Origin of the sequence: Pseudooceanicola nanhaiensis DSM 18065, assembly GCF_000688295.1 — a bacterium.
Classification (GTDB): Bacteria; Pseudomonadota; Alphaproteobacteria; order Rhodobacterales; family Rhodobacteraceae; genus Pseudooceanicola; species Pseudooceanicola nanhaiensis.
On sequence record NZ_JHZF01000011.1, the window covers coordinates 1,393,075 to 1,449,408 of the forward strand.

At 69.4% G+C, this 56,334-nt stretch carries 52 protein-coding genes and 2 tRNA genes (2 of these 54 cut by a window edge); 30 read left to right on the top strand and 24 right to left on the bottom strand.

Translation table 11 applies throughout. The features are described from left to right. Positions 1-322 carry the start of a thiolase domain-containing protein gene (locus Q344_RS0107820; protein ID WP_028286198.1) on the bottom strand. The gene continues 833 nt to the left of window position 1, outside the view, so 322 of the gene's 1,155 nt are visible here — the first part of the coding sequence; the start codon lies at positions 320-322; its stop codon lies off the left edge, out of view. A 155-nt stretch (positions 323-477) separates the two neighbouring features. On the opposite strand from Q344_RS0107820, the gene Q344_RS0107825 reads away from it, so the two are divergent. Together Q344_RS0107825 and Q344_RS23410 are read left to right on the top strand one after the other, a co-directional pair. Next, on the top strand, positions 478-1,560 hold the full coding sequence (locus tag Q344_RS0107825) for a 2'-deoxycytidine 5'-triphosphate deaminase (RefSeq protein ID WP_028286199.1): 1,083 nt from the start codon (positions 478-480) through the stop codon (positions 1,558-1,560). Positions 1,561-1,572: 12 nt separating this feature from the next. Beyond that, a complete protein-coding gene (locus tag Q344_RS23410; RefSeq protein WP_036538476.1) occupies positions 1,573-2,697 on the top strand; it encodes an MFS transporter in 1,125 nt (374 codons plus the stop codon). A 23-nt stretch (positions 2,698-2,720) separates the two neighbouring features. Here the strand turns inward: Q344_RS23410 and scpB are convergent, their stop codons facing one another. From scpB to Q344_RS0107860, 6 genes are all read right to left on the bottom strand, one after another. Continuing rightward, positions 2,721-3,437 (bottom strand): SMC-Scp complex subunit ScpB, encoded by a 717-nt coding sequence (gene scpB, locus Q344_RS23415; protein ID WP_051630387.1) that lies wholly within the window; start codon positions 3,435-3,437, stop codon positions 2,721-2,723. Between the two features lie 55 nt (positions 3,438-3,492). After that, positions 3,493-4,287: a segregation and condensation protein A gene (locus Q344_RS0107840; protein ID WP_028286200.1), complete on the bottom strand. Its 795-nt coding sequence runs from the start codon at positions 4,285-4,287 to the stop codon at positions 3,493-3,495. A gap of 1 nt (position 4,288) precedes the next feature. After that, a complete protein-coding gene (locus tag Q344_RS0107845; protein ID WP_028286201.1) occupies positions 4,289-5,284 on the bottom strand; it encodes a glycoside hydrolase family 3 N-terminal domain-containing protein in 996 nt (331 codons plus the stop codon). Between the two features lies 1 nt (position 5,285). Continuing rightward, entirely contained in the window at positions 5,286-6,272 is a 987-nt protein-coding gene (locus tag Q344_RS0107850; RefSeq protein ID WP_028286202.1) for an SPOR domain-containing protein, read from the bottom strand. An 82-nt stretch (positions 6,273-6,354) separates the two neighbouring features. Next, complete coding sequence (argS, locus tag Q344_RS0107855; RefSeq protein ID WP_028286203.1) at positions 6,355-8,100, bottom strand: arginine--tRNA ligase; 1,746 nt, start codon at positions 8,098-8,100, stop codon at positions 6,355-6,357. A 175-nt stretch (positions 8,101-8,275) separates the two neighbouring features. Then, positions 8,276-9,469 carry a deoxyguanosinetriphosphate triphosphohydrolase gene (locus tag Q344_RS0107860; RefSeq protein WP_028286204.1) on the bottom strand — a complete coding sequence of 398 codons (1,194 nt, stop codon included), beginning with the start codon at positions 9,467-9,469 and terminating at the stop codon, positions 8,276-8,278. A 104-nt stretch (positions 9,470-9,573) separates the two neighbouring features. Between Q344_RS0107860 and Q344_RS0107865 the strand changes: the two genes are divergently transcribed. Further along, positions 9,574-9,897 (top strand): HesB/IscA family protein, encoded by a 324-nt coding sequence (locus Q344_RS0107865; RefSeq protein ID WP_028286205.1) that lies wholly within the window; start codon positions 9,574-9,576, stop codon positions 9,895-9,897. Positions 9,898-9,939: 42 nt separating this feature from the next. On the opposite strand, the gene Q344_RS0107870 is transcribed toward Q344_RS0107865, so the two are convergent. The 3 genes from Q344_RS0107870 to Q344_RS23420 all read right to left on the bottom strand — a co-directional run bounded on the left by Q344_RS0107870 (position 9,940) and on the right by Q344_RS23420 (position 12,404). Beyond that, a complete protein-coding gene (locus tag Q344_RS0107870) occupies positions 9,940-10,854 on the bottom strand; it encodes a DMT family transporter (protein WP_028286206.1) in 915 nt (304 codons plus the stop codon). After that, positions 10,851-11,933 carry a DUF6902 family protein gene (locus tag Q344_RS0107875; RefSeq protein WP_028286207.1) on the bottom strand — a complete coding sequence of 361 codons (1,083 nt, stop codon included), beginning with the start codon at positions 11,931-11,933 and terminating at the stop codon, positions 10,851-10,853. Before Q344_RS0107875 ends, Q344_RS0107870 begins: the two co-directional genes overlap by 4 nt. 63 nt (positions 11,934-11,996) lie before the next feature. Beyond that, entirely contained in the window at positions 11,997-12,404 is a 408-nt protein-coding gene (locus Q344_RS23420) for a DUF6749 family protein (RefSeq protein WP_036538906.1), read from the bottom strand. Positions 12,405-12,759: 355 nt separating this feature from the next. Between Q344_RS23420 and xth the strand changes: the two genes are divergently transcribed. Continuing rightward, positions 12,760-13,542, top strand: a complete 783-nt coding sequence (gene xth / locus Q344_RS0107885; protein WP_028286208.1) for an exodeoxyribonuclease III — start codon at positions 12,760-12,762, stop codon at positions 13,540-13,542. After that, positions 13,539-14,126: a nucleotidyltransferase family protein gene (locus Q344_RS0107890; protein WP_028286209.1), complete on the top strand. Its 588-nt coding sequence runs from the start codon at positions 13,539-13,541 to the stop codon at positions 14,124-14,126. The genes xth and Q344_RS0107890 overlap by 4 nt, the downstream gene beginning before the upstream one ends. Positions 14,127-14,139: 13 nt before the next feature. Here Q344_RS0107890 and Q344_RS0107895 read toward each other — a convergent pair whose 3' ends face one another. Beyond that, positions 14,140-14,454 (bottom strand): DMT family transporter, encoded by a 315-nt coding sequence (locus Q344_RS0107895; RefSeq protein ID WP_028286210.1) that lies wholly within the window; start codon positions 14,452-14,454, stop codon positions 14,140-14,142. 268 nt (positions 14,455-14,722) lie between these two features. Then, positions 14,723-17,491, bottom strand: coding sequence for a Hint domain-containing protein (locus Q344_RS23425; protein WP_051630388.1), 2,769 nt, complete (start codon positions 17,489-17,491; stop codon positions 14,723-14,725). Positions 17,492-18,397: 906 nt separating this feature from the next. Here Q344_RS23425 and Q344_RS25070 point away from each other — a divergent pair. The 11 genes from Q344_RS25070 to Q344_RS23450 all read left to right on the top strand — a co-directional run bounded on the left by Q344_RS25070 (position 18,398) and on the right by Q344_RS23450 (position 29,703). After that, a complete protein-coding gene (locus Q344_RS25070; RefSeq protein WP_051630390.1) occupies positions 18,398-19,099 on the top strand; it encodes a hypothetical protein in 702 nt (233 codons plus the stop codon). Next, complete coding sequence (locus Q344_RS0107910; protein WP_028286211.1) at positions 19,096-19,497, top strand: phage holin family protein; 402 nt, start codon at positions 19,096-19,098, stop codon at positions 19,495-19,497. The genes Q344_RS25070 and Q344_RS0107910 overlap by 4 nt, the downstream gene beginning before the upstream one ends. After that, positions 19,487-20,650, top strand: coding sequence for a DUF3618 domain-containing protein (locus tag Q344_RS0107915; protein WP_028286212.1), 1,164 nt, complete (start codon positions 19,487-19,489; stop codon positions 20,648-20,650). The genes Q344_RS0107910 and Q344_RS0107915 overlap by 11 nt, the downstream gene beginning before the upstream one ends. A 262-nt stretch (positions 20,651-20,912) precedes the next feature. Continuing rightward, complete coding sequence (locus tag Q344_RS0107920; protein WP_028286213.1) at positions 20,913-22,319, top strand: glycosyltransferase family 2 protein; 1,407 nt, start codon at positions 20,913-20,915, stop codon at positions 22,317-22,319. 9 nt (positions 22,320-22,328) lie between these two features. After that, positions 22,329-23,234 (top strand): glycosyltransferase family 2 protein, encoded by a 906-nt coding sequence (locus Q344_RS25075; RefSeq protein ID WP_028286214.1) that lies wholly within the window; start codon positions 22,329-22,331, stop codon positions 23,232-23,234. Next, positions 23,231-24,250: a glycosyltransferase gene (locus Q344_RS0107930; protein WP_028286215.1), complete on the top strand. Its 1,020-nt coding sequence runs from the start codon at positions 23,231-23,233 to the stop codon at positions 24,248-24,250. Before Q344_RS25075 ends, Q344_RS0107930 begins: the two co-directional genes overlap by 4 nt. A gap of 15 nt (positions 24,251-24,265) precedes the next feature. Then, complete coding sequence (locus tag Q344_RS0107935; RefSeq protein WP_028286216.1) at positions 24,266-26,323, top strand: catalase; 2,058 nt, start codon at positions 24,266-24,268, stop codon at positions 26,321-26,323. Further along, positions 26,320-27,354 (top strand): glycosyltransferase family 2 protein, encoded by a 1,035-nt coding sequence (locus tag Q344_RS23440; RefSeq protein ID WP_051630392.1) that lies wholly within the window; start codon positions 26,320-26,322, stop codon positions 27,352-27,354. Before Q344_RS0107935 ends, Q344_RS23440 begins: the two co-directional genes overlap by 4 nt. After that, entirely contained in the window at positions 27,351-28,415 is a 1,065-nt protein-coding gene (locus tag Q344_RS26340; protein ID WP_051630394.1) for an acyl-CoA dehydrogenase family protein, read from the top strand. The genes Q344_RS23440 and Q344_RS26340 overlap by 4 nt, the downstream gene beginning before the upstream one ends. Beyond that, positions 28,412-29,137, top strand: a complete 726-nt coding sequence (locus Q344_RS26345) for a PIG-L deacetylase family protein (protein WP_028286217.1) — start codon at positions 28,412-28,414, stop codon at positions 29,135-29,137. The genes Q344_RS26340 and Q344_RS26345 overlap by 4 nt, the downstream gene beginning before the upstream one ends. Further along, positions 29,134-29,703, top strand: coding sequence for a class I SAM-dependent DNA methyltransferase (locus Q344_RS23450; protein WP_051630396.1), 570 nt, complete (start codon positions 29,134-29,136; stop codon positions 29,701-29,703). Before Q344_RS26345 ends, Q344_RS23450 begins: the two co-directional genes overlap by 4 nt. Positions 29,704-29,719: 16 nt before the next feature. Here the strand turns inward: Q344_RS23450 and Q344_RS23455 are convergent, their stop codons facing one another. Continuing rightward, entirely contained in the window at positions 29,720-30,568 is an 849-nt protein-coding gene (locus Q344_RS23455; RefSeq protein ID WP_036538479.1) for an SDR family oxidoreductase, read from the bottom strand. Positions 30,569-31,927: 1,359 nt separating this feature from the next. Between Q344_RS23455 and Q344_RS0107970 the strand changes: the two genes are divergently transcribed. After that, positions 31,928-32,311, top strand: coding sequence for a Rap1a/Tai family immunity protein (locus Q344_RS0107970; RefSeq protein WP_156954646.1), 384 nt, complete (start codon positions 31,928-31,930; stop codon positions 32,309-32,311). Between the two features lie 161 nt (positions 32,312-32,472). On the opposite strand, the gene Q344_RS0107975 is transcribed toward Q344_RS0107970, so the two are convergent. Beyond that, positions 32,473-32,558 (bottom strand) — tRNA-Leu (locus tag Q344_RS0107975). Between the two features lie 120 nt (positions 32,559-32,678). Between Q344_RS0107975 and Q344_RS0107980 the strand changes: the two genes are divergently transcribed. Next, a complete protein-coding gene (locus tag Q344_RS0107980) occupies positions 32,679-33,257 on the top strand; it encodes a YqaA family protein (RefSeq protein ID WP_028286219.1) in 579 nt (192 codons plus the stop codon). Next, a complete protein-coding gene (locus tag Q344_RS0107985) occupies positions 33,254-33,718 on the top strand; it encodes a disulfide bond formation protein B (protein WP_028286220.1) in 465 nt (154 codons plus the stop codon). Before Q344_RS0107980 ends, Q344_RS0107985 begins: the two co-directional genes overlap by 4 nt. 208 nt (positions 33,719-33,926) lie before the next feature. On the opposite strand, the gene Q344_RS0107990 is transcribed toward Q344_RS0107985, so the two are convergent. The 5 genes from Q344_RS0107990 to pdxH all read right to left on the bottom strand — a co-directional run bounded on the left by Q344_RS0107990 (position 33,927) and on the right by pdxH (position 40,128). Further along, positions 33,927-37,598, bottom strand: coding sequence for a vitamin B12-dependent ribonucleotide reductase (locus Q344_RS0107990; protein WP_028286221.1), 3,672 nt, complete (start codon positions 37,596-37,598; stop codon positions 33,927-33,929). Positions 37,599-38,261: 663 nt separating this feature from the next. Next, a tRNA-Pro gene (locus tag Q344_RS0107995) sits at positions 38,262-38,338 on the bottom strand. Between the two features lie 43 nt (positions 38,339-38,381). Continuing rightward, positions 38,382-38,849, bottom strand: a complete 468-nt coding sequence (locus Q344_RS0108000) for a DUF192 domain-containing protein (RefSeq protein ID WP_028286222.1) — start codon at positions 38,847-38,849, stop codon at positions 38,382-38,384. Then, on the bottom strand, positions 38,846-39,364 hold the full coding sequence (locus tag Q344_RS0108005; RefSeq protein WP_229669150.1) for a cold-shock protein: 519 nt from the start codon (positions 39,362-39,364) through the stop codon (positions 38,846-38,848). Before Q344_RS0108005 ends, Q344_RS0108000 begins: the two co-directional genes overlap by 4 nt. 158 nt (positions 39,365-39,522) lie before the next feature. Then, on the bottom strand, positions 39,523-40,128 hold the full coding sequence (pdxH, locus tag Q344_RS0108010; protein WP_028286224.1) for a pyridoxamine 5'-phosphate oxidase: 606 nt from the start codon (positions 40,126-40,128) through the stop codon (positions 39,523-39,525). 88 nt (positions 40,129-40,216) lie between these two features. On the opposite strand from pdxH, the gene fabI reads away from it, so the two are divergent. Genes fabI through gpt form a run of 3 tightly spaced genes read left to right on the top strand, consistent with a single transcriptional unit; the run spans position 40,217 to position 42,183 of the window. Next, the gene (gene fabI, locus Q344_RS0108015; protein ID WP_028286225.1) at positions 40,217-41,035 is read left to right on the top strand and encodes an enoyl-ACP reductase FabI; all 819 of its coding nucleotides are present in this window, start codon (positions 40,217-40,219) and stop codon (positions 41,033-41,035) included. A gap of 25 nt (positions 41,036-41,060) precedes the next feature. Beyond that, positions 41,061-41,675: a LysE family translocator gene (locus tag Q344_RS0108020; RefSeq protein WP_028286226.1), complete on the top strand. Its 615-nt coding sequence runs from the start codon at positions 41,061-41,063 to the stop codon at positions 41,673-41,675. A 4-nt stretch (positions 41,676-41,679) separates the two neighbouring features. Further along, positions 41,680-42,183, top strand: coding sequence for a xanthine phosphoribosyltransferase (gene gpt / locus Q344_RS0108025; RefSeq protein ID WP_028286227.1), 504 nt, complete (start codon positions 41,680-41,682; stop codon positions 42,181-42,183). Positions 42,184-42,220: 37 nt separating this feature from the next. Here gpt and Q344_RS25080 read toward each other — a convergent pair whose 3' ends face one another. Both Q344_RS25080 and Q344_RS0108035 read right to left on the bottom strand, forming a co-directional pair. After that, positions 42,221-42,676 (bottom strand): SRPBCC domain-containing protein, encoded by a 456-nt coding sequence (locus Q344_RS25080; protein ID WP_028286228.1) that lies wholly within the window; start codon positions 42,674-42,676, stop codon positions 42,221-42,223. Then, positions 42,669-43,004, bottom strand: coding sequence for an ArsR/SmtB family transcription factor (locus Q344_RS0108035; protein WP_028286229.1), 336 nt, complete (start codon positions 43,002-43,004; stop codon positions 42,669-42,671). Before Q344_RS0108035 ends, Q344_RS25080 begins: the two co-directional genes overlap by 8 nt. A 433-nt stretch (positions 43,005-43,437) precedes the next feature. Here Q344_RS0108035 and Q344_RS0108040 point away from each other — a divergent pair, with 433 nt between their 5' ends. Next, positions 43,438-44,610: an aminotransferase gene (locus Q344_RS0108040; protein ID WP_028286230.1), complete on the top strand. Its 1,173-nt coding sequence runs from the start codon at positions 43,438-43,440 to the stop codon at positions 44,608-44,610. 147 nt (positions 44,611-44,757) lie between these two features. Then, positions 44,758-46,623: a SurA N-terminal domain-containing protein gene (locus Q344_RS0108045; RefSeq protein ID WP_051630397.1), complete on the top strand. Its 1,866-nt coding sequence runs from the start codon at positions 44,758-44,760 to the stop codon at positions 46,621-46,623. A gap of 195 nt (positions 46,624-46,818) precedes the next feature. Here Q344_RS0108045 and Q344_RS0108050 read toward each other — a convergent pair whose 3' ends face one another. Beyond that, positions 46,819-48,552: a divergent polysaccharide deacteylase family protein gene (locus Q344_RS0108050; RefSeq protein WP_028286232.1), complete on the bottom strand. Its 1,734-nt coding sequence runs from the start codon at positions 48,550-48,552 to the stop codon at positions 46,819-46,821. Between the two features lie 231 nt (positions 48,553-48,783). On the opposite strand from Q344_RS0108050, the gene trpD reads away from it, so the two are divergent. The 5 genes from trpD to Q344_RS0108075 are packed head-to-tail and all read left to right on the top strand — an operon-like array spanning position 48,784 to position 52,953. Continuing rightward, positions 48,784-49,806, top strand: a complete 1,023-nt coding sequence (trpD, locus tag Q344_RS0108055; protein WP_028286233.1) for an anthranilate phosphoribosyltransferase — start codon at positions 48,784-48,786, stop codon at positions 49,804-49,806. A 3-nt stretch (positions 49,807-49,809) separates the two neighbouring features. Then, positions 49,810-50,481 (top strand): uracil-DNA glycosylase, encoded by a 672-nt coding sequence (locus Q344_RS0108060; protein WP_028286234.1) that lies wholly within the window; start codon positions 49,810-49,812, stop codon positions 50,479-50,481. Continuing rightward, positions 50,478-51,305, top strand: coding sequence for an indole-3-glycerol phosphate synthase TrpC (gene trpC, locus Q344_RS0108065; protein WP_028286235.1), 828 nt, complete (start codon positions 50,478-50,480; stop codon positions 51,303-51,305). The genes Q344_RS0108060 and trpC overlap by 4 nt, the downstream gene beginning before the upstream one ends. Continuing rightward, on the top strand, positions 51,305-51,784 hold the full coding sequence (gene moaC / locus Q344_RS0108070; protein ID WP_028286236.1) for a cyclic pyranopterin monophosphate synthase MoaC: 480 nt from the start codon (positions 51,305-51,307) through the stop codon (positions 51,782-51,784). The genes trpC and moaC overlap by 1 nt, the downstream gene beginning before the upstream one ends. After that, positions 51,781-52,953, top strand: coding sequence for a molybdopterin molybdotransferase MoeA (locus tag Q344_RS0108075; protein ID WP_028286237.1), 1,173 nt, complete (start codon positions 51,781-51,783; stop codon positions 52,951-52,953). The genes moaC and Q344_RS0108075 overlap by 4 nt, the downstream gene beginning before the upstream one ends. A 4-nt stretch (positions 52,954-52,957) precedes the next feature. On the opposite strand, the gene Q344_RS0108080 is transcribed toward Q344_RS0108075, so the two are convergent. After that, positions 52,958-54,376 carry a TrkH family potassium uptake protein gene (locus Q344_RS0108080; RefSeq protein WP_028286238.1) on the bottom strand — a complete coding sequence of 473 codons (1,419 nt, stop codon included), beginning with the start codon at positions 54,374-54,376 and terminating at the stop codon, positions 52,958-52,960. Positions 54,377-54,531: 155 nt separating this feature from the next. Between Q344_RS0108080 and lexA the strand changes: the two genes are divergently transcribed. After that, on the top strand, positions 54,532-55,230 hold the full coding sequence (gene lexA, locus Q344_RS0108085) for a transcriptional repressor LexA (RefSeq protein WP_028286239.1): 699 nt from the start codon (positions 54,532-54,534) through the stop codon (positions 55,228-55,230). Here the strand turns inward: lexA and Q344_RS23465 are convergent. Beyond that, a protein-coding gene (locus Q344_RS23465; protein ID WP_051630531.1) for a ComEC/Rec2 family competence protein crosses the window boundary here: on the bottom strand, positions 55,224-56,334 show its 3' portion. 911 nt of this gene lie beyond the right edge of the window; 1,111 of the gene's 2,022 nt are visible here — the last part of the coding sequence; its start codon lies off the right edge, out of view — the gene reads right to left on this strand; it ends in the stop codon at positions 55,224-55,226. The genes lexA and Q344_RS23465 overlap by 7 nt on opposite strands.

Below are 56,334 nucleotides of genomic sequence, written 5' to 3' on the forward strand. Positions count from 1 at the left end.
TGCAGAGCGCGACCTTGCATTTGCCCATCACGATCGCCTCGGCCATCTTGCCCACGTGCATCACGTAGGAGGACCCGCCGGTGTCGGTCGTGTCGTAATGCGTCAGCTGGTTGGTGAGCCCGAGGTAATCGGCCATCGCCATCGCCCCGCCCGGCGCGTCGCCGCCGCAGAAATAGCCGTCCACGTCCTCCCAGCTCAGCCCCGCGTCCTTCAGCGCGCCGTCCGCGACGGCGGCGTGCAGCTGCCAGATCGACTGGTCGGGGCATTTTCGCAATGGGTATTCGTAGATGCCCGCGATGCAGGCCTTCCTCTTGATGCTCATCGGCTGTCCTCGTTCCCGTGGTTCGGGGGCGATCCTACGTGGGCTTCGGTCGAAGTCCACGCCGCCCCCCGGCCCCGCGGCCACTTTTCATCTATGTGCGATGGCCTTAGTCTCCGGCCGATCGGCCCGTCGGACGGGCGGCCTTGGGGAAGACGATGACCGGGATTTGCGCCAGCCAGCGGTTGAAGACGATGATCGAGGCCGGAGAGATCCGCGCGACCCAATCGGTGACCGAGGCGCAGATCCAGCCTGCGAGCCTCGATCTGCGGCTCGGCACGCGGGCCTGGCGGGTGCGCGCCTCCTTCCTTGCCGGAGAGGGGCGGAGCGTGGCCAGCCGGCTGGCGGAATTCGAGATGCACCGCTTCGAATTGGGCGGCGGCGCGGTGCTGGAAAAGGGCTGCGTCTACGTCGTGCCATTGATGGAGAGCCTCGCCCTGCCGACCGGGGTCGAGGCCGTCTGCAACGCCAAAAGCTCCACCGGGCGGCTCGACCTGCTGACCCGCGTGATCACCGACGAAGGGGTGGAGTTCGACCGGATCCCCGAGGGCTACGAAGGGCCGCTCTATGCCGAGATCTGCCCGCGGTCCTTCTCGGTTCTCGTCCGGCCGGGCATGCGGCTCAACCAGATCCGCTTCCGGGATGGCGCGGCGGTGCTGGATGATGCGGCGCTCAGGGCGCTCCATGCGGAGGTCCCGCTGGTCGATGGCGAGGCGGTGATTGACGAGGGGCTGGGCTTCTCGGTCGACCTGCGGCCCGCGTCAGGTGACCTCGTGGGCTTCCGCGCGAAGCCGCATACCGGGATCATCGACCTCGACAACATCGGCCATTACGACCCGAAGGCCTATTGGGAGGAGATCCGCACCTCCGACGGCCAGATCATCCTCGACCCCGGCGCCTTCTACATCCTCGTGAGCCGCGAGGCCGTCTGCATCCCGCCCGACCACGCCGCCGAGATGGCGCCCTACCTCGCCATGGTGGGCGAGTTCCGGGTGCATTACGCGGGCTTCTTCGACCCGGGCTTCGGCTGGGCCGAGGCGGGCGGCGCAGGATCGCGCGGCGTGCTCGAGGTGCGCTGCCACGAGGCGCCCTTCGTGCTGGAGCACGGGCAGGTCGTCGGCCGGCTGATCTACGAGCGGATGGAGGAGCGGCCCGAGACGCTCTACGGCACCGGGATCGCGTCGAACTACCAGGGCCAGGGACTGAAGCTCGCCAAGCATTTCAAGGCCGTAGAGGGCTGAGTTGATCCGTCCATGAACCGCCCGCTGGTCCTTCTGACCGCCGCCGTCTCGGTGGTGGGCGCGGTCTCGATGGCGCTCGCGCCCATCGTCAGCACCGTAGGCCGGGACCTTGGCACCGACCCGGCGCATGCGGTGCAGGCGACGGCGGCTTTCGGTTTCGCGACAATGGGATCCGCGCTTTTCCTCGCGCCGAGGGCCGACGTGATCGGGGCGGACCGGGCCCTGGGACAGGCGCTCAACATCCAGATCGTCGGGCTGGTGCTGACGATGTTGGCGCCCGGGCTCTGGTGGCTGATCGGGGCGCAGGCGCTCTGCGGGATCGGCGCGGGCATGGCGCTTCCCGCGATCTACGGGCTTGCGCCGCAGATGGCGAAGCCCGGAGAGGAGAGCCGCGCGGTCGGACTGGTCCTCTCGGGCTGGGTGCTGGCGCTCACCGCAGGCGTGGCAGGTGCGGGGTTCATCGCGGAATACCTCGGGTGGCGAACGGTTTACGGGCTGTTCCTGACCCTCGCATTGGCCGTCCGGATCGCCCTGCGCCTCACCCCGATCGAGGCCGCGCGGGGCGGTGCCCCGACCTCGCCGCTGACCGCCCTCCGGGTGCCCGGGATCGGCCGCGGGCTCTTCGCGGCCTTCACCCTGATGCTCAGCTTCTACGGCACCTATGCCTTTCTCGGGGCGCATGTGGGCGACTCCCTCGGCCGGGGATCGGACGGGGCGGGCTACGTGACGCTGGTCTACGGGGCGGGCTTCGGGCTGTCCCTGTTCCTCGACCGTCCGCTGGCGCGCCTGCCGCAGAGGCTCACGGGGACGCTGGCATTCGGCGGCCTGGTGGCCGTCTATGCGGGAATGGCCCTGAGCGGAGCGACTTACGCGGCGCTTCTCATCCTCGCGCTGTGCTGGGGCATCGCGCAGCATGCGGGGCTGAACTTCGTCGTCTCGCGGCTCGCGGCGCTGGATGCACGGCAGCGGGGGGCGATCATGGGGCTGAACTCGGCGGCGACCTATGTGGGGGTGACCGTGGGCGCGATGGTGTTCCGGGGCCCCTACGAGGCGGGCGGGCTGGTCGCCTGTGCCGGGATGTCGGCGGTGATCGCGCTGGCGGGGGCCGTGGAGGCCGCGCTGCCGCGGCGGGCCTGACGGAAACGCGCCATATGCGTGCGTTACGCGCCGTCTTCCGGCCCGCTCTCGTCCTCGACCTCCGGATCGAGCGGCGGGCGGAACATGTCCGACTGGCTGTCGTCGTCGGCCCCCTCCTCGGTCTCGGGCGCGGTGCCCGGCGGCGGCCGGTTGTCCAGCAGCCCGGCGGCGCGCAGTTCTTTCAGCCCCGGCAGGTCGCGGGTGGCTTCCAGCCCGAAATGGTCAAGGAACTGCTCGGTCACCACGAAGGTCACCGGGCGGCCCGGCGTCATCTTGCGGCGCCCGAAGCGGATCCATTCAAGCTCGAGCAGCTGATCGACCGTCCCGCGCGAGACCGAGACGCCGCGGATTTCCTCGATCTCGGCCCGGGTGACCGGCTGGTGATAGGCGATGATCGCCAGCGTCTCGATTGCGGCGCGCGACAGCTTGCGGGTCTCGACCGTTTCCTTCTGCATCAGGAAGCCGAGGTCCGGCGCGGTCCGGATCGCCCAGGCGTCGCCGATGCGGACCACGTTGACCCCCCGCCCCTCGTAGCGCCGCCGGAGCGCCTGCACGGCCGCCGCGCCGTCGGCGCCATGCGGCATCCGGGCGTTCAGGTCGGCCACGGTCACGGGCTCGGCGGAGGCGAAGAGGATGGCCTCGACCATGCGCTCCTGCTCGGCCTCGGGCGGCGCCTCGAAGAGCGTGTCGCGGATCGGGCCGTCGTCGTTCGCGGCGTCGTTGTTCGGCGTCTCTGTCACGTCGGGTCCACGTCTGGTTTCTGGCTCTCTGGGCGGATCGCCCCGGATGCGCAAGTCATTCCTGCGGCCGGTCCTTCCGGCGCAGCTCGATCGGCGCGTAGGTTTCGGACTGGCGGACCTCCACCAGCCCCTCCTTCGCAAGCTGGAGCGCCGCCGCGAAGGTCGCCGCATGGGCGGATCGGCGGGCCATCCGGTCCACCGTCCAGCCCTCGGGCAGGTAGGTCGCGATGTCGGTCCACTTCCCCGCGAAGCCGATCAGCTTGCGCATCCGCTCGAGCGATTGCTCCATCGTGTGGATATGCTCGCGGTCCATCACGAAGGGGCGGAATTCGTCCTTGGTGCGGATGCGGGCATAGCCCTGCATCAGATCGAGCAGCGTCGCGGTATAGGTCACCTTGCGCACGCGGGTGACGTCCTCGGTGATCCCGCGCTTGAAGAAGTCGCGGCCGAGCTGGTCGCGCGCCATCAGCCGGGCCGCCACGTCCCGCATCGCGGCGAGGCGTTCGAGCTGGAAGGCCAGATGCGCCGCCAGTTCCTCGCCCGACGGGCCCTCCTCCTCCGGGTCGGGGGGCAGCAGCAGGCGCGACTTCAGAAAGGCGAGCCAGGCGGCCATGACGAGGTAATCGGCGGCGAGCTCGATCCGCAGCGCCCGGGCCTTCTCGACGAAGGTCAGGTATTGCTTGGCAAGCTCGAGGACGGAGACCTTCATCAGGTCGACCTTCTGCGTCCGCGCCATGGTCAGCAGCAGGTCGAGCGGCCCCTCGTAGCCCTCGACATCGACGATCAGCGCCTCGGCGGCGAGGCGGTCGGCCACCGACAGCTTGTCTTCCTCGAAATCGTCGTCCGCCATGTCACCCGCCGTTCAGAAGCGCCTCCAGCTTCGCGTCCAGGGCGTCGATGTCAATGGAATCGGGCGCGTGACGTGCGGCCATCGCCCGTTCGGCGCGGGTCTGGGCGGCTTCGGACATGCGGCCCGACGCCTCGGCCACCGCCTCACGCGTGGCGAAATCGGCGTTGCAGAGCAGGACCACGTCGCAGCCCGCGGCAAGGCTTTCCCGCGCGATGTCGGCAGGCGCGCCCGAAAGCGCCTTCATCGAAATGTCGTCGGTCATCAGGAGCCCGTCGAAGCCAAGGTCCTTGCGGATCGCCTCGATCATGCCGGGATGCAGGGTGGCGGGTTTCTCGCCCCAGGCCGGGAAGGTGATGTGGGCGGTCATCCCGAGCGGCAGGTCGTTCAGTTCCCGGAAGGGCACCGCGTCGGAGGTCGCCCAGTCGAGGGGCGAGACGTTCACGACGGGCAGCTCCATGTGGCTGTCGCTGACCGCGCGGCCATGGCCGGGGATGTGCTTGACGACCGGCAAGACGCCGCCGTCGAGATGGGCCTGCGCCACGGCGCGGCCGATGGCGGCGACCTCCTCGGGGTCGGTGCCGTAGCAGCGGTTGCGCAGGAAGGGGTGGGTTTCGTCGGTGGCGACATCGACGAGCGGGGCGCAGTTGGCATCCACGCCGACGAGCCGCAGCTCTTCCGCGATGATGCGGTAGCGCAGGTACATCGCGGTCTCGGCCTTGGCCCCTGCCCGTTCGACGTGATCCAAGGGGGCCAGCCACTCGCGCCAGTGCGGCGCGCGGAGGCGCTGGACCCGGCCGCCCTCCTGGTCGATCAGGATCGGCACGTCGCGGCCGACGGCCTCGCGCATCTCGGACGTGAGCGCGCGGACCTGGTCCGGCGTGTCGATGTTGCGAGAGAAGAGGATGAAGCCGAAGGGATCGGCGTCACGGAAGAGCGCCCTCTCGTCCGCGGTGAGCGCCAGGCCCTCCGCGTCGAGGATCGTGGCCCCGAACGCCATCCTACCGCGTCACGACCGGGATGCATTCCGCATCCTGCGCCACGAAGGCCGCGCAGAAGCGGCGCGCGTCGGAGAGGTCGCTGAAGCCCATGGCGCGCAGGCGGTAGAAGGTCCGCCCGCCGGAGGAGGCCTTCTGGATCACGCGGTCCTTGCCCTCCATGTAATCCTCGAAATTCGCATTGAGGCGGAGCCAGTCCTTGCGGGCGTCCTCTTCGGAATCGTAGGCGCCGAGCTGCGCGAGGCGGGTGCCGGCCTGGATCGTGTTGGGATCGATGTCATTCACCTCGAAGGCCCCGCGGGTCGAGGTGATCGGACCGCCCTGCACGGCGGCAGCCGTCGGCAGACCGCCCGAGCTGATGCCGGCGAAGGCGGCCTTCAGCGCAGCGGGCCGCTGGCGCGGACGCAGCGGCTGCGCCCCGCTGTCCCCGGCGCGTGCCACGGCGGTCTCGGGCTGCGGCAGGTCCTCGTCCGTGGCCTCGGCGGTGAAGCTGCGCGCGCCCGAGGCAAGGCTCGCCGCCAGCGCACGGATCCCGGCGTCGGTGGCGTTGCCCTCGTCGTCGACGGCAGGCTCCGCGGGCACCTCGTCCAGCGCGGGGGGCGCCTCGGCCACCTGCACCTCGGGTTCGGGCGGCGCTTTCAGGATCGCCTCGGCCACGTCCTCCTCGGTCAGGTCCGCCCCGCGCGGGGCGAGCGTCACCTGGTCGGGCACGCGGGCCGCGGTGCCCTCGGCTGCCACGGCGTTCACCGCAAGACCCTGGTGCGCGGCCGGGGTGCCGCCGGGCACCTCGGGCCGGACCCGCATCTCGCCGGCCGCAGCGCGGATCACCGGCACGCCGGACACGTCGCGCATGACGGTCCTGTAGCCCCAGACCCCCACGCCGACGAGCAGCGTCAGCGACAGCGCGGCTGCCGCCCCGTTGATCAGTCGTCCTACCGGGATCCCCATGTCCTCCGCCGCGTCGCGGTGGTCTGCCTGCATCTGTGCCATGTCGCCTCGCTCGCCGGAGGGTCACCCCCGGATTCGGTTCGGTCTGTTTCTGACGTCCTGCTCCCCCCGGCGATGGCGCGATTTATCGCATCTCTTGCGCCGGAGTGACCCCCAGAATACCAAGACCGGCCGAAATGACAACGGCGGTCGCGCGCGGCAGGGCGATTTTCGCCAATGTGGCGGCGGCGTCGCCCTCCTGCAGGAAGCGCAGCTGCGTCTCCTCGTTCCCGCGATTCCAGAGCGCGTGGAAATCGCTGGCCAGCTCGTTGAGATAGAAGGCGATCCGGTGCGGTTCATGGGTCCGCGCGGCGATCTCGACCAGCCGTGGCCATTCGGCGAGCTTCTTCGCCAGGGTCAGCTCGGCCTCGTGGGTCAGCCCGCTCAGATCGGCGCCCTGAAGCGCCGCGTCGGAGGGCTCGATCCCCGCCTCCGCCGCCTTGCGCAGGACCGAGGCGACCCGGGCATGGGCATATTGCACGTAGAAGACCGGGTTCTCGCGGCTCTGCTCCATCACCTTGTCGAAATCGAAATCGAGCGGCGCGTCGTTCTTGCGGGTCAGCATGACGAAACGGGTCACGTCGGCGCCCACCTCGTCCACCACGTCGCGGAGCGTGATGAAGGTCCCGGCCCGCTTCGACATCTTGAAGGGCTCGCCGTTCTTGAAGAGCTTCACGAGCTGCGTGAGCTTGATGTCGAGCGGCACCCGGCCGCCCGAGAGCGCCGAAACGGCCGCCTTCATCCGCTTCACGTAGCCGCCGTGATCGGCGCCGAAGACGTCGATCAGCTGATCGAAGCCGCGGGTCACCTTGTCGTAGTGATAGGCGATGTCGGGGGCGAAATAGGTCCAGGCGCCGTCGGATTTCTTGACCGGCCGGTCGACGTCGTCGCCGTGCTCGGTGGATTTGAAGAGCGTCTGCTCCCGCGGTTCCCAATCCTCGGGGGTCTTGCCCTTCGGCGGCTCCAGCACGCCCTCGTAGATCAGGCCCTTCGCCTCGAGATCGGCCAGCGCCGCCTCGATCCGGCCGGTGCCGTAGAGCGATTTCTCGGAGAAGAAGACATCCATCCTCACGCCGAGCAGCGCCAGATCCTCGCGGATCAGCTCCATCATCTTCGCGGTGGCGAAGTCGCGGACGTCCGAAAGCCAGACCTCCTCGCCCTGGCCGAGATAGGCGTCGCCGACCTTCTCCTTCAGCGCCTCGCCGACCGCGATCAGGTAGTCGCCCGGATAGGTGCCGTCGGCGAACTCGACCTCCTTGCCATGCGCCTCGAGGTAACGGAGGTAGACCGACCGCGCCAGCACGTCGACCTGCGCGCCGCCGTCGTTGATGTAATATTCGCGGGTGACGTCATGGCCCGCGTAGTCCAGCAGGCTCGCCAGCGCGTCGCCGAAGACGGCGCCCCGGGTGTGGCCGACGTGGAGCGGGCCTGTCGGATTGGCCGAGACATACTCCACGTTCACCTTCTGCCCGGCGCCCATGTCCGACCGGCCGAAAGCCGCGCCCTCGCCGATGATCCGGGAGACGATCCCCTGCCAGACGGTGGCGGCGAGCCGCAGGTTGATGAAGCCGGGGCCGGCGACCTCGGCGGTCTCGATCCGCGGGTCCTCGGCCAGCCGGCGTGCAAGCGTCTCGGCGATGTCGCGCGGCTTCGCCCCGGCGGGTTTCGCCAGCACCATCGCGGCATTGGTGGCCATGTCGCCATGCAGCGCATCGCGGGGCGGCTCCACCGTCACATTGGCGGTGTCGAGGCCGGACGGCAGCTCGCCCGCGGCCTCCATGGCGGCCAGGGCGTCGACCACCAGGCTGCGGATCTCGGAAAAAAGGTTCATGTGCATTGGTCCTTGTCGGCCCGCGCGGTTTACCACTTCGCCCTGCAAGGTCAACAAGGCGCTCCATGGATGACGTTGCCGGGGGCGCTGCCCCCGCCGGGCCTGCGGCCCGACTCCCCCGGGATATTTCCGGCAAGAGGAAGCAGGCGACCGGTCCGGTCTTCCGCCTGCCGCCCTAGTCCAGCCGCGCGCGCCCCGGGCCGGACCCGCGCAGGGGGCCGAGCGCGTCGAAGCCCATCAGGCGACCGTGTTCCTGCAGCGCGAAGCGGTCGGTCATGCCGGAGATGTAATCGCAGACGATCCGGGCGAGCGCGGTCTCGTCGCCCGCGATGTCCTCCACGTCCTTGCGCCATTGCTTCGGCAGTTCCGCCGGGTGCGCCATGAAGAAGGGGAAGAGGTCGCGCACCACCTGGGTCACCTTCTCGCGCACCGCCACCACCTCGGGGGCGCGGTACATGCGGTGGAAGAGGAACTCGCGGATGATCTTCAGGTCCTTCCAGATGCCGGGCGAGAACTGCACCATCATCCGGCCGGCGTGGCGCACATCCGTGACGCTTTTCGGATCGAGCGCTCGGAGATTGGCGCGGGAGACGTCGATCACGTCCGAGACCAGCACCCCGAAGAAGCGCCGGAGCGCCTCGTGCCGGCGGCGGTAATAGTTCAGGCCGGGATAGCGACGGTCGACCTCGGCGAAGCAGCGATCGAGGATCGGCAGCTCGGCCAGCTCGTCGGTCGAGAAGAGCTCGGCCCGGAGCCCGTCATGCAGGTCATGGTTGTTGTAGGCGATGTCGTCCGAGAGCGCGGCCACCTGCGCCTCGGCGGAGGCATGGGTGGAAAGCTCCAGATCGTGGCGCGCGTTGTATTCGGCCAGCGCATAGGGGACGGGCTCCGTCACCGGGCCGTTGTGCTTGGCGATGCCCTCGAGCGTTTCCCAGGTCAGGTTCAGCCCGTCCCATTCGGCGTAGTGACGCTCCAGACGGGTGACGATCCGGATCGCCTGCGCGTTGTGGTCGAACCCGCCGTAGGGCGCCATCAGCGCCTCGAGCGCGTCCTCGCCCGTATGACCGAAGGGCGGGTGGCCGAGGTCATGGGCCAGCGCCACGGCTTCGGTGAGTTCGAGGTCCAGCCCCAGGGCCCCCGCCACGGTCCGGGCCACCTGCCCCACCTCGATCGAATGGGTCAGCCGGGTGCGGTAGTAATCGCCCTCGTGTTCCACGAAGACCTGCGTCTTGTGCTTCAGCCGCCGGAAGGCGGAGGCGTGGATGATCCGGTCCCGGTCCCTCTGGAAGCAGGAGCGGAAGGTGCTTTCCTCTTCCGGCACCAGCCGTCCCCGCGCCTCTTCCGGCCGGCTTGCATAGGTCGCGCGCATCGTCACATCCCCGGGGGCTTCGCCGCCCCTCCTTGTCGCTCATTCGTGACGCTCTTATATTGCAGGTCCATGACATGCAAAGCGCCGCTTCAGGAGCCTGCCCGATGAACCTGCCCCCCAACGTCACCCCGCGCGCCTTCGAACGCCTGGCCGAGATCGGAGCGGGTGCGGATGGCAAGGCGCTCCGCGTGGCCGTCGAGGGCGGCGGCTGCTCGGGCTTCCAGTACGAGATCAAGCTCGACGAGGTGGCCGAGGACGATCTGGTGCTCGAGGGCGAGGGTCAGAAGGTGGTGGTGGACAGCGTCTCGCTGCCGTTCCTGGCCGGCGCGACCATCGACTTCACCGAGGAGCTGATCGGCGCGCGTTTCGTGATCGAGAACCCGAACGCCACCAGCTCCTGCGGTTGCGGCACCAGCTTTTCCATGTAGTATCCGCCCCTTGCGGGGCGATCCTCACGCATCACGCGAAGGTCATTCCGCCGGGATGACCGCGGGCCGCGTGACCCGCCGGTCGGCCGCGATACGCTCGTAGACGAGATAGGTGCCCGAGGCGATGACGATGGCGACGCCGAGGTAGATGTGCCCGCCCGGCACCTCTCCGAAGAAGACCGCGCCCAGGATCACCATCCAGACGAACTGCAGGTTCATCAGCGGCGTCACCGCGTAGGCCGCGAGCTTCGAGAGCGCGATCACGAGGATCCAGCGGCCCGCGAAGAGCACGCCCGCATAGGCCACGGCCCAGCCGAAATCGGTGAGCGGCATCGCTTTCCAGACGAAGGGCAGCGCCAGCCCCATGACGAGCGCGAGCGAGAGGTTCGGGTAGAAGACCTGCGCCAGCGTGTTCGCCTCGTGCCGCCCGATGTAGCGCGACACCACCATCGACAGCGTGCCCGTGGCGCTGGCCGCGAAGGCGATCGCGTGGCCGGTGCCGATCCCGTGCAGCCCTTCGGGGAAGAGGCACAGCACGCCGACGAAGCCCGCGCCGAGCGCGAACCAGGCCGGCGCGCGCACGTGTTCGCCGAGGATCGGGCCGGAGAGCAGGCCCGCGAGCAGCGGCACGAGGCCGATGAAGACGAAGACCTCCGCGAAGGGCAGAAGGCGGAAGGCGTAGAAATAGCAGGTGACCGAGACGACGGTCGCCACGGACCGGACGGCCATCGCCCGCGGACAGCTGGTGCGGAGCCCCTGCCGGGGCCCGGATTTCACCCGGTCGGCGGTCAGCGCCATGCCGACGACGAGCAGGCCCGAGACGAAATAGAGCTGCGGCGCGGCGTATCCGCCGGCCAGCAGCTTGGTGATCGCATCCGCGGAAGAGATCAGCAGCGTGTAGACGAGCACCAGCAGGGTCCCGGTCAGCGCGGCGCTTCGGATCACGGCGGCCCTCATGCCGGCATCCTCAGCGGCATCGCCTGCCCGGCCCGGGCGAAGCCCGCGAAGAAGCCGTCGAAATCCGGGCAGGCCGCCTCGGCCTCCTGAAGGACGTCGCGCGCCTCCGCGTCGAGCGCATGTTCGACGGTGCCGCGCATGACGTGCCAGTCGCCCGAGCGCGCGTCGTCGAGATCGAGCATCAGCTGCGACATCTGGCGCAGCGGCGTGGCGCCGGGCCGGGCGGAATGGAAGCTCATGGGGCCGAAGGGCAGCGGCGCGGCGAAGCTCTCGGCTCCGGCAAGGGCGCGGGACCAGTTGCAGACGAGGAATTCGTGATAATCGTCGCGGGCGGGCGCCGCGCGGTCGCCTTCCGCGGTGACGAAACCCGCGGTGTGCCCGGACAGCCATTCGTCCCAGATCATCGGCACGGGGCATGCGGCGAAGCGCAGGGCCACGCAGATCTCGGCCAGCAGGTCGGCGTTGCGGTCGAGGTAGGCGAGCGTGCCGCCATAGGCCAGGCTGCGCGCGATCTCGGGCCCGAAATCGAAGGGCTGGCGGCCGTATTCGGTCAGGTAGAAGATCGTGTGGGTCAGCTCGTAGGCGGCCTTCTTGTTCGGCATCGCGAAGGTGGCGGGGCGGGCGATGAAGTGCAGCAGCCGGTCGGTCAGACCCGGGTCGGCCAGATCGCAGCCGCGGCGGCACATCAGGCGGCGGGCCTCGGCGCGCTGGAGGTCGGAGATCTCGGCCTCGGCCAGGCCCTGCTGCGACGCCCAGTGGACGAGCGCCTCTCCCTTGTCGCCAGGCATTCCGAGGTCCTCGAGATCGAGCGTCATCGAGAGCAGGAAGCGGTAGTATTGCGGGAAGAAGGCGAGGCGTTTCTCGACCTTGTCGTAGAAGGCGGCATAGGCCGCGAGGGCCCGGTCGTCGGGCCCGGCGCCGGTGCTCTCGAAGATGTTCAGCAGCTCGGCGTTTTCCTTCAGCCAGAAGACATCGTCCTGGCTGCGGCGGTCGGCGGCGAAGCTCGCCGTCAGAGCGGCCAGGCGGTCGGCCCGGCCCCGGGCGCGGGAGGGGAAGGTCAGGTGAACAACGTTGGTCATCTCGGGTTTCTCCTTGAATACCGGGCGCTTGCCTGACCGCCCATCTCCGCACCTGGGATCGGCTTACGAGCCCGACGAGAACATGTGGGTCGCGTCGCCCTCGATCTGCTCGCTCTTCGCCGGAGCGGAGCCCGAGGAGAACATCTCGACCGCATCGCCTGCGATGGAGGCGGTGGCCGTCGGGGCGCTGCCCGAGGAGAACATCTCGACCGCGTCACCTGCGATGGAGGCGGTGGCCCTCGGGGCGCTGCCCGAGGAGAACATCTCGACCGCATCACCCACCAGGGAGGCCGAGGCGGCGGGGGCCGAGCCGGAGGAGAAGAGGCCGGTCACGTCGCCGGTCAGCAGCTCGCCCGATGCAACCGGGGCGGAGCCCGAGGAGAACATCTCGACCGCGTCGCCGTCGAGCAGGCTGGCCTCGGCCTTGGCGCGGTTTTCGGGGGTGAAGCGGGCTTTGCGAAGAGCAGTCATTTCCGTGTCCTTCCAGGTTGCGTTGATGCCAAAACGCTGGCACGGAGCCCGCGGGCCACAAACGGGAATTATCGGTCGACCCTCCGGTTGATTTCGAAACGCCCGTGGCTCACGATGGGTAAACCACTGGAACTGCGGGGCTTTTCCGGTGTCCAAAAAATGTGTTAACGCGCTTGAAAACAACTCTTGCGCGAAGGATTTCTGACGCCATAGCGATACGTCCCTCTCGCCCGCCTGACGCGGACCCGTGACTCGTGGCGAAAGATCGGGGTGCGGAAGCGCGTCAGGACGATTCTCCGGCTGCCCTTGTCTGTGCCGACGGATTCGGGGATGAGTCGGGGATCAGGAGGCGCCCATGAAGATCGCGACATTCAACATCAACGGCATCAAGGCCCGGATCGAGGCTCTTCCGGCGTGGCTGGAAGAGGCGGAGCCCGATGTCGTGGTGCTGCAGGAGATCAAGTCGGTGGACGAGAATTTCCCGCGCGAGGTCTTCGAGGACCTGGGCTGGATCGTCGAGACGCATGGCCAGAAGAGCTTCAACGGGGTGGCGATCCTGTCGAAACTGCCGCTCGAGGACGTGACCCGCGGCCTGCCCGGCGACGACGAGGACGAACAGGCCCGCTGGATCGAGGCCACGGTCATGGGCGAACGGACGGCGGTGCGGGTCTGCGGGCTCTACCTGCCGAACGGGAACCCCGCGCCGGGCCCCAAATACGATTACAAGCTCGCGTGGATGGAGCGGCTCAGGGCGCGGGCCGAGGCGCTGCTGAAAGCCGAGGAACCGGCGCTGATGGCCGGGGATTACAACGTCATCCCGCAGGCCGAGGACGCGGCGAAGCCCGAGGCCTGGGTCGAGGACGCGCTGTTCCTGCCGCAGACGCGCGAGGCGTTCCGCCGGATCCTGAACCTCGGTTACACCGACGCCTTCCGCGTGCGGGTGCAGGGGCCGGGGCATTATTCCTTCTGGGATTACCAGCGCAATTCCTGGGAACGGAACAACGGCATCCGCATCGACCATTTCCTGCTGACGCCGCAATGCGCCGACCTGCTGGTCGAGTGCGGCATCGACAAGGAGGTGCGTGGCCGCGACAAGCCCTCGGACCACGTGCCGGTCTGGGTGGAGCTCGACGCGTGAGCCTGGCGATCCTGATCCTCGGTGCGGGCGCCGCGTCGCGGATGCGCGGCGGCGACAAGCTCCTGGAAGAGGTCGGCGGCCAGCCGCTGCTGGCGCTTCAGGCCGCGCGGGCGCTGCGGACCGGGCAGCCGGTCGTGGTCACCCTGCCCCCCTTCCCCCATCCCCGCGGCTCGGTCCTGAAGGACATGCCGGTCGCCCGCGTCCAGGTGCGCGACGCCGCAGAGGGCATGGCCGCCTCGATCCGGGCGGGCGTCGCCGCGCTGGCTGCCGGCACCCGGGGCGTGATGATCCTGCCGGGCGACATGCCCGAGATCGACGGCGCCGACATCTCCGCGATGATCGCCCACTGGGAGCCGGGCGAGATCCTGCGCGGCGCGGCGGAGGATGGCACGCCCGGCCATCCGGTGATCTTCCCCGCCGATCTGTTCGAAGAGCTCTCGGGCCTTTCCGGCGATACCGGCGCGCGCGAGGTGCTGGTGCGCCATCGCGCGCGGATCCGGCTCTTTCCCCTGCCCGGCCGGCACGCGCTGACCGACCTCGACAGCCCCGAGGAATGGGCGGCCTGGCGCGAAGGGGCCGAGTGACCCGCAGGGCGGCTCAGGCCGAGAGCTTCATCAGCACCAGCCCCGCAAGGATCAGCGCCGCGGCGGCCAGACGGGCCGGCGTGACCGGATCGCCCAGCACGACAATCCCCACGACAAACGCGCCGAGCGCGCCGATCCCCGTCCAGATCGCGTAGGCCGTGCCGAGCGGCAGGCGCTGCATCGCGACGGAGAGCAGGGCGAAACTGCCGATCATGGTGAGGAAGGTGATGGCCGTGGGAAACAGCCGCGTGAACCCCTGCGATTGTTTCATGCTGAAGGCCCAGACGATTTCGAGAAGACCGGCGAGAAGAAGACAGACCCAGGGCATGACGCGCTCCGACGTGTATGTCAGGCCGTCCTGATCGTGCTGTACCCGGTGCGGGGGTGGTCGTCCACCTCGGCCAGAGGTAGACCCGCACGCCGTGCCGGGCAAGCGTCCTGCCGAAATACAATCAGGGCACGACCCGGCTGGATGCGGCCCGGACGCAAAGCGCCGGACCTGTTCCGGATCGTGCCCTGAAGGCTTGGCCAAGCTCAGCCCCCGCTAGTCTTGGCCGGGGGGTCCGCCGGGTCCGACAGGACCCGGCAGCGCTGCATCACTCGGCCAGAAGCCGTGCTTCGTGTTTCTTCAGCGTCCGGCGTGCCGCGTGGTAGTCGCGGATGCCGTTCGAGGTCTTCAGCTCGGGGAAGAGTTCGTAGATCTCGTTCCGCTGCGCGTTGCCGACACCTTCCAGCGACAATTCGCCGGGCTGGAAGCTCTCGGTCCATGCGCCGTCCGACAGGACCACTTCGTGGCGGTCGAACATGAAGTGGATGTAGGTGGTGTGCATCGCGTTCACCACGTCCACCCCCGGCAGGCCGGTCAGGTGCTTGGCGGCCACGAGAACCTCGCGCTCCTCGAAGTAGAGCATCGTCTTCTCGTTGTTCACCAGGACCCGGTGGTTCGGCGAGACCAGCATGTCACGTTCGGGCAGACCGTGGCCGAGCGCACCCTTCTGGATCAGCACCGGCTTCAGGTGATCGTTCGCCGCCAGGACACGACCGTCGATCGGCTTCGCACCCATCCAGCGGATCTCCTGGATGCCGTTGTCGCGGGTGATGATCCGGTCGCCGACCGAGAGCTCCTCGACCTTGCGTTCGCCCTTGGGCGTCGCGATCAGCGAGCCGGGGGTGAAGCAGGGCACGATCTGCTCGATGTTGTAGAAGTCGAGCGAGCCGGTGACCTTGCCCTCGCCGTCGAGGAATTCGACGGTGCCGTCGATCCCGTTCGACGGACGGTCGCCGTCGTCGTCGTCACGGACGTTGACCAGCCGGAAGTTGCCCTTGCCGACCGCGCTCAGGTCCAGCGTGTCCCAGTCGTCGCCGCCCGCGTTGCCGTGGACATAATCGCCCGCGCCTTCCTCGGCGCTGCCGACGAGGAACAGGTCGCGGTCGTCGCCGCCTTCGAGGTGGTCGACACCGGCGCCGCCGTCGATCGTGTCGTTGCCCTCGTCGCCCTGGATGCTGTCGTGGCCTTCGCCGCCATACAGCTCGTCGGCGTCGAGACCGCCGTGCAGCTCGTCATTGCCCGCGTCGCCGTAGAGCGTGTCGGCATCGTCCTCGCCGAGGATCGTGTCGTTGCCGTCGCCGCCGTGCACGAGGTCGCGGCCGTTGTCGGGATGCGCCTCGGTGGCGTCGTCGCCATAGCCCCACTGAAGGTCCGGGTCGCCGGCGTTGATGTGGTCGTTGCCCGCGCCGCCGTGGATCGTGTCGGAGCCGTGGCCGCCGGTGATGACGTCGTCGCCCTCGCCGCCTTCGACGAGATCGTCGTCGATGCCCGCGTGGATCGTGTCGTTGCCGGTGCCGCCGTAGATCGTGTCGGCATCGTCGCCGGTCATGATGACGTCGTTGCCCGCGCCGCCGTCGACCCAGTCCTTGTTGTCGTCCTTGACCGGGTCCGAGCCGTAGCCGAGCCGCACCGCGTTCGGATCGTCGCCCTCGTAATCCGAGAAGACGTCGATGCCGGCGATGATGGTGTCGTTGCCCTCGCCGCCGTAGATCGTGTCGGAGCCCTGATCGTCGTTGATGTAATCGTTGCCGTCGCCCGCGTCGATCCAGTCGTCGTCGATGCCGCCGTTGATGCTGTCCTCGCCCGCGCCGCCGTAGATCGTGTCGCGGTCGTCGCCGGTGGTGATCGTGTCGTTGCCGGCGCCGCCGTCGACGTAGTCACGATCGTCTTCCTTGTCCGCGTCCTCGGTGAAGACGGGCAGCGGGTTGTCGAAGGCCGGGCTCTTGCCGGAGGTGTCGATCTTGTCGTCGCCGTCGTCGCCGTGAACCGTATCGGACCCGTCTCCGCCGGTGATCGAATCGTCGCCACCGCCGCCATGGATGACGTCGTCACCCTCGCCGCCGTGCAGCGTGTCGTTGCCCGGGGTGGTGTCCTCGCCGTCGAAGACGGTCGGGGTGAAGTAGATGTCGGTGATGTTGACTTCGGAGATGTGCCAGCCGTTCTGCTCGTGCGTGATCGTGAAATACGCCACGTTCGCGGGCATGGTCACGAGCGCCGAGGTGGAGGCGGCGTCCTTGTCCAGATCGACGCGGCCGTTGGCTTCGAACATGACGTTGCCGTCCGCGCCGTTCACGTCGTGGCCGTTGATGTCCCCGCCGAGCTCGACGCAGATCTCGGTCGGCTGGCCGTCGGCATCGAAGGCATGGATCGTGATCTTCGAGTTCTGGTCGATGTCGTTGATGCGGAACGACACATCGGTGACCGGCTTGTCGAAGCTCCACTTGTAGGTGGCCTTCTCGTGGTCCTCGGTCATGCGGGATTCACCCGAGGACATCGTGTCGACCGGACCCAGGTTGCCGGCATCGATGCCGTCAACGTTCTGTTCGTCGGTGGCGAAGCGGGTCAGCGGGGTGTGCTTGGTCTCGATCGTCTCGAAGGTGACGTTCACATTGCCGGTGTCCTGCGAGAGCACGCCGCCCAGCGGGTCGTTGTTGTCGATCGGATCGGCGCCGTTCGGGTCGGGCAGCTTGTCCCATTCGAAGACTTCGCGGGGCGCCTCGTCGGTCGTGCCCAGCGTGCCGTCGCCGTAGATGACGTCGTTCCCGGCGCCGCCGTCCACGCTGTCGTCGCCCGACCCGGCATAGACCGTGTCGTTGCCGTTCAGCGAATGGATCGTGTCGTCGCCCGCCCCGGCATCGACCGTGTCGTCATCGCCGTCGGTGCCGTCGATCTGGTCGCCATCCTTGTCCACATAGCCCTGGCCCATCGTGTCGGCCCCGGTGGTGCCGGAGACAATGCCGTCGCTCACGGTCGGATCCTTGTCGTCAGGACCACAGTCGGAACCCTTGCCGAAGTACTTGCTGAAGTAGAACGTCATTTCAGTTACCCTTTGTGCCTTCAGAACCCGGCGGTTCCTTGGTTGTTGCGGCCCCGGCCCGCTTCCGCGACGCCGGATCGTTGTCTCCCAGGATGAGGTACCGTCGAGCGGCTCTGCGCGGCCGGGCCTTCGGGACACGGGGTCCTTCGGGCAATCGTGTTCAGGCCCGGTTCCGGCTGGAACAGGTCACCTGACCGATCGGCAGGTCTCGCATCGCTCCGGATGCCTCATCTTCGGATGGCCGCCCCCGTGGCCAGCAGTCTTCGCCCCCCAGTCGGGCACCATCGGTTTACCGACGGAAATGCGGCAGACAAAGCGGAAAAAGACCAAAAGGTGGCAAAGTAAGGTCACGAGAGCGCATCATCTGCCACAATTCGGCCCCACTTCAACAACCTATGGATGAGGCAGGTTTCCTGTACGTGAACACTCGCATGGCGTGTGTGGCAGATATCGCCTTATTATATTGACCATTTGAAATGTTTTGACACCGAGGGCCGCCAAAGCAGTTTCGCCCAGGGAAACGATGCCGCCCGATTTCGACGCGACACAATTGGGCGGGACAAATGTGAAGCGGCCGCAAACATCTGTTTTACGGCACGAACCAATCCCGCTTTTTTCCGGCAATGAGCGTTTTTCGAGAACAATGACGCGTCCTCCGCGCCCAATTCTGGCCGAATCAAGGCAGGTCAACTGACCTGAAACGGCCGCGCGTGATTCCGCCGAGCCTTGGGCCAATGCCGGCTGACCCCCGTTCAAATTTAATGACGTGAGAAAAGTTAACCTTGGAACAAGAAGGTAAACGACGGGTTTAGGCTGCATCCGGGGTCGATCAAATGGCCGTTACGCACCTGTGTGCAAGGCGGCTCTTGGATCATCCCTCAACGTTCCTGTCATGAGGAGGTGGGCATGCCCGACCACAGAGAAGGCACTTCGGCCGCAGACGAGGCCCGAAAGGCCGCCGACGAGGCGAAATCCGCCGCATCCGAAGAGGCACAGAGCTTTCGCGATAACGTGGAAGAAGAGGTCTCCCGCCGCGCGGGCGACACACGCGACACGCTGGCCGGTGAGGTGGGCGAGTTCGGGGAAGCGCTTCGCAGCGCCTCGGGCAAACTCCGACGGGGGTCGCCCCAGGAACAGCTGGTGACCTCGGCCGCGAACGCGATGGAGGAATTCTCCAGCCATGTCCGGGGCCGCGACCTCGGCGAATTGCTGGAAGAGGTGAATACATTCGGACGCCGCAACCCCGCCGCCTTCCTCGGCGGCGCGGCCCTTCTGGGCTTCGCGGGCATGCGGCTTGCGAAGGCCTCGCAGCGCCGGCGCCCGATCGAGCACGACGAAGGCCACGGCGCGCCTGATCCTGCGCCCGCCCCCGGTTCGACGGCCCGCGGCCCGGCAGGCACGCCGGCCGGCGCCGGCTCGACCGCACCGCGCCCGATGCCCACGTCCACCGCGCCCGGCACCCCGGGCCAGAGCCCGACGGGCGCGCCGACCGGCCCCGGCAGCACCCCCGGCGGGACCGCTGGCACCACGGCCGGCGGCACCGCTGGCACCACGCCCGGTACGTCCCCGACCCGTCCGGGCACCTCCACCGAAAGGACCAAGCCATGAGCGACGTGAATCCGAACTCCTCTCCCAAACTGCTGGGCGACCTGCTGCGGCACGCCACCTCGCTCGTGCGGCTCGAGATCGACCTCGCCCGCGCCGAGGTGGACCAGAACCTGCGCCGCGCCGGGACGGCCCTCGGGCTGATCGTGGTGGCCATCGTGCTGCTCATCACCGCGCTGAACGTGCTCGCCGCCGCCCTGGCCGCGGGTCTGACGGAACTCGGGCTCGACCCCGCCTGGTCCGCCCTGATCGTCGGTGTCGGCTTTGCGCTCGTGGCCTGGGCCATGATGCACAAGGGCATTTCCGACCTGAAACTCTCGAGCCTGGCGCCCACCCGATCGGTGGAAAACGTGAAGCGCGACGCTGATGCCCTGAAAGGAGCTGCGACCCATGGCGAATGATCACCGCACACCGAACGAAATCGAGCGCGAGATCGAACGAGATCGCGCCGACCTCGTCCGCACGATCAACACGCTGCAGGACCGGTTCAGCCCGGAAACGCTCGTGGCCGAGGCGGTCCGCACCGCCCGCACCCACGGCGGCGACCTGGGCCATGCCGTCAGCGAATCCGCCAAGCAGAACCCGGTTGGCCTCGCCATCACGGGGATCGGCCTGGCCTGGATGATCTTCGGCCGCTCCTACGCCGATCGCCCCGCCACGTCGCGGGCACCGGCCGAGCCGGCGTTCCGGCGCCGTCCGACGCAGCCGCCCTCGGCTGCGGGCGCCTATCCCGACTGGTATATCGAGGAAGAGGAAGACGTCGCGGAATACTACGGCTATCCGATCGGCGCGCGGGCGAACGTGCCCGGCGGCGACGGCGATGCGGACGACGGCCCCTCCATGACGGACCGGGCGCGATCCGGTGCCAGCGCGGCGGCGGGCAGCGTCTCGTCGGGGGCCGGCAAGGTGGCCGGCGGCGTCTCGTCCGGGGCCGGCAAGGTGGCCGGCGGCGTGAGTGCGGCCGGGTCCAGTGTGGCCGATGGCGCGGCTTCGGTGCGTGACGGCGCCGCGGCGGCGGCGCATTCCGGAGCCGAGAGCGCGCGGCGCATGCGCGAGCGGCTGGCCCACGGGACGGAGGCGCTCGGCACCGAGGCGCGGGAGCGTGTGATCGCCGCCCGCCGCCGCGCGGTGCTGGCGCGCCAGAAGATGTCGGAAAGCGCCGGCCGCAACTGGAAGGCCGGCCGGGAGACCGCGGTCGGGATGTTCGAGGACAATCCCCTGATCGCCGGTGCGCTGGCGATCGCCGCGGGTGCGGCCCTGGCGGCTGCCCTGCCCTCCACCCGGAAGGAGGACGAACTGTTCGGCGGATATTCCGACGACCTCATGGACGAGGCCGAACGGGTCTACCTCGAGGAACTCGACAAGGCCGAAAGGGTCGGCCGGGCCGCGCTCGACGAGACCCGCAAGATCGTCGAGGAGAAGGGCGCGGAGGCCGATGCGGCCGCGTCCGGTGTCGCCGATGCGGTGAAGGATGAAGTCTCCGAGGCCGGAAAGCGGATCAAGTCCGCGGCCGAGAAAGAGGCCAAGTCCAAACCCTCGGACCGCGACGCCTGACCGGGGTTTCCCCGAACGACGTGATGGCAGGTCCGCCTGCCGACATCCCCCGCACGCCTGCCGACAGCCGGCGTGCGGGACCTCCCGGCGGCTTGCCGACCGGGACCGCCGCCCGAAGTGCGGGGCACCTCGAGCCGCAGGTTGTGCGCCTCTGCCGCCCCACCCCTGAGACGCCGCTCCACATTCCCCCTCCGGCCCCCGGTCGCGCAAGAGGTCACCCGAGATGCATGCTGCCCTTCACCGAACCGCACCGGTTGCCGGTTTGGCCCTCGTCGGCGGCGGTCTGCCAGTTGCGGCGATCTGCGCGGGCGCCGCGCTGCTGGCGGCCCAGACGGTGGTCACGGGGCTGAACCTCTGGACCGTCGGCGCCATGCCGCTGCCGCCTGCGCCGCCCGTCCCTGGCGGCCGCGGCGGGCCTCCCTTCTTCTCGGTCCATGTCGCCACCCATGACGAGCCGCCGGAGCTGGTCTGCGACACGCTCGCGGCGCTGCGCGACCAGCGGGGCGCGCCCGGATTCGAGATCATCGTGCTCGACAACAACACCCCCGACCCCGCGGTCTGGACGCCGGTCGCCGCGTGGTGCAAGGCCGCCGGGCCGCGGTTCCGGTTCCACCACCGGGAGGGCGTCACCGGCGCCAAGGCGGGGGCGCTGAACATCGCGCTCGGCCTGACCGATCCGCGTGCCACCCATGTCGTCGTGATCGACGCCGACTACCGCGCCGAGCCCGATTTCCTGGCCGCAGCGGCGCAGGCGCTCGGAGGCGCCGGGCCCGATTTCGTGCAGTTCCCGCAGGCCTATCGCGACGGAGAGGACGCCGGAGGCGTGGTCCTGGAGCTGTCGGATTACTTCACCCGCCATGCCCGGGCGGCCGACGGCGCCAACGCGATGCTGCTGACCGGCACGCTCAGCGTGATCGACCGGCAGGCGCTGGAACGTGTCGGCGGCTGGTCGGGCGCGACGCTGACCGAGGATGCCGAGCTTGGCCTGCGGCTGCGCGGCGCGGGCTTCAACGGACGGCTCGACACCCGCATCGGCGGGCGGGGCCTGCTGCCGCTGGATTTCGACGGTCTTTCCAAACAGCGCTATCGCTGGGCGGCGGGCAACGTCGCCTGCCTGCGCGCGCTCTCGGGCCTGCCCCGCCGCACGGCGCTGCACACGCTGGCGCAGCTGACGGCCTGGGGCAATTTCGGCCTGCCGGTCGCGGCGCTCATGACGGGCGGCTGGCTGCGCGGCCTCGTTGCGGGCCCCGATGCGGCCACCGGGCTCGCCATGGCCTTCTGCGGCCTCGCGCTCGGGCTGATCCTGCTCGGGGCGGTCCTGCCGCTCGCCATGCAGGCGGCGGCCGGGCCGGCGCGCCGGGGCGACACGCTTTCGGCCATCGCCACGCGGATCGCCCTGCTGCCCGCCTCGGCCCGCGGCACGCTGGACGGGCTGGCGCGCTGCGCCGGCGGCTTCCGGCGCACTCCGAAGGCCGCCGGAACGCGGACCGCGCCCGCCTGGCTGCGCGCCGAACTGACGGTGCCGGGGGCGCTCGGCCTGCTGATGCTCCTGCACCCGGCCGGCCCGCCGCTCGCCCAGGCGGGGGCCGCGCTGCTGGCGCTGCCGCTCGCCTGTGCCCCCGCCCCGTGCCGGGCCCTCGCCACCTATCGTCAACGCGCCATCGGATAAGGAACAGCCATGCCGCCGAGCGTCACCATCGTCATCCCGACCTACAACCGGGCCCAGTGCATCGCGCAGGCCGTCGATGCCGCCCTCGGCCAGTCCCATGCCGACACCCATGTGCTGGTGGTCGACGACGCCTCGACCGACGCGACCCCTTCGGTGCTGGCGGGCTACGCGGATCACCCGCGGGTCTCCTGCCTCCGGCTGGGGCGCAACGTCGGCACGGCGCAGGCCAAGAACGTCGGGATCGCGCTCAGCCGGTCCGAGGCGGTGACCTTCCACGATTCCGACGACATCCCGCACCGCGACAAGGTCCTGCGTCAGGTCCGCGCGCTGACGCGCCACGACGTCGAGGCGCATCCCTGCCTGAACTGGTCCCTCGCGGGCCAGCGGCCGGGGACGCGGCTGCAGGTCGGCGCGGTGCTGACCCATCACGAGCTCATCCTGCCCGACGGCGCCCGGGTCGAGATCCGGCGCAGCCTGTCGCTGGTCGACGACTTCTTCCCCAACCTCCAGATGTCCGCCGGGGTGCCGGGGGACTGGACGCATGTGAACTCGGGCCTCTTCCACCGGTCCGTATTCGACCGGCTGGGCGGCTTTGCGGATTGCATCGAGGAGGACCGCGAATTCCGCAACCGTCTGATCATGGCCGGAGAGGTCATCTGGCTGATCCCCGAGATCCTGCTGACCAAGATCGAGACCGCGGATTCCCTGACGCTCGCGCAGGCAACGGATTACGACAGCCCGCGGCGCCGGTCCGACCGGGACCGCGTCTGGGGCACCGTCCAGCACTGGCTGGCCACGCGCGAGGTCGCCCCGGTGCCGATCGACCTCTCCGGGGTCGAGATCGCCGCGCTCACCAATCCCGGCCCGCTCGCCATTCCGTCGGAGCTCCTGCCCCGGCCGGAGGCCGCCGCATGAGCGCCGCGACCGCCATCGTCGACCCGCTGGCCCCGCACGCCTACTCGGGCCGCAGCGAGAGCCTCGCCGGGCTGGGCGGGACCGAGGCGACCGTTGTGCGCGTGGCCGAGGGGCTGGGCGGCGTGACGGTCTTCCAATGCGCCCGGCGCGCCCCGTCCGTGGTCAACGGCGTGCGCTACATGCCCGTCGTGCCGCGCGACGGCCTGCCGGGGGCGCCCGGGACGATCCTCGTCATCAACGCGTGGAAGGTGGCGCTGATCCTGCGCCGCCGCCATCCCGGTGCGCGCATCCTGCTGTGGCTGCACGTGGTGCCCGGCCGGCACAATCGCGGCATGGCGGGCGCCCTGCACGCGGCCGGGATCGAGGTCGTCTGCGTCTCGGCCAGCCATGCACGGCAGCTCCGCGCCTTCCTGCCGCATCCGCAGCCCGTCATCCGGCACGTGGCCAACCCGATCGACCCGGCGCTGCGCCCGGACGACACCCCGCGCGACCCGAACCTGCTGCTCTTCGCCTCGTCGCCGCACAAGGGGCTGGACGAGGTCTATCGCGCCTTTTCGGCCCTGCGCGCGCGGATCCCCGGCCTGCGGCTGGCGGTGGCCGACCCGGGCTACCTGCGCTGGAACGCCGGGCCGCCGCCGCCGGGCGTGCTGCACCTCGGCCGGCTCGCGCCCGAGGCGCTGCACCAGCGGATGCGGCGGGCGCTCTGCCTCTTCTACCCGCAGACCCGCTTCGTCGAGACCTTCGGCCTGGTGATCGCCGAGGCGAACGCCCTCGGCTGCCCCGCCCTGCTGCACCGCGGGCTCGGCGCCAACGACGAGGTGGCGAGCGATCCCGGGCAATTGATCGACGCGACCGACCCGCGGCAGATCGCGGGCCGCATCGCGCGCTGGCGGCTCCGGCCGCCGCCTGTCGCGGGCCGCGCCGAATTCCGCGCCGACGCCGTCATCGCGGCCTGGCGCGACCTGCTTTCCGACACTGCAACCCATGCCACCCCCGACATGCGTCGGGCCAGCTGACAGGAGGAACGACCCATGGCCAAGGACGACACCCGCACCGACCACGGAACCGGCGGAGAGACCCACCAGACCGCGGGCGGCCCGCACGAGACGATGACGACGCAGGTCGGCATGCCCGTCTCGGACGATCAGAACACCCTGAAGGTCGGCGACCGGGGGCCGCATCTTCTGGAGGATCAGGTCTTCCGCGAGAAGATCTTCCATTTCGACCACGAGCGCATCCCCGAGCGGGTCGTGCATGCCCGCGGCTACGGCGCACGCGGCTATTTCGAGCTGACGGACCCGCTCTCGGACCTGACCCGCGCGGACCTCTTCCAGCGCAAGGGCGAGAAGACCGAGGTCTTCGTCCGCTTCTCGACCGTGGCGGGCAACAAGGGCTCGGCCGACCTGGCCCGCGACGTGCGCGGCTTCGCGGTGAAGTTCTACACCAAGGAGGGCAACTGGGACCTCGTCGGCAACAACATCCCGGTCTTCTTCATCCAGGACGCGATGAAGTTTCCCGACCTGATCCACGCCGCCAAGCAGGAGCCCGACCGCGGCTTCCCGCAGGCGCAGACGGCGCATGACAATTTCTGGGACTTCATCTCGCTGATGCCCGAATCGATGCACATGGTGATGTGGATCATGTCCGACCGCACCATCCCCCGCAGCTTCCGCTTCATGGAAGGCTTCGGCGTGCACACCTTCCGGCTGGTGGACGGCGCGGGGAAATCGACCTTCGTGAAGTTCCACTGGAAGCCCAAGCTGGGCCTGCAATCGGTGCTCTGGGACGAGGCCGTCAAGATCAACGGCGCCGATCCCGATTTCCACCGCCGCGACCTCTGGGACGCGATCCAGATGGGCGACTTCCCGGAGTGGGAGCTGGGCGTCCAGGTCTTCGACGACGCCTTCGCCGACAGCTTCCCCTTCGACGTGCTCGATGCGACCAAGCTGATCCCCGAAGAGGACGTCCCGGTCCGGATCGTCGGGCGGCTGGTGCTCGACCGGGTGGTCGACAACTTCTTCGCCGAGACCGAACAGGTCGCCTTCCAGACCGGCAACATCGTCCCCGGGATCGACCATTCCAACGATCCCCTGCTGCAGGGGCGGAACTTCTCCTACCTCGACACGCAGCTCAAGCGGCTCGGCGGGCCCAACTTCAACCACATCCCCGTCAACGCGCCGCGCTGCCCGTTCCATCACTTCCAGCAGGACGGGCACATGGCGATGCACAACCCGGTCGGGCGGGCGAATTACGAGCCGAACAGCCACGGGCTCGGCCCGCGGGAGAACCCCGAGACGGGCTTCACCTCCTACCCGGCGGAAGAGGGCGGCGCCAAGCGGCGCATCCGGGCCGAGAGCTTCGCCGATCACTACAGCCAGGCGCGGCAGTTCTACATCAGCCAGACGGCGATCGAGCAGGCCAATATCGCCAACGCGCTCGTCTTCGAGCTGTCGAAATGCGAGATCCCCGAGATCCGGGCGCGTGTCGTGTCGCACCTGCTGAACATCGACGCGGGTCTGGCCGAGGAGGTCGCGACCGGGCTCGGCCTCACCGACATGCCCGAGGCCGCCACTCCCGCGAAACCGGTGGTGGAGACCGAACCATCGCCCGCGCTCAGCATCCTTGCGCAGCCGCCCGGGACGTTCGAGGGCCGGAAGCTCGGCATTCTCGTCACGGACGGCATCGACGGGAAGCATTTCGACGCGCTGAAGAAGGCCGCCACGGAGGCTGGCGCACAGGTCGTCGTGATCGCCAAGGCGGTCGGCGGGGTCGAGACCAACCGCGGTCGCCGGATCGAGGCGGACGAGAAGATCGACGGCGCGCCCTCGGTCCTCTACGACGCGGTGGCGGTGCTCGCGAGCGAGGACGGCGCGGCGATGCTGGCCGGGATGCACCCGGCGCGGACCTTCCTTGCCGACGCCTTCGCGCATGGCAAGTTCATCGCCCTGACCGCGCCTGCGGCCGCGGCGTTCTGGCCGAAGGCGGTGCCGGAAGAGCCCGATGGCGGGGTCTTCTCGCTGGACGACAGCGGTGCGGCGTCCTTCGTCGAGGCCTGCGCCGGGCTGCGCTTCTGGGACCGGCTGGCATGAGCGGGACCGAGCGCTTCGATTTCGGCGGTCAGGGCGGCTGGCAGGCCGCCGTGACCATCCCGGCCCGGAACGAGGAGGACCGCATCCTCGCCTGCCTCGATGCGGCCGCCGCGGCAGTGTCCGGGCGCGGCGGCATCGTGCTGATCGTCAACGGCTCGCGCGATGCGACGCTACGGCTCGCGCGCGACTGGTTCGCGCGCGGCGACGTGCCGGGCCTGCTGCTGGACCATCCGGAACCGCCCGAGGGCGGGGTCGGCTGGGCCCGTCGGCAGGCGGCGCAGGCCGCGCTCTCGCGGGTCGCGCCGGACGGCATGATCGCGACGACGGATGCGGATTCGCGCGTGGCGCCGGACTGGATCAGCGCCAACCTGGCCGAGCTGCGCCGGGCCGACCTGATCTGCGGCCTGGTCGAGCCCGACCCGGAAGAAGGCGCGCGCCTGCCCGAGATCATCGGCCGGCGCGGCGCGGTGGAGGGCGAATACGAGGCGCTCACCCGCCGGGCCATGGCGCTGCTCGATCCGGTCCCGCACGATCCCGCGCCCGCGCATCTGAACGCGGCGGGGGCGAGCCTCGCCTTCCGGCCCGCGCTCTACCGCGACGTGGGCGGCTTCCCGCCCCTGCCCTCGAGCGAGGACCGCGCCTTTGCCGCGCGGGCCGAGGCGCGGGGCTGGCGTGTCCGCCATGCGACGGCGCCCCGGGTCATCACCTCGTGCCGCATGACGGGCCGGGTGACGGGCGGCATGGCCGACACCCTTCGCAGTCGCACGACCGAGGCCGACCCGCTGGTCGACGGTCTTTTCGAACCGGCGCGCGCCACGCTCCTGCGGGCGCGGATCCGGGGCCAGATCCGCAGCGCCTGCAGGCATGATCCCGCCGCCTTCGCCGCTGCGTGGCTCCGGGCCGAGGCGGCGGAGCCGCTTCTCGCCCGGCGCCGGATGCGCCTGTCCGAGCTGCAGGCCGAACTGCCGGCCCTGCATGCGGCGGTCGAGGCGCTGGAAAGCGCGACGACGCCCGGGATGGCGGCAGAATGACCCGGCTGGCCCAGATCACGCCCGACATGGACACCGAGGCGGTGATGGCGCGGATCGCCGCGCGCGCGGCCGAGGCCGACGCGGGACGCCGCGATCTCGCGGAGGACATGGCGGATCTGCGCGACACAGGCCACCTCGACGCCCTGTCGCGCCCCGACGCCCCCGTCGCCGCGGCCACCCTGCTGCGCCGCATCGGGCGCGCGAACCTCTCGGTCGGGCGGCTGGCCGAGGGGCACATGAACGCGCTCGCCCTGATCCGGCTCTACGGCACCGCGGAGCAGCGCGAACGGCATCGTGCCTCCGGCCCCCTGCTCGGCGTCTGGGGCGCGGATGGCGATCCCCCCGCCCGCATCGCCGAACGGGACAGCGCCCGGTTCGTGCTGGCGGGCGGCAAGCGCTTCGCCTCGGGACTGGGGATCGTCGGCACCGCCATCGTCACCGTCCCTGCCGAGGGCGGCACGCAGCTCGTGCTGATCGACGCCACCGACCCGGCGCGCGCCGATGCCTCGGGCTGGCAGACCAGCGGGATGCGGGCCACCGCCTCGGGCAGTTTCCGGCTGGACGGGCTGAGGGGCGACCCATTGGGCGCCCCCGGCGATTACGAGCGCGAGCCGCATTTCGAGGGCGGCGTCTGGCGCTATGCCGCGCTGCACGTCGGCGGTCTGGAGGCGATCGCCGAGGCGGTGCGGCAGGCGGCCATCGCGAAGGCAAGCGAGGCGCAGCTGCACCGGCTGGCCCGCCTCGTGGCCATGACACACGCCGCGCGGCTCATGGTCGAGGCCGCCGCCGAGGCCAGTGCCGCAACAGGCGCCGGAGAGACCGCCGTGGCGCTCTCCCTCGCCGCCCGCGAACAGGTGGAGGAGGCCTGCCTGCGCGGCATCGCGCTGGCCGACCGGGCGCTCGGCACGCGGTCCTTTGCCACGGGCGCCACGGTCGAACGGGTCCGCCGCGATCTGGGATTCTTCCTGCGGCAGGCCAATCTGGACGGAAAGCTCGAACGGACCGGCCGCGCGATCTGCGACGCGCCCGCCCCGGTCGGCGAGATATGGGGGACGACATGACGGCACTCGCGACGGCACGTTCGCCGCTGGTCACCGCAGGCGAAACCGCCCCCGAGGTGACGCTCGACGACATCGCGGGCCCCGGCGGCGTCCTCGTGCTGGCGCCGCATCCCGACGACGAGTCGCTGGCCTGCGGCGCCGCCATCGCCGCGGCGGCCGCCTCCGGGCGCGCCGTCAGCGTCGCGGTGGTGACGGACGGGTCCCGCTCGCACCGCGCCTCGGCCAGCCACCCGCCCGAACGGCTCGCGGCGCTGCGCCGCGCCGAGGTCGAGGCCGCGGTGGAGATCCTCACCGGGCGGGCGGATGCGATGACATGGCTGGGCTACACCGACCTCGCCGCGCCCGAGACCGAGGCGGACTTCGCCGCCGTCTCGGACCGGCTTGGCCCGCTCTCTGAAGTCACCGCGATCTGGACGACCTGGGGCGGCGACCCGCATCCCGACCACCTGAGAACCTGGGAGCTCGGCCGCTGGCTCTCCGCGCGGCACGGCATTGCGCTGTTCGGCTGCCCGGTCTGGGGCCGTGTGGAAACCCGCTGGCCCCTGCCCGACAGGCTCTGCCGCTTCCCCTCCGCGCCCTGGCGCGCCCTCAAGGCCCGGGCCGTGGCGGCGCATGTCTCGCAGATGACGCGGCTGATCGACGACGACCCCGAGGGGTTCATGATGGCGCCCGAGCTCGCGCGCCATTTCGTCGAGACCGACGAGATCTTCATCCCGACATGAGCACCGATCCCCGCCATTTCGACCGGCTCTACGCCGACAGCCCCGACCCGTGGCACTACGAGACGAGCGGCTACGAGGCCGAGAAATACGCCGCCTGCCTCGCCCTGCTGCCCGAAGGACGCTTCGCCTCCGGGCTCGAGATCGGATGTTCGATCGGGGTTCTCAGCGCGATGCTGGCCGAGCGCTGCACGCGCTTCCTCGGGCTGGACGTGGCGGCGCAGGCGGTGGAACGCGCCCGCGCCCGCGACATTCCGAATGCGGAGTTCCGTGTCGCGCACCTGCCCGGGGACTGGCCCGAGGGCACCTTCGACCTGATCGTGCTTTCCGAAGTGCTCTATTTCTTCGACGCGGATGCGCTGGACCGGCTGGCCCGCCGCGTGGCCGAAAGCCTTTCGCCCGGGGGCACGGTGCTGATGGCGAGCTATCTCGGCGAGACCGAGACCGAGCTGGACGGCGCCGAGGCGCAGGCGCATTTCGCCGGCGCGCTGGCCCGCCGCAGGCGCGCCCGCCCCCTGGGCGAACGCCGCGACCCGCGCTACGTGGCGCAGGTCTTCGAGCTGCCCTGAGGCCGCGACGGGCGGATCAATCCGCCACCGCCGCGCCGCCGTCCGGGTGCAGCACGTGGCCGGTCATGAACGAGCTGTCGTCGCAGGCGAGAAACAGCAGCGACGGCGCGACCTCGTTCGGCTGGCCGGGGCGCCCCATCGTGCTGCTCTTGCCGAAATCCTCGACCTTGTCGGGCGGGAACGACGCCGGGATCAGCGGCGTCCAGATCGGGCCCGGCGCGACTCCGTTCACCCGGATCCCCCGATCCGCCAGCTTGCTGGCCATGGCGCGCACGAAGGACAGGATCGCCCCCTTGGTGGCCGAGTAATCGATCAGCAGGTCCTGCCCGCGATAGGCCGTCACCGAGGTCACGCCGATGATCGCGGCCCCTTCCTTCAGATGCGGCAACGCGGCCTGCACCATGAACATCTGGCCGAAGATATTGGTGCGGAACGTGGCCTCCATCTGGTCCTCCGAGACATCCTCGAACCGGTCCTGCGCGTGCTGCTCGGCCGCGTTGTTGACCAGCACGTCCAGCTTGCCGAACCGCTCCACCGTCTCGGCCACCGCGCTCAGGCAGAGGGCGCGGTCGCCGACGTCGCCGCGGATCGCGATCCCCTCGGACCCCTCGGCCCGGATTGCCTCGAGCGTGTCCTCCGCATCGCGGTCCTCGTCCTTGTAGAGGATCGCCACCCGCGCGCCCTCGCGCGCATAGAGCACCGCCGTCGCCCGCCCGATCCCGGAATCGCCGCCGGTGATGAGCGCGACCTTGCCCTCCATCCGGCCCGAACCGGGATAGCGCGGCGCATAGTCGGGCCTGGGGTCCATCTCGTGCTCCAGTCCGGGTTGCTGGTCCTGCACGCGGTCGTCTGAATACTGTGTCATCGCTGGGTCCTTCGGTCTGGAAAAGGGATGCGGCGCGGCACGGCGCGCCAAGCTGTCTTTCCGCAAAACCGGACCGGCGGGGCGAATGTTCCTGCGATTGCGGAAAGTCTCCCCGCGCCGGGCGGGGCCGAGGGGCGTCCGGCATCTGGCGAGCGGACGTCGCTATCGCTGGGAAGCCCTGGTACCCAAGGTCGGACTCGAACCGACAAGACCTCACGGCCGGGGGATTTTGAATCTCCGACCCCTAAAGTTACAGATTCCTTTATTTATATCGCGCCAAACGGGTATTTTCGCGGTCATCAGGTCACGCGAAAGCGACGCTTATCCTTCGAGTCATGAGTTTTCGCGGTCACTCGTCCTCCAATGCGGCGGCGCGGCGCGCCCGGTGGTCAGTCAAAACGAGACGGGCAGCGTCTCATGACTCCACCCGTCTTTTAATTGAGTTTAGCCCCGAGGGAGTTCCCGGATGGCGACGTGATCTGAAAGCCAGTTTACCGCGCTAGCAGAAGCGTTTCTCGTCGCCCAAGATGGAAAAGGCCAAATCTGGAAGACTTCGACAGTGTCGTCTCCGTCCAGTAGGTTGCTAACCCAATCCCGAATGCTGACGGGGGACGCGTCAATCGTCAAACCCCATACACTTTCCGCTAGGCGCACGCCGCCGCAGGCATCCATCGCTAAGTAGAGTTGTTGGTAGTCACGCTGTCGATGCGCATCATAGGTAATGTAGCAAGTAGCCATTTAGGCGACCTCTTTTCTTGAGAGCGATAGACCGCCTTGACTTGCCGTTTCCGAAAACCCTAAGGTCCGGATATACAAACCGACCTTCCGCAGACGGCCCATCCAGATGGGTTGCGGATATACGGAGCGTCCGCGCCGCCTTGGGTACCAGCCTTGGCGGCGCATCCGCGCCATACGTCATGCAATCATCATCGGTATCTGGAATTGCTCAGTCAAGATATGGGCGAGGCGAAAACCACGAAAAGTTGTGGACGTCCGCAGCATATAGTTCAGCCGGGTCAAGCTGCCCCAAGCCGTTCTCTCCGTCAATCGTGTTCTTCGTTATCCTTCGTCCTCCGCGTCAGCCGCTCTGAGGGCCTTTTGGTCAGGTACTGAAAGGGGGCCGGGATTCCCATCCTCAAACTGTCGAAGCTGCTAGGGCATCACTCCCCGTCCTTCACGATGGACGTGTACGCCCACTTCTTCGACACCGACGATGACGCGCCGATCGATCTGACAGCACTGGCGCTGAACCGGGCGATATAGCCGCGACAGCACAGCCAAATCGTAGAGGGAGTTTCCAGTTTGCCGTCAGGGTGAACCACGTGCAAAGTCTCGGTAGATTAAGCGGGAGCGTCACCAGTGAAACGTCTTGTCGTGTCCAGCATCGTATTCGGAACACTGGCGATTGCCATTGCTCCTCACACCGCCAGTGCAGCCGATGGCATGGAATTCCAACGCTGGTGCAGCGACAACGACCGCGGGTTTGACGGGCTTTGCATGGGCTACATGCTTGCGGCGATGGATGCCATGTCCGCAAACGGGTACAGCGAAGACATGATGGCGCTCTACATTGGTGCCGAAGGTGATTTCATCACTGCCCGCTCCTGCACAAGCGAGAACGTGACGAACGGGCAGCTATTTGCTGTCGCAAAGAATTACGTCAACGCCCATCCGGAAGAGTGGCACATGAACGCCATGGGGATTATCGCGCGGGCGTGGGCCGAAGCCTTCCCCTGCGAGTGACAGACCTCCTTTTCGTCGGAAACGAGTCACGCGAACGTCCGATTTTGCCCCGAAATCACGCGAAAAATGTCCGAAAATGTCATCTGACGTGACCTACTCGTCTTTATGACGAGTCTGCCAAAACGGCACCTAAACCACTTTGAAAACATTGCGGAAAATCTTGGTACCCAAGGTCGGACTCGAACCGACAAGACCTCACGGCCGGGGGATTTTGAATCCCCTGCGTCTACCATTCCGCCACTTGGGCAACCGCGGGAAGCATTACCCAATCGGCCCCGGCGGTGAAAGGGGGAATCGCCTGTGCGCAGCGCTTGACCTCGGACCGCGAAGCGCCGCACAAGGCGGGCACGAGGCGGGACGGACGGGCATGCTGCACAGACTCTACGACTGGACGATGCGGATGGCAGACCATCCGCGCGCGCTTTGGGTGCTGGCGCTCGTGGCCTTCGTCGAGAGCTCCTTCTTCCCGATCCCGCCGGACGTGATGATGGTGCCGATGATCCTCGCCCGGCCCACGCGCGCCTGGCTGATCGCCCTGGTTGCGACGGTGGCCTCGGTGCTCGGCGGGCTGCTCGGCTATGCCATCGGCATGTTCGCCTTCGAGACGATCGGCCTGCCGATCCTGCAGTCGCTCGGCAAGGAGGCCGCGATGGCCGAATTCGCCGTTCGCTTCAACGACGCGGGCTTCTGGGCGGTGCTGGGCGCGGGCGTCACGCCCTTCCCGTTCAAGGTCATCACGATCATGTCGGGCGTCACCGCGATGCCGCTTCCGCTTTTCGTTCTGACGGCGGTGCTGGCGCGGGCGCTGCGGTTCTTCGTGGTGGCGGCGCTGCTCTACCAGTTCGGCGCACCCATTCGTGACTTCATCGAGAGGCGGCTCGGTCTTGTCACCCTCGTCTTCTTCGTGCTCCTTCTCGGGGGCTTCTACCTGGCGAGGTTCCTGTGAGTTACCGTTCCCATGTCCTGATCGCCGCCGGCGGTTCCGCGGCCCTGCTGCTCGGCGCGCTGGCGTTCCAGTATCTGGGCGGCCTGGCCCCCTGCAAGCTGTGCTACTGGCAGCGCTATCCGCATGCGCTGGCGGTGGCGATCGGTGTCCTCGCGCTCTGGCTGGGCGGGCGGACGCTGGCCTGGCTGGGCGCGCTCGCGGCGCTGGCGACGGCGGGTGTGGGGCTCTACCACACGGGCGTCGAACGTGGATGGTGGGAGGGCCCGACCTCCTGTAGCGGCGCCGGCCCGGGTCTGGGCGGACTGAAAGGCTCGGACCTGCTGTCGACCGACGGGCCGGTGAACGTCGTGATGTGCGACGAGGTGGCGTGGCAGATGCTGGGCCTCTCGATGGCGAGCTGGAACATGGTGGCCTCGCTGGTGCTGGTCGGCTTCTGGATCGCGGCGGCCCGGCGGGGGTGAGGGTCAAGCCGGGCTCAAGCCCGGCCTACGGCCCGGACCGGCGGAGTTCACCCCGCGTACCGGGATCGCGCCTCAGGAAAAAAAGGGGGCGCCTCTCGGCGCCCCTCCAGTCTCGAACCGGACCCGTCGTTCCATCGCTGCCCGGGTTTCCGCCTGCGGCCCGATCCGTATTGCCGGGGGGCGAGGCTGCCGCCCCCCGCGACCTCTGTCAGCTGCAGCCGCTCGTCGCGCCGCAGGTGTTGCACTTCATGCAGGTGCCGTTCCGCACCAGGGTGAAGTTGCCGCAATCGCCGCAGCTTTCGCCCTCGTAGCCCTGCATCTTCGCCTTGACCCGCGCGTCCATCCCGACGGTGCCCGAGGCCATCGCCGTGGACGACCCGCCGCCGGATTTCACCACCTGGGGCACCAATGTCTGCAGCGCCGCCACCGGGTCCGACCCGCCGAGCGCCACCGCGCCCGCCGACTGGCCGCCCTGCAGCACCACCAGCTCCTGCGGCAGCCGCTTGCGCAGATACCCGGTCGAGCTGATCTGCTTCAGCACGTCCAGCGAGGCGCGGGCCGCGCTGTCGCTCAGCTCCGACACGTTCGAGACACCCTCGGCCGCATCCCCCTGCCCGATCGAGTCGAAGGAGGCCCCCTCCGGCTTCACATGCGCGAGGTCCGTCCGGTCGAGGTAGGACACGGCGAGTTCGCGGAAGATGTAGTCGAGGATCGAGGTCGCGTTCTTGATCGAGTCGTTCCCCTGCACCATCCCGGCGGGTTCGAACTTGGTGAAGGTGAAGGCGTCGACGAATTCCTCAAGCGGCACCCCGTACTGAAGCCCGACCGAGACCGCGATGGCGAAGTTGTTCATCATCGCCCGGAAGCCTGCGCCTTCCTTGTGCATGTCGATGAAGATCTCGCCGAGCGTCCCGTCCGAGTATTCGCCGGTCCGCAGGTAGACCTTGTGGCCGCCGACCATCGCCTTCTGGGTATAACCCTTCCGGCGCTCCGGCATCTTCTCGCGGTGCGAGCGGACCATTTCCTTCACGACGATCTTCTCGACGATCTTCTCGGCCAGCACCGCCGCCTTCTCGTGGCTGGTGCCGCTTTCGAGGATCTCGGCCGCCTCGTCGTCATCCTCGACCAGCGCCGCGGCGAGTGGCTGCGAAAGCTTCGAGCCGTCCCGGTAGAGCGCGTTGGCCTTCACGCCCATCTTCCAGGAGCGTTCATAGGCCGCCTGGCAATCCTCGATCGTGGCGTCGTTCGGCATGTTGATCGTCTTCGAGATCGCGCCCGAGATGAAGCTCTGGGCCGCCGCCATCATGTCGATATGCGCGTTGACCGAGAGGTAGCGCTTGCCCTTCTTCCCGCAGGGGTTGGCGCAGTCGAAGACCTTCAGGTGCTCGTCCCTGAGATGCGGCGCGCCTTCGAGCGTCATCGTCCCGCAGACGTAATCGTTGGCCGCCTCCACGTCGCGCTTCGAGAAGCCGAGATGTTTCAGCAGGTCGAAGGTCGGGTCGTTCAGCTTGGCCGCCGGGATGCCGAGGGTCCTGGTGCAGAATTCCTCGCCCAGCGTCCACTGGTTGAAGACGAAGCGGATGTCGAAGGCCGAGGCGAGCGCGCCTTCCACCTTCTCCAGTTCCGCCGCTCCGAAGCCGTGACCGACGAGGGCCGCGTGGTTCAGGCCCGGCGCGTCGGCCAGCGTGCCATGGCCGACCGCGTAGGCGATGATGTCGTCGATCTGGGTCGAGCCATAGCCGAGGTTCTCGAGCGCCGCGGGCACGGAGCGGTTGATGATCTTCCAGTAGCCGCCGCCGGCGAGCTTCTTGAATTTCACCAGCGCGAAGTCCGGCTCGATCCCGGTGGTGTCGCAATCCATGACGAGGCCGATGGTCCCGGTCGGCGCGATCACGGTCGACTGCGCGTTGCGGTAGCCGTGCTTCTCGCCGAGCGCCAGCGCCTCGTCCCAGGCGGACATGGCGAGCTGCACCAGCGTCTCGTCCGGGCAGTTGCCGTGATCGAGCGGCACCGGGGTGATCGCGAGCTTCTCGTAGCCCTCCGCGTTGCCATAGGCCGCGTTGCGGTGGTTCCGCATCACCCGCAGCATGTGCTCGGCATTGCGTGCATAGCCCGAGAAGGCGCCCAGCTCACCGGCCATCTCGGCCGAGGTGGCGTAGGAGACGCCGGTCATGATCGCCGTCAGCGCACCGCAGAGGGCGCGGCCCTCGGGCGAGTCGTAGCCGTAGCCCATGTTCATCAGCAGCCCGCCGATGTTCGCATAGCCAAGGCCCAGCGTCCGGAAGTCGTAGGAGAGCTGCGCGATCTCCTTCGAGGGGAACTGCGCCATGGTCACGCTGATCTCGAGCGTCACGGTCCAGAGACGGGTGGCGTGGATGTAGTCCTCGGCCTGGAAGACGCCGTCCTTCAGGAAGGTCAGCAGGTTCATCGAGGCGAGGTTGCAGGCCGTGTCGTCGAGGAACATGTATTCCGAGCAGGGGTTCGAGCCCCGGATCGCGCCGTCTTCCGGGCAGGTGTGCCAGGCGTTGACGGTGTCGTGGTACTGGATCCCCGGATCGGCACAGGCCCAGGCGGCATGGCCGATCTTCTCCCACAATTCGCGGGCCGAGACGGTCCGGGCGACCTTGCCGTCGGTCCGGCGGATCAGTTCCCAGGGGGCGTCATCCTCGACGGCCTTCAGGAAGGCGTCGGTGACGCGGACCGAGTTGTTCGAGTTCTGGCCCGAGACGGTGGCATAGGCCTCCGAATCCCAGTCGGTGTCATAGGTCGGGAACTCGATCGAGGCATAGCCCTGCTTCGCGTAATCCAGCACCCGCTTGATGTAGGTCTCGGGGATCGCGCATTTCTTCGCGTCCCGCACGGCCTTCTTGAGGCCCGGGTTCTCGGCGGGGTCGTAGGCGCCCTCCTCCGAGCCGTCGAAGGCGCGGATCGCCGCGAAGATCTCGTTCAGCTGCCGCTCGTGCATCTTGGAGCCGGCGACGATGGAGGCGACCTTCTGTTCCTCCTTCACCTTCCAATTGATGTATTCCTCGATGTCGGGGTGGTCGGCGTCCACGATCACCATCTTTGCGGCCCGCCGGGTCGTCCCGCCCGACTTGATCGCGCCCGCCGCCCTGTCGCCGATCTTCAGGAAGCCCATCAGACCGGACGACTTGCCGCCGCCCGACAGCTTCTCGCCCTCCGCACGGAGCGACGAAAAGTTGGTGCCGGTGCCGGACCCGTACTTGAAGAGCCGCGCCTCGCGCACCCAGAGATCCATGATGCCGCCATCACCCACCAGGTCGTCGGCGACCGACTGGATGAAGCAGGCATGGGGCTGGGGGTGCTCGTAGGCCGAGGCCGACTTGGTCAGTTCACCGGTCTTGAAATCCACGTAGTAGTGACCCTGGGAGGGGCCGTCGATGCCGTAGGCCCAGTGCAGGCCGGTGTTGAACCACTGAGGGCTGTTCGGCGCGCCCTTCTGGGTCGCCAGCATGAAGCGCATCTCGTCGTAATAGGCGCGGGCGTCTTCCTCGGTGGTGAAGTAGCCGCCCTTCCAGCCCCAGTAGGCCCAGGCACCCGCCAGCCGGTCGAAGACCTGCTTGGAAGAGGTCTCGCCTGCCGTCTCGGTGGTCCTGGACGCCGGGACCGAGCGCCACAGGAATTCCGGCACGTCCTTCTCGCGGACCTTCTTCAGTTTCACCGGCACGCCGGCCTTGCGGAAGTATTTCTGCGCGATCACGTCGGAGGCCACCTGGCTCCACTTCGCCGGGACCTCCACGGAGTCGTTGCGGAAGACGATCGTGCCGTCGGGGTTCCGGATCTCGGAGACCGTGGTGATGAAGTCCAGGTCCGCGTAGGCGTCCTGCCCGGCCTTGGTGAATTTACGTTCGATCTTCATTTCGAAACAGCCTCTGATCCCGTGGTCGCTTTTGTCTCCGGCCCGCCGCCTGTCCCGGCGGTTGGCCGGGCCGGATGTTCGTTCGTGCCGACGCGGGGCAGACAGGGGGTATCCGCGGCGTGAAGGATGCCGCCGCCGGCCGGTTGTCCCGGACCTGAGGTATTGGTCTTGGTACTGTCCCTGCCGCGTATTATTGGCCACTACATTTGGTGTGCGCCCCGTCGGCCCGTACTAATGAAGGCTAAATCCGCCCTTCGGTCAACATGATCAAACTACATTTTGTGGTGTTTTTTGACTTGACGCTAACGTTGGGGAATCGGTGGGCAACCCGGCCTGCGCCAATCGCCTGTTTTTCTTGGGAAGGAGGCGCCTCTGTGGCGCGGGGCGGAGTGTGGCTGAGGTGACACAAGCATCACCGCCGGCCGCGAAGACGCCGATCCCCGCTCGGATTTCCGGCCGAAGACCGGGCGCTTTCATCAACAGGATGTGGATAAAACCGCCATGAACACTACATCTAGCGGAAAACAGCCGAATCAAACACAAGACCAACGGCAGGCTCGGCCGCGGCCCGAGGACCGCCCTGCCCCCTCGGCCGTGGACGCCAGCCCGTCAGAGCCCGCCCCGCGCCGCCTGCGGGCGTGCCTCGTCGGAGATGTCGGAAAGTGGTCGGGGCGGCGAGATTCGAACTCACGACCCCCTGTACCCAAAACAGGTGCGCTACCAGACTGCGCTACGCCCCGGACCGATGCGCTGCTTACTCCGCAGCGCGCCGATTGAAAAGCACTAACAGCCCCAGGCGGCCTTGTCCGGGTCGATCGCCGGGTGGCGCAGCACCGTGCCCGGCCCGATGCCCAGGTCGCGGGCGATGCCGCCGTTGACCTCGAGCACGTATTGAATGCCCTCGCCGCCGTCGAGCAGGGTCTCGTCATGGGGCTGCGCCATCACCTGGACCTTCTGCACGGTCCCCGTCTCGTCCATGAAGACCATGTCGAGCGGGATGAGCGTGTTCTTCATCCAGAACCCCACGCGCGGCTGCGGACGCTCGTAGACGAAGAGCATCCCCGCCCCCGGTGCCATCTCCTCGACGAACATCAGGCCGCGGGCGCGCGCCTCGGGCGTCTCGGCCAGATCGACCCTGAACCGGGCCGACCCCCAGTCGCCCTTCAGTTCCACCGCGTCGGCGCGGCAGGCCGCCTGGACCGGCAGCCCGGCGAGCGACAGGAGCAGCGCTGCGACAAGCCCGATCCTCACGACATCCGCACCGCGCTCTCGTCGGACAGCGCCTGGTCCCAGTGCCGGATCTCGGCCGCCATGAGCCCGCGCCGTCCCTTGATCGCACGCAGCGACACCGCCTCGCCCGACACGAGGTCGGCCAGGCCGGAGGCGCGCAGCACCTCGATATGGACGAAGACATCCTCTTCCCAGCCGAAGACATTCGCGAAACCGAAGCCCTTGGCCTTGTCGAACCACTTCACCCGCGCCGGGCGCAGCGGGGTATTGCGCAGTTCCTCCTGGTCGACGCTCTCGAAATCCTCGAGCAGCGCCCCGTCGGTCGGTGCGGGCGGCTGGATCGAAAACACCTCGATGGCCTGCACCCCGCGTTCGGTGCGCTGGATGGCGATCTCCACGCGCGCGCCGTCGGCCACGGTGCTCTGTCCGTAATTCCTCAGCACATTGCCGTGCAACAAGATGTCCGGTCCGCCGTCGTCCGACACGACGAACCCGAAGGCCCGGGCCGGATCGAACCATTTGACGATTCCGTTCACCCTTTCTGCGCTCTGCCTGTTCAGCACGATCAAAAAACTTCCTTAATCCAATGGCCGGCCGCCGCAAATGGACCATCCTAGGGAACCGAATGGTGGTCAAGCTCAATACGCTTATCGCCCACAAGCTTAAACCGCCCGGGGCCGGAATTATGTCCCCATCATGGATTCAATCTCGTGACTGTCCAGTCCGAAGTTTCGCTCTCGCGCGTCCAGCGGAACCGGTCGTGCAGCCGGAAGGCGCCATCCGCCCAGAATTCCAGCTCGACCGGGCGCAGCCGGAATCCGCCCCAGAACGGCGGCCTGGGCGGGTTCGGACCCTTCGCCGCGGTGACCTTGGCCACCTCGGCCATCAGGGCCGTGCGCGAGGCGAGAGGCTGCGACTGGTCCGAGGCCCAGGCCCCGAGCCGCGACTTCAGCGAGCGCGAGGCGTAATAGGCATCGGCCTTCTCGCCCTCTTCCCGGGTGACGATCCCGCGGACGCGGATCTGCCGGCGCAGGCTCTTCCAGTGCATGACGAAGGCCGCCTTGCCGCCCTGGGTGATCTCCTGCGCCTTCACGCTGCCGTAGTTGGTGTAGAAGACGAAGGCATCGTCCTCGATCTCCTTCAGCAGCACCATGCGGGCATTCGGCAGCCCGTCGGCGTCGACCGTGGCCAGCGCGATGGCGTTCGGGTCGTTGAGTTCCGACTTCTCCGCCTCCGCCAGCCAGTGCCGCGCGATCGCGAACGGGTCGTCGCCCGCGAATATCCCGTCCCGGTCGGCCATGTCGTCCCTTTCCGCCCTGCCCTTGATGCCCCTCGGCCAATCGCCTAAAGGATTTGAACGGACAGGAAGATCAGGCGGAGTGCGCGAGATGTCAAACAACCTTCTGGCAGGCAAACGCGGGCTCATCATGGGCGTCGCCAACGACAAGTCCATTGCCTGGGGAATCGCGCAGGCCTGCGCCGACGCGGGCGCCGAGCTCGCCTTCTCCTACATGGGCGACAATTTCAAGAAACGGGTCGAACCGCTGGCCGCGAGCCTGGGCGTGACCCAGCTCTTCGACTGCGACGTGGGCTCGGAAGAGAGCATCGACGCCTGCTTCAAGGGTGTCGAGGAAGCCTGGGGCCGGCTCGATTTCCTCGTCCACGCGATCGGCTTCTCCGACAAGAACGAGCTGCGCGGCCGCTACGTCGACACCTCGCGCGACAATTTCAAGATGACCATGGACGTCTCGGTCTATTCCTTCACGGCCGTCGCGCAGCGGGCCGAGAAGCTGATGACCGACGGCGGCTCCATGCTGACGCTGACCTATTACGGCGCCGAGCAGGTGATGCCGCATTACAACGTCATGGGCGTCGCCAAGGCCGCCCTCGAGGCCTCGGTCATGTACCTCGCCGAGGATCTCGGCAAGGACAACATCCGGGTCAACGCGATCTCGGCCGGGCCGATCAAGACGCTGGCCGCCTCGGGCATCGGCGATTTCCGCTACATCCTGAAGTGGAACGAGCTGAACTCCCCGCTGCGCCGCAACGTGACGCAGGAAGAGGTCGGCAAGGCCGCGCTGTTCCTGCTCTCCGATCTCGGCTCGGGCACCACGGGCGAGACGCTGCATGTCGACAGCGGCTACCACGTCGTCGGCATGAAGGCCGTCGACGCGCCGGACATCCACAAGGGCGGCAGCGGGGAGTAACCGCCCGCGCCCCCTCTCCGGCCCGATGACCCTCGCCGCATTCCTCTCCATCGTCGCCATCCACCTCGCCGCCGCGGCGAGCCCAGGCCCCTCCTTCGTCGTCTGCCTGCGCGTCGCCGCCCGCGACGGATTCCGTGCGGCCGTGGCGCTGGCCCTCGGCTTCGGCACCGGCGCCGCGCTCTGGGCCCTCGCCGCGCTCGCCGGCCTCGCGCTGCTCTTCCAGCTCGTCCCGGCGCTCTTTCTCGGGCTGAAGCTCGTCGGCGCCGCCTTCCTCATCTGGATCGCCATCGCCATGTGGCGCCATGCGAAGGAGCCGCTCGAAGGCCCGGACACCGACACGCCGCCGATGCGCTTCGCCCAGGCCTACCGCTTCGGCGTGCTGACCTTCGCCACCAACCCCAAGACCGCCGTCTTCTTCGGCGCGATCTTCGCCGGGCTGGTGCCGCCGGGCACGCCGCTGCTCTGGCTGGCGGCCATCGTCGCCGCCGTCTTCGTCAACGAGACGCTGTGGTATATCCTCGTCGCACGCCTGTTCTCGACCGAGCGGGCGCGGCGCGGCTATGCCCGTCTCAAATCCGCCGTGGACCGGGGCTTTGCCGGGCTCCTCACGCTCTTCGGCCTCAAGATCGCACTGGGATAGACAGATGACCGACCGACTTCCCCACGAAAAGGGCTTCCACATCTCCTGGGACCAGATCCACCGCGACAGCCGCGCGCTGGCCTGGCGGCTGGACGGGCACGGCCCCGACGACGGCGCATGGCGCGCGGTGGTCGCGGTGACCCGCGGCGGCATGGCCCCCGCGATGATCGTCGCGCGCGAGCTCGACATCCGCGTGGTCGATACGATCTCGGTGAAGAGCTACAACCACCAGGCGCAGATGGACGCGCAGGTTCTCAAGGCGCCGGACCAGGAGATGATGGGCGACGGCACCGGCATCCTGATCGTCGACGACCTCGTCGACAGCGGAAAGACGCTGGAGCTGATCCGCGCGCATTACCCGAAGGCCCATTTCGCCACCGTCTACGCCAAGCCGCAGGGCCGCCCGCAGGTCGACACCTTCATCACCGAGGTAAGCCAGGACACCTGGATCTTCTTCCCCTGGGACATGGCGATGCAATACGTGAAGCCCTACCGCGGCTCGGATTGAGGCTTGGGCCGCGCCACCGGCCCGGCCCAGGCCTTGCTCAGGACGGGCGCGGGCCGGCGGCCAGCGCCGCGAGATTGTCGAGCGCGGCGGACCATCCCCCGCGATAATCGTCGAACAGATCCGCCCCCGCGAGGCTCGTGATCTGGAGCGTGACCCGCAGCCGGCTCCCCGCCCCGCTCTCCGCGATCTCGTGGCTGCAGAGCGCGATGGACATCGTCCGGCCGCCGACGACCAGCGTCTCGGTGAAGGACAGGAACCCGGGCGTCACGACGTGGAAGACGCCGACCGTGTTGAACTCCGGCGCCTCCTTCGGCCCGCAGCGGGTCTCCTCACGCCCCCCGGGCCGGCAATCGAACGTATCGATGATGACGACGCTCTCGTCATCCGGCGCCGACCATGCCTGCCGCAGGTCGCGGTCGGTCATGACGTGGAAAAGACGCTCGGGCGCGCAGGCGATGTCGCGCTCCAGGGTCACGGTCTCGTACTCAGCCATTCCTGTCTTCCCTTTCCATGGTTTCGGCAAGAGCGGACAGCCGGTCGAGCCGTCCCTCCCAGATGCGGCGCTGCTGCTTCAGCCAGGCCTCGGCCTCGGAGATCGCGACCGCCTCGATATGCACCGTCCTGACGCGGCCCGCCTTCTCGGACCGGATCAGCCCGGCGGATTCGAGCTTGCCGAGATGCTTGAGGAAGGACGGCAGCGACATGTCGTGTGGCGCGTGAAGTTCCGAGACAGGCGCGGGTCCGGTCATGAGCCGCGCCACGACGGCACGCCGGGTGGGATCGGACAGGGCGGCGTAATATCGGTCGAGATTGCTAGCCATACAGCTAACTATCCCGGACGGGAGCCGACCGTCAACGAAAAGTTAGCCATTCGGTTAGGTATCCCCTCCCGGCGCGCCGTGGCCGCAGGACACGCAGGCCCCACCCATCCTGTCCGGCGCCCTGACCGACATCGCCCCGTCCGCCAAGCTTGCCCACCCCATCGCCACCCCGGGTCACCGACCGACGCGCAGCTCCCCTGCTTCCTCTTGCCGAAAATATCCCCGCCGGAGGCAAGCCCCTGTCCGGGCTCGATGCCCGGACAGGGGCTCACCAGCGCGACGGGCCCGGCCCGGCGCCCCCCCCGCCCCGGGCCGCCGCCCCTGCGCGCCCGACGCCGTCCCTTCGGACCCTCTCCCCGACGCGCCCCCTTTGCACCGCCGCCATACCCACGTAATACCGAGGCGACATAGACACCCGACGCCCGGAGCAACGATGACCAGCCGCACCGCGACCACCTTCCCGCCGCCCGTGATGGAGGCCCGCCGCTGGCTCGAGGGCGTCACCTTCTCCGCCGACCGCCCGCTGATCAACGTCTCCCAGGCCGCGCCGGTGGACCCGCCGCCCGAACCGCTGCGGCAGGAGATGGCCCGCCTCGTCATGGAGGTACCCCAGGCCCATCTCTACGGACCCGTCCTCGGCCTGCCCGAGCTGCGCGCCGAGATCGCCGCGCAATGGTCCGCCGCCTACCACGGCGCGGTGCGCGCCGAACAGGTCGCCATCACCTCCGGCTGCAACGAGGCCTTCTGCGCGGCGATCGAGACGCTCACCGCCGAGGGCGACGAGGTCATGCTGCCGACGCCGTGGTACTTCAACCACAAGATGTGGCTCGACATGGCCGGCGCCGTGGCGGTCCCGCTGCCCGCGGGTCCCGGCCTGATCCCCGACGCCGCCACCGCCGCGGCCCTGCTGACGCCGCGCACCCGCGCCATCGTGCTGGTCTCGCCCAACAACCCCGGCGGGGTGGAATACCCGCCCGAGACCATCGCCGCCTTCTACGCGCTCTGCCGCGATGCCGGCATCGCGCTGATCCTCGACGAGACCTACCGCGATTTCCATTCCTCCGACCGGGCGCCGCATGACCTCTTCACCCGCCCCGGCTGGGAGGAGACGCTGATCCAGCTCTATTCCTTCTCCAAGGCCTACCGCCTGACCGGCCACCGCGTCGGCGCCATGGTCACCGGCCGCGACCGCCTGGCCGAGGTCGAGAAGTTCCTCGACACCGTCACCATCTGCCCCGCCCAGCTCGGCCAGTTCGCCGCCCTCTGGGGGATGCGCCACCTCGGCCCGTGGCTGGCCGGCGAACGGGCCGAGATCCTCGCCCGCCGCGCCGCCATCGAGACGGGCTTCGCCCCGCTCGCGGCGCAGGGCTGGAAGCTCCTCGGCTGCGGCGCCTATTTCGCCTATCTCGAGCACCCGTTGGACCTCCCCTCCGACGCGCTCGCGCAGCGCCTGGTGTCGGAGGCCGGCGTGCTGGTGCTGCCCGGCACGATGTTTACCCCGCCCGACGATCCCGCCGGCCGCCGCCAGCTTCGCGTCGCCTTCGCCAACGTGGACGCGACCGGCATCCGGACGCTGATCGCCCGGCTCGCGGCGGTCTCCGCCTGACCCGCGCCTGACGCGCCCGCGCACCGGGCATGCCCCCCGCGGGCGCTCACGCGATTGTCCCGCCCCGCCCCTTGTCGCAGGCCCCCTGGCGCATTAGACATCGCCAACCGGCAGACAAGCACAGCGCACAACCACGGGGGAGCAGGCATGGCGGCGGACAAGGAGCCGAAAAAGAAGGGCAAGACGGCGGGCCAGATGGCGATCTGGGTGATCCTGCTGCTGCTCATTCTCGGGCTGGGCGGCTTCGGCGTGACCAATTTCTCGGGCTCGGTGCAGAACGTCGGCGCGGTCGGGACCAAGGACATCCCGGTCGAGACCTACGCCCGCGCGCTGCAGGAACAGATCCGCGCGATCGAGGCGCAGACCGGCCAGTCGCTCTCCTTCGACCAGGCCCAGAGCCTGGGGCTCGTGGACCAGACGCTCTCGCAGGTCATCACCGCCCGGGCCTTCGACCACGAGACCGACGAGCTCGGCATCTCGGTGGGCGACCAGACCGTCGCCGAGCAGATCCGCGACATCCCCGCCTTCCAGGGCATGAACGGCAGTTTCGACCGCGAGGCCTACAAGTTCGCGCTGGACCGCGCCGGCCTGACCGAGGCCCGGTTCGAGACCAGCCTGCGCGAAGAGACCGCCCGCTCGATCCTGCAGGGTGCCGTCGCCTCCGGCAATGCGGTGCCCGACACCTATGCCGACACGCTGCTCGACTACCTCGGTGAGCGCCGCCGGATCACCTGGGCGCGGCTCGATGAATCGAACCTCGACGCCCCGATCCCCGACCCGTCCGAGGAGGAGCTGAAGACCTTCTACGACGAGAACATCGACCGCTACATGATCCCCGAGCGCAAGCGCATCACCTATGCCCTGCTGACCCCGGACATGCTGCTCGACACGATGGAGGTGGACCAGGCGCTGCTGGACCAGACCTACGAGGATCGCCGCGACGAATTCGAACGTCCCGAGCGCCGGCTGGTCGAACGGCTGGTCTTCTCGGACGAGGACGCGGCCACGGCGGCGAGGGAGCGCATCGAGACCGGCGAGATCGACTTCGAGACGCTGGTCGAACAGCGCGGCCTCTCGCTGTCGGACATCGACATGGGCGACGTGACGCAATCCCAGCTGGGCCGCGCGGGCGAAGAGGTCTTCGGCGCCGCCAGCGGCGACGTCGTCGGCCCGCTGCCGACCGACCTCGGCCCCGCGCTCTTCCGCGTCAACGGCATCTTCCCGGCGCAGACCACCGACAAGGCCGACGCCATGGAGATCCTCCGCGAGGAGCTCGCCACCGGCCAGGCCCGCCGCGCCGTGGAAACCAGGATGGAGCCCGTCGAGGACATGCTGGCCGGGGGCGCGACGCTCGAGGAGCTGGCCGAGGACACCGAGATGGAGCTCGGCACGATCGACTGGTACGAGGGCCTGAAGGAAGGCATCGCCGCCTATGACGGTTTCGACGCCACCGCCGAGGCGCTGGCCGAGGGCGATTACCCCGAGCTCGAGATGCTCGACGACGGCGGCATCTTCGCGATGCGCCTCGAAGGCACCGAACCCGCCGAGCCCGCCCCGTTCGAGGACGTCCGCAGCCGGGTCCGGGCAAGCTGGGAAACGCAGGAGACGCTGGCGGTGCTGCGCGCCAGGGCCGAGACCTACCGCGACCAGCTGGCCGAATCCGCGACATTCGAAAGCCTCGGCCTGGACACGAAGACCGAGGATGGCGTGACCCGGAGCGGCAACGTGCTGGGCACCGGCGGCGATTTCGTCGAACGGGTCTTCGGGATGGACAAGGGCGAGCTGCTGGTGACCGAGGGCTTCGGCGCGGTCCAGATCGTCCGGCTCGACGACATCCTCGCGCCCGATCTCGACGACCCGGCCACCGCGGAGCTGCGCGAAGGCCTGAAGGACTCCGTCGCCCAGAACGTCGGCCAGGACCTCTTCAACGCCTTCGCCACCGACATCCGCAACCGCGCGGGCGTGCGCCTCGACCAATCGGCGATCAACGCGGTCCACGCGAACTTCCGGTAAGCCCTTCGCGGCACACTGGAAACGGACAGGGGGGCGCGGTGATCCGCGCCCCCCTTGGCATTCCCCCGGCCCGCTTCCTCTTGCCGGAAATATCCCCGCCGGAGGCAGCCGCGATCCGGCCCCCGGCCGGATCGCAAGACATCTCGTGCGGCCCGCAGGGCCGCTCCGCTGGATCGGACCCGTGCGGCAGAGCGGTCAGCCCCCCGCCTGCCCCGCCAGCAGCAGGGCCGAGACCGGCGCCAGGGCGACCTGCCCGGCGCGATCCTGCAGCCCCCAGGAGGCCAGCGCCTGCACCGTCTCGGGCCGCAGCCGTCCGACCATGATGACCCCGTCCGACTGGCGCGCGCGGAAGGCGGCATGGTCGAGGAAGCGGCGGATGACCGCCTCGTCCTGACCCTCGGCATCGAAATCGCGGAACACCGTCGCGGCCGGAACGCCTGCCTTGGCGGCCAGCTTGCGCGCCGTGTCGAAGCCGTTCGGGAACAGCACCAGCCCCTGCCCCGTCGCGGACAGCATCGGGCCGAGGTGTTCGGCCACCGCCTTGCTCTCCTGCAGGCCGAGACCCGGCGTCTCCATCACCGCCACCGCCTCGGGCAGGGTCGTGCGCCAGCTCTCGTAGGCGGTTTCCAGATCGCGCGCCTCGGCCCCGGCGCCGAGCCCGGCCAGCAGCATCACCTCGAGCCCCGCGTCACGGTAGGTGCGCATCGCCTCGGCCGCGCCGGGCCGCGCGGGGTCGAGCGCGATCGTCACCGGGAAGGGAAATTCGGTGAGGCTCTCGCGTGGGACCGACCCCGCGCCGGCGTCCATCAGAACGATGGACATCAGCGGCCGGCCCTCGGGGTTCTCGAAGGGCGCGGCATAGCGCCTGATCGGCGGAAGGTCCGCATCCTCGGCGGGTGAAGACGCCTCCGCCTCCGCCGCGGCAGTCGCCGCACTCCCGGTCTGCGATCCGATGCCGGGCAGACGCCGCCCCCCGTCGCGCCCCCCGTCGCGCCCACCGTCGCGCTCGGTCAGCGTGCCGGCCTGCCGCCCGGGCAGCGCGCTCGCCTCTTCCTCCGCGGGCGCCGCGGTGGCGGCCGTCTCGGTCCCGGCCTCGGGGGCCACCGGGTTGCCCGGGGCGGCGGGCGGGTCCGCCTCCTCCGCGGGCGCCTCGGCCCGGTCGGCCGCGGCCGCGTCGGGGGCGGCGGTCTCGGGCGCGGGCGTCTCCGGCATGGCCTCGTCGGCCTCGGCGCGCGGGGCGGCGGGTGCCTCCGGCGCCTCGGGCCGGACCGAGCCGGTGTCGGTCGCGGGCAAGCCGCCCCGCTCGGCGGCGGCGGGCACCTGCACCGCCGCATCCGGCCCGGGCGGCCGCGGGCGCGGCGCCTCGGCGGCGGCCATCAGGTCCTGCGAGGGGAAGCCGCCCGCCGCGCCGCTCTCGTCCTCGGGCGCCTCCGGCGCGGCGACGGCGGCCACCTCGGGCGCGGGCGGCGCGGCGGGGCGGGTGGCGGGATCGGGCAGCGCCTCGGTCCCCGGCGCGGCCGGCACCGGATCGGCGGGGCCGGTCGTCACCGGCGCGCTGTCGGCGCCACCCGCCGCGGGCGCGTCCGAGGCCGCGGCCTCGGGCGGCGTGGCGACGAGCGTGCTTTCCGGGCCGCCGGTCTCGGGCCGTGCGGCGGGCGTGGTGGCCGCGCTGTCGATCGTGTCGAGCCCGTCGGCGTCCGGCGCGGCGAGGCTGGCCGCCTCGGGCACCTTGGTGGCCTCGGACCGGCCCGGCAGAACCGCGGGCGCATCCTCGCGGGCGCCGTTGAACTGGGACCCCGCGGGCACCTCGGCCGAGCCCGCCTCGGGCGGGATGTTGCCCGGCAGGCGGCCGTTCAGCGACACCACCGCGATCAGGAGGAAGGTGATGACCAGCCCCCAGAATATGCCCGTAAAGAATCCCCTGCTCACGCCTCGTGCCTCGTCTTTCTGTACCGGCTGCTCCCGGCCCGGTCCCTGATGACCCGCTTGCGCCCCGGACCGCCCTTGACGCAGGCGCGCCGCTCGGAGCATTTAGGACGCAGCCCACCGGGGCTTGCGCCGCGGGCGCAGCTTACCACAAGATGGGCCACTGCACAGGGGCCTAGCACATTCGCACCCCACGCGGTGTCAAATCCGATCAGGAAGGATCAGAAAGCCGACATGAGCGATGCCATCAAGCCCCTGATCGCCGCCGCAGCCGACCGCCCGCTGACCCGGGACGAGGCCCGCGCGGCCTTCGACATCCTGTTCGAGGGCGCCGCGACCCCCAGCCAGATCGGCGGGCTGCTGATGGCGCTGCGCACGCGGGGCGAGAGCGTCGACGAGATCGCCGCCGCCGCCGCCTCGATGCGGGCGCGCTGCAGGCGGGTGACGGCGCCCGCCGGCGCGATGGACATCGTCGGCACCGGCGGCGACGGCAAGGGCACGCTGAACATCTCGACCGCCGCGGCCTTCGTCGTCGCGGGCGCGGGCGTCGCCGTGGCCAAGCACGGCAACCGGAACCTGTCGTCGAAGAGCGGGGCCGCGGATGCGCTCTCTCAGCTCGGGATCAACGTGATGGTCGGGCCGAAGGTGGTCGAGGCGGCGCTGGCCGAGACCGGCATCGCCTTCATGATGGCGCCGATGCATCACCCCGCCATGGGCCACGTGATGCCCACCCGGACAGAGCTTGCGACGCGGACGATCTTCAACATCCTCGGGCCCCTCACGAACCCCGCCGGGGTGAAGCGGCAGCTCACCGGCGCGTTCTCCCGCGCGATGATCCGGCCGATGGCCGAGACGCTGGGCCAGCTCGGCTCGGAACGGGCGTGGCTGGTGCACGGCTCGGACGGGACGGACGAGCTGACCATCACCGGGGTGAGCTGGGTGGCCGCGCTCGAGACCGACGGCACCGTCCGCGAGGTCGAGGTCCATCCCGAGGATTTCGGCCTGCCGGAACATCCCTTCGATCAGATCGTCGGCGGCGCGCCCGAGCAGAACGCCCGCGCGCTTTCGGCGCTGCTGGACGGCGCGCCCGGCGCCTATCGCGACGCGGTGCTGCTGAACGCCGCCGCGGCGCTGGTGGTGGCCGACCGGGCGGGCGATCTGAAGGAAGGCGTGGCGCTGGCCGCCGAGAGCATCGACAGCGGCAGCGCGCGCGAGAAGGTGACGGCGCTGGCGCGGATCACCTCGGCCGCGGCCTGAGCGATGGCCCCCGACGGCCTGCCCGACGCGCTCGGCGCATGGCGTGCGCTGCCCTTCTTCGACACCGACTGGCCCGCGATCCGCGACCGGCTCGCCGCCGAGGACCGGGTCATCCTGCCGCCGGACCACCTGCGGTTCGCGGCGCTCGAGGCGGCGCAGCCGGGCGCGGTGCGGGCGGTGATCCTCGGACAGGACCCCTACCCGACGCCGGGCCATGCGCACGGGCTGGCCTTCTCGGCCGAGGCGGATGTGCGCCCCCTGCCCCGGTCGCTGACGAACATCTACAAGGAGATGCAGGCCGACATCGGCGCCGCCCCGGACAGCGCCGACCTGCGCTTCTGGGCGCGGCAGGGGGTGCTGCTGCTGAACACCGCGCTCTCGGTTCCGGCGGGAAGTGCGGGGGGCCATGCGAAGCTGGGCTGGGACCGGCTGACGCGGCAGGTGCTGGAGCGCCTGTCGGACCGGCCGCGGGCCTTCCTGCTCTGGGGCGGGCATGCGCAATCCTTCCGGCCGTGGATCACCGGGCCGGACCACCTCGTGCTCGCCAGCGCGCATCCCTCCCCGCTCTCGGCCCGTCGGGGGTTTTTCGGGTCGCGACCATTTTCATCGGTGAACAAGTGGCTTACAGCAAGGGGGGAAGCGCCGATCCACTGGGCGCAAGCGGAGGCGACATGACCGAAACCGTTCTGGACCGCATCAAGGCCTACAAGCTCGAGGAGGTCGCCGCGGACAAGCAGGCAAAGCCGCTCGAAGTGGTCGAGGAGGAGGCCCGCGCCGCGCCCGCCGTCCGCCCCTTCCGGCAGGCCCTGCACGAAGCCTCGATCCGGGGCTACGGGCTGATCGCCGAGGTCAAGAAGGCCTCTCCCTCCAAGGGGCTGATCCGCGAGGATTTCGACCCCGCGACGCTGGCCGCGGCCTATGCCGAGGGCGGCGCGGCCTGCCTGTCGGTGCTGACCGACACGCCGTCGTTCCAGGGGGCGAAGGAATTCCTGTCGCAGGCGCGCGAGGCCTGCGAGCTGCCGGTCCTGCGCAAGGATTTCATCTACGACCCCTACCAGGTCGCCGAGGCCCGCGCGCTCGGGGCCGATTGCATCCTGCTGATCATGGCCTCGCTCGATGACACCCAGGCGGCCGAGCTTGAGGCGGCGGCGATGGACTGGAACATGGACGTGCTGGTCGAGGTCCACGACGAGGCCGAGATGGAGCGCGCGGCCCAGCTGAAGAGCCACCTGCTGGGCATCAACAACCGCGACCTGCACACCTTCGAGACCTCGCTCGACGTGACTAAGCGGCTGGCCCGGATGGCGGCAGAGGACAAGATCATCGTCTCCGAGAGCGGGCTTTCGACTCCCGAGGATCTGGCCGACCTCGCCCGCTACGGCGCGCGCTGCTTCCTGATCGGCGAAAGCCTGATGCGGCAGGAGGACGTGGCGGCGGCGACCAAGGCGCTGCTCTCCGGCGTGGGCACGCAGCCCGGCATGGGCGGGGGCAGCTTCTGATGCCGCTGACCCATTTCGACGGCAAGGGCGATGCGCACATGGTCGACGTCTCGGACAAGGACGTGACCGCGCGGGTGGCCGTGGCCGGGGGATGGGTGAAGATGGAGCGCGAGACGCTCGCGCTGATCGAGGACGGAAGGGCCAGGAAGGGCGACGTGCTGGGCGTGGCCCGGCTGGCGGGGATCATGGGGGCGAAGAAGACCCCGGACCTGATCCCGCTCTGCCATCCGCTGCCGGTGACGAAGGTCGCCGTGGAGCTGACGCCCGACCCCGCCCTGCCCGGCGTCCGGATCGAGGCGACGGTGAAGACCACCGGCCAGACCGGCGTCGAGATGGAGGCGCTGACCGCGGTCTCGACCGCCGCGCTCACGGTCTATGACATGTGCAAGGCGGCGGATCGCGCGATGGAGATCGGCGGGATCCGGGTGCTCGTGAAGGACGGCGGCAAGTCGGGCCGCTACGAGGCCGCCCCGCGATGATCTCGGTCGAGGCGGCGCTTTCCGGGCTGTTCGGCCTCGTCTCGCCCCTCGGGACCGAACAGGTGGCGCTGACCCGGGCCAACGGGCGGGTGCTGGCCGAGGACGTGATCGCGCGCCGCGACCAGCCGCCCTTCGCCGGCTCGGCCATGGACGGGTATGCCGTGATCGCGGCCGAGGCGCGCCCCGGCGCGCGCTTCCGGGTGATCGGCGAGTCGGCCGCGGGCGCGCGGTTCGCGGGACGGGTCTCGCCCGGGGAGGCGGTCCGGATCTTCACCGGGGCGCCGGTGCCCGAGGGCGCGGACCGCGTGGTGATCCAGGAAGACGTCGAGGCCGCGGGCGACATGATCACCCTCACCGAGGGGCTCGACGAGGGGCCGCACATCCGCCCCGCGGGCGGCGATTTCCGCATCGGCGACCGGATCGCCGCGCCGCGGCGCCTGACGCCCGCGGACGTGGCGCTGGCGGCCTCGATGAACCACCCCGTGCTCACCGTCACGCGCCGTCCCGCGGTCGCCCTGATCTCGACCGGGGACGAGCTGGTGATGCCGGGAGAGACGCCGGGGCCGGACCAGATCGTCGCCTCGAACACCTTCGGGCTGAAGGCGCTGCTCGACGCCGAGGGGGCCGAGGCCCGCATCCTGCCCGCCGCGCGGGACACCGAGGCGAGCCTGCGCATGGCCTTCGAACTGGCCGGGAGCGCGGACCTGATCGTCACCATCGGCGGCGCCTCGGTGGGCGATCACGACCTAGTCGGCAAGGTGGCCGCCGACCTCGGGCTCGACCGTGCCTTCTGGAAGGTCGCGATGCGGCCGGGCAAGCCGCTGATGGCCGGCAAGCTCGGCGGCGTGCCGATGATCGGCCTGCCGGGCAACCCCGTCTCGGCCATGGTCTGCGGCCATGTCTTCCTGCGCCCGGTCATCCGGGCCATGCTGGGCCTGCCCGCCCGCGCGCTCGAGACCGCCTCCGCCCGGCTGGCCGCGCCCCTGGCCGCGAACGGGCCGCGCACCCACTACATGCGCGCCGAGATGACGCCCGAGGGGATCCGCCCCTTCTCGTCCCAGGACAGCGCGCTCCTGTCGGTCCTGTCCCGTGCGGACACCTTCCTCGTGCGCCCGCCGGACGCGCCCGCCGCCGCGGCGGGCGAGACCGTCGCCTGCCTGCACATCTGAGCGCTCAGGCCCAGGCGCGCCAGAAGGCCGGGGTGAAGAGGACGAAGACCGTCATCAGCTCGAGCCGCCCGACATACATGCCGAAGGCGAGAAGCCATTTCGCGCCCTCCGGCAGGGTCGCGAAATTGCCCGCGGGTCCGATGATCGTGCCGACGCCCGGGCCCACGTTCGTCACCGCGGTCAGCGCGCCGCTGAAGGCGGTGTCGGTGTCGAGCCCGTAGAAGGCCAGCAGCACCGCCAGCACCGCGATGGTCAGCACGTAGAGCGTGAAGAACACGATCACCCCGTCGACCACGTCGGGCGCGACGGTGCGCCCCTCGTAGCGGATGGCCCTGAGCGAATGCGGCATGAAGATGCGCTGCACATAGGCCCGGAGCGCCAGCCAGAAGATGATCCAGCGCATCGTCTTCGCCCCGCCCGCGGTCGAGCCGGTGCAGCCCCCCGCGATGGTCAGCGTGACGAAGACGGCGATCGCGAAGCCGCCCCAGGTGGTGTAGTCGGTGGTCGCGAAGCCGGTCGTGGTGACCACCGAGATCACGTTAAAGGCCACGAGGGTGAGCGCCCGGAACGGCGCCATGCCGTCGGTCAGCACCAGCCAGAAGGTCAGCAGGAGGATCACGGCGACGAGGAACGTGAGGAGCGTGCGGACCTGCTCGCTCCGGACCCGGCCGCCGCGCAGGACCCGGATGTACCAGGCGAAGGGCAGCCCCCCCGCGAGCATGAAGAGCGTGCCGGCCCATTGCAGGTAGTAGCTCTCGAAATGGCCGAACGAGGCGTCCGAGGTCGAATATCCCCCGGTCGACAGGGTGGTGAGCGCATGCGCGATGGCCTCGAACGGGGTCATGCCGCCGCCCAGGTAGGCCAGCGCGCAGATCGCCGTCAGCCCGAGGTAGACCCAGAAGGTCGCAACGGCGAAACGGGCGGCGCTCGCCATCTCCTTGTCGCCCGTGTCCGAGCTTTCGGTGCGGAAGAGCTGCATCCCCCCGACCCGCAGCATCGGCAGGAAGGCGATCCCCGTCACCACGAAGCCGACCCCGCCGATCCATTGCAGCAGCGCCCGCCACAGCAGGATCCCGTGCGCCGTGGTGTCGAGCCCGGCCATCACGGTCGAGCCGGTGGTGGTGATCCCCGACATCGCCTCGAAGAAGGCGTCGGTGAACGTGAGCTGCCACAGCCAGAGCGGCAGCGCCCCCACGCTCGCCCCGGTGATCCAGACGGTGGCGGTCAGCAGGAAGGTGTGCAGACGATGCACCGGGAAGAGCCGGTTCACCTGGGTCAGGCAGACCATGGCCCCGAGCGGGATCGCCACGAAGGCGGATTCGAGAAAGATCGTGCGCGTGTCCGCGAAGAGCACGGCGACAAGCAGCATGACCGCCCCCATCACCGAGACCACAGCGCCGTTGATAAAGACGACGAAGTTCAAGAAACGCCTCCCGGGCCGGATGCCCTGCGCGCGACTCCTATGCGCCTAAACCGTGGCAATGACCAGTGGTCGCACGCGGGGGCGGCGGCGACGTTGACACAAATCGGGAACATGTGTAGAACAAAACAAAATGGACAAAATGTGGGACGCCGGCCATGCTGACCAAGAAGCAGCTAGATCTACTTGAATTCATTCATAAACGGGTGCAGCGCGACGGCGTGCCGCCGTCCTTCGACGAGATGAAGGAGGCGCTGGACCTGCGCTCCAAGTCCGGCATCCACCGGCTGATCACGGCGCTCGAGGAACGCGGCTTCATCCGCCGTCTGGCGCACCGCGCCCGCGCGATCGAGATCGTGAAACTGCCCGAAAGCCTGGGCGGCGACGCCGCCGTGCACACCGCCCGGGTGATCGAGGGCGGCGCCCCCGATCCGGCGGACCGCCCCGGCCGCGCGCAGGGTGTCGCGGTCGATGCGATGGAGCTGCCGGTGATGGGCCGGATCGCCGCCGGTGTCCCGATCGAGGCGATCGCCCAGGTCTCGCATCACGTGGCGGTGCCGGGCTCGATGCTCTCGGGACGCGGCGAGCATTACGCGCTCGAAGTGCGCGGCGATTCGATGATCGACGCCGGGATCAACGACGGCGACGTCGTGGTGGTGCGTGAAACCTCGACCGCCGACAACGGCGACATCGTCGTGGCGCTGGTGCAGGACCAGGAGGCGACGCTGAAACGCTTCTTCCGGCGCGGCGACAAGATCGAGCTGGTCGCCGCGAACCCGGCCTACGAAACGCGGGTGCTGCCCTCTCACATGGTCAAGGTGCAGGGCCGGCTCGTCGGGCTGATCCGCACCTACTGACCGGACGCCGCATCGTCCGAAAGTCCAGGGGCCGCTCCCGACCAGGGGCGGCCCCGTCCGCTTGGCGCGGTGCCGAACAGGCCCCAAACCTTGCCGTCGGTCTTCATCGCCAGCGCGCCCGAGCGTGCCAGCCGGTCGCTGTCGAGGACGAGGCAACCGTCGAGCTCGGGCGCCGGGGCGTTGGTGACCAGCAGCGCGGCACCCTCGCAGGATGTCAGGCCCGCCACCGTCTTCCGCCCCGTCACATGGCGGACGAGGTCCGGCGGCACCAGCTGCCAGCGCGCGGCCGCGACCTCCTGCGGGACCGGGTCGCCGTCGTTCTCGAGCCATTGGTCCGCGATGAAGCCCGCGCCGCGCGCGCGGGACAGCGCCCGCCCCTCCGCCGTCATCACGCCCACGAGCCCGCCGGTTTCGGCCACCAGCACCCTCGGCCGCTCGGCGCCGTGCCAGAGGACGAGCGCCACGGCGAGCGGTCCGATGCCCGCCAGCCGCAGCCGCCCCTGCCAGAGGCAGAGCATCAGCCCCCCGAAGGCCATCATCGGCAGCACCTCGGGCGGCGGCGCGGGAATGTAGCTGAGGGCCAGCGGGCTCTCCGCCACCCGGGAGGCGACGAAGAGGATCCAGTCGAGCCCCAGCCCCATCACCGTCAGCGCGATCGCCTCCAGCCCGAGCGGCATCAGCAGCGCCGCGACCACCGCCGCGGGCATGACGAGCACGCCCATCACCGGCACGGCTGTCAGGTTCGCGATCAGCCCCAGCCGGGCGTGGATGTTGAAATGCGCCGCCGCCACCGGCGCCGTGGCCGCCCCCGCCACGGCCGAGGAGATCACCACCGCCAGCACCGGGGCGAGCCAGCGCGGCGCCCGCCTGCCCTCGCGCTCCCGGAGCGCGCCGAAGACCGCGACCAGCGCGACCGTCGCCGCGAAGGACATCTGGAATCCCGGACCCAGCAAGGCCTCGGGCCGCAGTGCCAGCACGATCAGCGCGGCCAGCGCCACGGCCCGCAGGCTCAGCGCCCGGCGGTCGGCCAGCAACGCGGCGAGCGCCACGGCGACCATGACGAAGGCCCGTTCCGTCGCGACATTGCCGCCCGAGAGCGCGAGA

Bases quoted from the DNA above. Each gene is read 5' to 3' on its own strand.
- Q344_RS0107825 (WP_028286199.1), top strand. From the start codon at position 478: ATGACCGGGATTTGCGCCAGCCAGCGGTTGAAGACGATGATCGAGGCC.
- Q344_RS23410 (WP_036538476.1), top strand. From the start codon at position 1,573: ATGAACCGCCCGCTGGTCCTTCTGACCGCCGCCGTCTCGGTGGTGGGC.
- Q344_RS0107840 (WP_028286200.1), bottom strand. From the start codon at position 4,287: ATGGCGGACGACGATTTCGAGGAAGACAAGCTGTCGGTGGCCGACCGC.
- Q344_RS0107845 (WP_028286201.1), bottom strand. From the start codon at position 5,284: ATGGCGTTCGGGGCCACGATCCTCGACGCGGAGGGCCTGGCGCTCACC.
- Q344_RS0107850 (WP_028286202.1), bottom strand. From the start codon at position 6,272: ATGGCACAGATGCAGGCAGACCACCGCGACGCGGCGGAGGACATGGGG.
- argS (WP_028286203.1), bottom strand. From the start codon at position 8,100: ATGAACCTTTTTTCCGAGATCCGCAGCCTGGTGGTCGACGCCCTGGCC.
- Q344_RS0107860 (WP_028286204.1), bottom strand. From the start codon at position 9,469: ATGCGCGCGACCTATGCAAGCCGGCCGGAAGAGGCGCGGGGACGGCTG.
- Q344_RS0107865 (WP_028286205.1), top strand. From the start codon at position 9,574: ATGAACCTGCCCCCCAACGTCACCCCGCGCGCCTTCGAACGCCTGGCC.
- Q344_RS0107870 (WP_028286206.1), bottom strand. From the start codon at position 10,854: ATGAGGGCCGCCGTGATCCGAAGCGCCGCGCTGACCGGGACCCTGCTG.
- Q344_RS0107875 (WP_028286207.1), bottom strand. From the start codon at position 11,933: ATGACCAACGTTGTTCACCTGACCTTCCCCTCCCGCGCCCGGGGCCGG.
- Q344_RS23420 (WP_036538906.1), bottom strand. From the start codon at position 12,404: ATGACTGCTCTTCGCAAAGCCCGCTTCACCCCCGAAAACCGCGCCAAG.
- xth (WP_028286208.1), top strand. From the start codon at position 12,760: ATGAAGATCGCGACATTCAACATCAACGGCATCAAGGCCCGGATCGAG.
- Q344_RS0107895 (WP_028286210.1), bottom strand. From the start codon at position 14,454: ATGCCCTGGGTCTGTCTTCTTCTCGCCGGTCTTCTCGAAATCGTCTGG.
- Q344_RS23425 (WP_051630388.1), bottom strand. From the start codon at position 17,491: ATGACGTTCTACTTCAGCAAGTACTTCGGCAAGGGTTCCGACTGTGGT.
- Q344_RS25070 (WP_051630390.1), top strand. From the start codon at position 18,398: ATGCCCGACCACAGAGAAGGCACTTCGGCCGCAGACGAGGCCCGAAAG.
- Q344_RS0107910 (WP_028286211.1), top strand. From the start codon at position 19,096: ATGAGCGACGTGAATCCGAACTCCTCTCCCAAACTGCTGGGCGACCTG.
- Q344_RS0107915 (WP_028286212.1), top strand. From the start codon at position 19,487: ATGGCGAATGATCACCGCACACCGAACGAAATCGAGCGCGAGATCGAA.
- Q344_RS25075 (WP_028286214.1), top strand. From the start codon at position 22,329: ATGCCGCCGAGCGTCACCATCGTCATCCCGACCTACAACCGGGCCCAG.
- Q344_RS0107930 (WP_028286215.1), top strand. From the start codon at position 23,231: ATGAGCGCCGCGACCGCCATCGTCGACCCGCTGGCCCCGCACGCCTAC.
- Q344_RS0107935 (WP_028286216.1), top strand. From the start codon at position 24,266: ATGGCCAAGGACGACACCCGCACCGACCACGGAACCGGCGGAGAGACC.
- Q344_RS23440 (WP_051630392.1), top strand. From the start codon at position 26,320: ATGAGCGGGACCGAGCGCTTCGATTTCGGCGGTCAGGGCGGCTGGCAG.
- Q344_RS26340 (WP_051630394.1), top strand. From the start codon at position 27,351: ATGACCCGGCTGGCCCAGATCACGCCCGACATGGACACCGAGGCGGTG.
- Q344_RS26345 (WP_028286217.1), top strand. From the start codon at position 28,412: ATGACGGCACTCGCGACGGCACGTTCGCCGCTGGTCACCGCAGGCGAA.
- Q344_RS23450 (WP_051630396.1), top strand. From the start codon at position 29,134: ATGAGCACCGATCCCCGCCATTTCGACCGGCTCTACGCCGACAGCCCC.
- Q344_RS23455 (WP_036538479.1), bottom strand. From the start codon at position 30,568: ATGACACAGTATTCAGACGACCGCGTGCAGGACCAGCAACCCGGACTG.
- Q344_RS0107980 (WP_028286219.1), top strand. From the start codon at position 32,679: ATGCTGCACAGACTCTACGACTGGACGATGCGGATGGCAGACCATCCG.
- Q344_RS0107990 (WP_028286221.1), bottom strand. From the start codon at position 37,598: ATGAAGATCGAACGTAAATTCACCAAGGCCGGGCAGGACGCCTACGCG.
- pdxH (WP_028286224.1), bottom strand. From the start codon at position 40,128: ATGGCCGACCGGGACGGGATATTCGCGGGCGACGACCCGTTCGCGATC.
- fabI (WP_028286225.1), top strand. From the start codon at position 40,217: ATGTCAAACAACCTTCTGGCAGGCAAACGCGGGCTCATCATGGGCGTC.
- Q344_RS0108020 (WP_028286226.1), top strand. From the start codon at position 41,061: ATGACCCTCGCCGCATTCCTCTCCATCGTCGCCATCCACCTCGCCGCC.
- gpt (WP_028286227.1), top strand. From the start codon at position 41,680: ATGACCGACCGACTTCCCCACGAAAAGGGCTTCCACATCTCCTGGGAC.
- Q344_RS25080 (WP_028286228.1), bottom strand. From the start codon at position 42,676: ATGGCTGAGTACGAGACCGTGACCCTGGAGCGCGACATCGCCTGCGCG.
- Q344_RS0108035 (WP_028286229.1), bottom strand. From the start codon at position 43,004: ATGGCTAGCAATCTCGACCGATATTACGCCGCCCTGTCCGATCCCACC.
- Q344_RS0108040 (WP_028286230.1), top strand. From the start codon at position 43,438: ATGACCAGCCGCACCGCGACCACCTTCCCGCCGCCCGTGATGGAGGCC.
- Q344_RS0108045 (WP_051630397.1), top strand. From the start codon at position 44,758: ATGGCGGCGGACAAGGAGCCGAAAAAGAAGGGCAAGACGGCGGGCCAG.
- trpD (WP_028286233.1), top strand. From the start codon at position 48,784: ATGAGCGATGCCATCAAGCCCCTGATCGCCGCCGCAGCCGACCGCCCG.
- Q344_RS0108060 (WP_028286234.1), top strand. From the start codon at position 49,810: ATGGCCCCCGACGGCCTGCCCGACGCGCTCGGCGCATGGCGTGCGCTG.
- trpC (WP_028286235.1), top strand. From the start codon at position 50,478: ATGACCGAAACCGTTCTGGACCGCATCAAGGCCTACAAGCTCGAGGAG.
- moaC (WP_028286236.1), top strand. From the start codon at position 51,305: ATGCCGCTGACCCATTTCGACGGCAAGGGCGATGCGCACATGGTCGAC.
- Q344_RS0108075 (WP_028286237.1), top strand. From the start codon at position 51,781: ATGATCTCGGTCGAGGCGGCGCTTTCCGGGCTGTTCGGCCTCGTCTCG.
- lexA (WP_028286239.1), top strand. From the start codon at position 54,532: ATGCTGACCAAGAAGCAGCTAGATCTACTTGAATTCATTCATAAACGG.